The following is a 54,394-nucleotide window of genomic DNA, read 5'->3' on the forward strand; positions in this document are numbered from 1 at the left end:
AAAACAAAGGCCCGCCGATTCGCCGAAAAGGCGAACCGGCGCGTTTTCGAACCGGTCCCGACATTTTTTTCGGGCCGTTCCGGGCGGTTTTTTCGGCGCGCGCCGGGCGGCGTGCGGCTACGCGCTCCCGCGCGCTTCCTTGTAAAGCCGTTCGACGTCTTCCGGACGGAATAGCGCGGTTCCGGGCGTAAGACGTGTGGCTCCCGCCGCCGCCATGGCGTAGCGGATGGCGTCGTCGTCCGACCAGCCTCTCATCAGGGCGACGAGAAGCGCCGCGACGTAGGAATCGCCGGCGCCGACGGCGCTGTGGGCCTTGATCGGAAGCACGTTCGTGCGCGCGACGCCGTTCTTCGAGGCCATGATCGAGCCGTCGGCGCCGTGGGTGATGGTGACCCGCTCGGCCTTGCCCTCGGCGACGAGCCCTCGCGCGAAGGCGATGACGCCGTCCGGCCACGGAAGTTCGCGCCCCGCAATAATCGGATATTCATAGCGGTTGTGCCGCAGCATGAAGATTCCTTCGGCCAGCGCTTCATGCACGCCGTGGATCGAATCGAGCACGAAGCGCGCGCCTCTGGCCTTTGCGGCGCGCGCGGCGCGGGCCCAGAGATCGACGGGCCCCCCGCCCGGGAGGCTTCCGGAGCCGACGACATAATCGCCTTCCTTCGCTTCTTCCTCGACGGCGGCGATCATTGCGTCCGCTTCCGCGGCGCTCATCTCCGCGCCGGGCAGATTGAAGCGGTATTCCTGTCCGTCGCTGAGGTCGCGGACGTGAAAGGCGATGCGCGTTTCGCCTCTGACCGGTATGCTCCGTATAGGAACTGTCTCTTCCCCTAAAAGCCCCTTGACCGCGTCTCCGTAAAGCCCGCCCGCCGTAATGATGGCGAGGACGTCGGCTCTCAGCCGCACCGCCGCGCGCGCGACGTTGACGCCGCCGCCGCCGGGATGCGACTGCGGGTTCCGGCATCTGAGCTTGCGGTTCGGCGCGACGAAGTCGGCGTCGACCGCGAAGTCGTAGGTCGGGTTCGGGGTGAGCGTGATGATGCGGGGCATGGGCGAACGGGGATTAGGGATTAGGGACTAGGGACTGGGGACTGGGGATGAGGGAGCTCGCAGCTCCCGGCGCGGCGCTTCGGCGCGCAAACGCCATATCGCATTCATTTCTTCTTCCCTCATCCCTCATCCCTCATCCCTAGTCCCTAATCCCCGGCCCCTACAACAGGCCCAGCGTCTTGAAGCTCGCCTCGCGGTCCTTGCCGATGACGAGGTGGTCGTGCACGCGCAGGCCGAGGGCCTGCGCGGCCTTGACGATCTGATTGGTCATTTCGATATCAGCGCGCGACGGCGTCGGGTCGCCCGACGGGTGATTGTGGACCAGAATGATCGCCGAGGCGCCCAGCTCCAGAGCCCGCTTGACCACCTCGCGCGGATAGACGGGCGTGTGGTCGACCGTGCCGCGCTGCTGGACTTCGTCCGCAATCAGAATGTTCTTCTTGTCGAGAAAAAGGATGCGGAACTGCTCGATGGGATCGTCGGCCATCGCCGCGCGGCAATAGGCGAGCAGCTCCGTCCAGGAAGAGATGACGGGCCGCTTGAGCACCCGCGCCTGGGCGAGTCTGATTGCAGCGGCGTGCACGATCTTGAGCTCGCGCGCCACGCCTTGCGAGACGCCCTTGACCTCGACCAGGCGTTCGACCGGCGCGGCGATCGTTTCGGCGAAGCCCCCGAAGCGCCGGAGGAGATCCTTGGCGAGCGGCTTGACATCGCGGCGGGGGATCGCGCGAAAAAGAACGAGCTCCAGAAGTTCGTAGTCGTGCAGCCCCTCGACGCCGGCCCGCATGAAGCGCGCGCGCAGACGCTCGCGATGGCCGCGCGCATGGTTTTCGGAGGGCATATCAGCGTTGGCCGTCGACGGATCGCGATGATTCGCGGCGCGGCGAAGGCCTGGATCGTCGTCGGCTGTCATGCAAGATCCGTCTGCGAGAAGTCCTCGCCTTTGTAGAGCAGTCCGACGCCCAGCTCCCGCGCGCAGGCATAGGCGAAACAGTCGCCGGAATTGAGCCGCGCCGGATGTCCGGAGAGTTCGCCGTAGATCGCGCAGGCGGGGAGGGAGGGCGCTGCGATCGCCGGCGAGATCGCAATTTCCTTGGCCTCTACATGGGCGGCGAAGTTGTCGAACAGGAAACTAGCCGCCGCCAGACGGTCGGCGACCGTACGGCGCGGTCCTTGCCGATCGGTTTTGATTCGGGCCGGCGCCAGGATGGTCCCGAAACGCACAAGGGGAGAGTAGAAGCGCTCCGAATCGCTTTCCTCCAGCCGGCGCGGGCGCGCGTCGAAACCCGGTTCCCGAACGATCACGGCCATGATCGCCGAAGCGTCGAGAAACATCAGCGCTCGCCCCAGAGCTCTTCGCGGAATTTCTTCAAGTCGAAGTCAGGATCGCTCGGCCCCATCGCGTCGGCGAGCGCCCAGGCCTCTTTGAGCCGCTCCTTGCGCGGGCGCTTTCCGCGGGCCTGCTTCAGCGCCTGCTCAATCGCATGCTTGGCCGCCTCCTTCTTGCTCGGCGCGCCGAGCGCTTCCTTGAGCTCCTCGGCGAGCGCGTCGACGCTTTCGTCCCGGATGAGCGGGGCCATGAGATATCCTTTCAGGATATCAGTATATATGAGCGGGATATGCCGGCAACGCCGCGCGCCCGGCCGGCGGGCGGGGCTCAGCGATAGGGCGGCTTGTCGAGGCCCTTGGGCGATTTGGTGAAGATCTCGACGCCGTTTTCGGTCACGCCGACGGAATGTTCGAACTGCGCGGAGAGGGACTTGTCGCGGGTCACCGCCGTCCAGCCGTCCTTGAGGATCTTCGCGTCGGGCCTGCCTTCGTTGACCATCGGCTCGACGGTGAAGAACATGCCGGGCTTCAGGGGCGTGTCGGGCGCGCGCTGCACGCCGGCGAGGCGGTCCTTGTATTCCGCATAGTGAACGACGTTGGGCGGGGCGTGGAACACGCGCCCGAGCCCGTGGCCGCAGAAGTCGCGCACGACCGAGAAGCCTTCGCCCTCGGCGAGAGTCTGGATGGCGCGGCCGATGTCGCGCAGAGTCGCGCCGGGCCGGATCGCCTCGATGCCGGCCATCATCGCCGCATAGGTGGTCTCGACGAGCCGGCGCGCCTTCACCTTGGGCTCGCCGGCGTAGAACATGCGGCTCGTGTCGCCGTGCCAGCCGTCGACGATGACGGTGACGTCGATATTGAGAATGTCGCCGTCTTTCAGCGTCTTTTCCGACGGGATGCCATGACAGATCACGTGATTGATGGAGATGCAGCTCGCATGGCGATAGCCCTTGTAGCCGATGGTGGCGGGCACGCCCCCGTGATCGAGCATGAACTCGAGCGCCAGCCGGTCGAGATGATCCGTCCTCACGCCCGGCGCCACATGCTCGGTCAGCATGTCGAGACATTGCGCGGCGAGCCGGCCGGCCCGGCGCATGCCTTCGAAATCCTCCGGCCGGTGGATCGTGATCGCGCCGGGGCGCAGGTTGTCGAGATCGGCGTCAGCCATTGGCGAAGTCCGCTTCAGGAAAGCCTCAGGGGCAGGGGGCGGCGCAGCGTTACGGCGTCGAGGCTCACCGCGCAATCGTAACATAGGGCCTCGACACCGGCCGCGACAGCCCTCCGGAGTCCTTCGGCGTAGACCGGGTCGATATCGGCGGCGGGGCGGAAGGCGGCGCAGTCGCCCCGCTGCACGACGAACAGCATGACCGCCCGCGCGCCTTCCATGGCGACGGCGGCGAGCTCCTGGAGATGCTTCGCGCCGCGCGCCGTAACGGCGTCGGGAAACTCGGCCAGGCCGGGCGCGCGCGAAAGATGCACGTTCTTGATCTCCACGTAGCAGGGGCGCCCGTCCGGTCCGTCTTCGAACAGCAGGTCTATGCGGCTCGCCGCGCCGTATTTCACCTCGCGCCGCAGGGTTCGGTAGCCGGCGAGTTCGGGGATCGCGCCGGCGCGTATCGCCTCGGCGGCGATGCGGTTGGGGTTGGCGGTGTTGATCCCGACGAGCGCGCCGTCGATATCGACCAGCTCCCACGACCAGGCGAGCTTGCGCGCCGGATTGTCGGATTTCGACGCCCAGACCGGCGCGCCTTCGACCGCCACGCCGATCATCGAGCCCGGATTGGCGCAATGGGCGACGATCGTTTCGCCGTCGTCGAGCCGGATATCGGCGAGGAAGCGTTTGTAGCGGCGAATGAGGCGGCCGGGAAAAAGCGGGGCGGGCAGGCGCATGCGGCGCTCTTGGCGCGACCCGGCCGGCGCGTCAACGGCGCGTCACCGGCGAAACAGGAGCTCCAGGTGCTCGCGATACTGGGCGCATTGGCGCTGCACCCAGCGCGCGTCGTCGTAAGCCTTCGCCAGAATGAACCCGCCCTCGATGATGGAGCCGAGAAGCTCGGCCAGCGCGCGCGCCGTGACGGGGCGCGCAGGCGGTCGGGCGGCGATGAGCGCTTCGAGCTGGCTTTCGAAAATGGCCAACCATTCCTCGAACTTCGAATGGATATAGCCGAGCATGGCGTCGTCGAAGAGTTCGCTTTCCTGGGTGTAGGCGGCGAACACGCAGCCCTGGAAGGGCCGGCCCAGTCCGTCGAGAAACTCCTCGAACAGCTTGAGGAAGATCAGCATCCGTTCGAGCGGATCGTCGGAAAGCCGGTTCGCCCGTTCCGCCCATCCCATGAAGAGCGCGGCGTCGTTCTCCCAGTAGCGCTCGATCACGGCCCGGGCGAGATCGGCCTTGGATCTGAAATGATGAAAGAAAGCGCCCTTGGTCAGGCCCGTCTCGGCGAGCACCTGGTCTATCGTCGACCCGCCATAGCCGTGCCGGAGGATAAGGCTTTCGGCCGCCGCCAGAATCTTCTCCCGGGTTTCTTCTCCTTTTGCGCCCTTCCTGGTCGCCACGTTCCTTACTCCATAAGACTAAACGGTATGTAGACTGGGTCCTCGTGCGTTCAAAATCAAGGGCTTGGCGCCCTTTTGCGTATCAAAATATCAAAAACGTCAATAATTTTTGCAAGGCTGTTGACATATACCAACTGGTTGGTTTAAAGGTCAACAGACTAAAAGGTCTGGAAATGCCGGGTGCAGCCGGCGGGCAAAGGAGAGAGAGCCATGGAAGACATCATCAACGGCGTCGATACGCGCGCTCTGCGGGAAACCGTCGAGGCGGTGAAGGCCGATCCCGGCCTCGCGCATTTCGAGTTTCGCATCTTCAACGAATGGATGGGCGGCGGCCTCAACCGGACGACCGTCTACGACTTCTACGGGACGCGCCAGCGGATCGCCCATGAGACGCCTTTCATCATGTATAATGACGAGCCGCCGGCGCTTCTGTCGGGCGACGCCGGGCCGAATCCGGTGGAGAACCTGCTTCACGCGCTCGCCGGCTGTCTGACGACCTCGATCGTCTATCATGCGGCGGCGAGGGGCGTGAAAATCACGGCCGTGCGTTCGCGTTTCGAGGGCGATCTCGATCTGCGGGGCTTTCTCGGCTTGTCGGACGAGGTGCGCAAAGGCTACCGGGGAATCCGCGTGTTCTTCGATATCGAGGGCGACATGACCCTTGAGCAGAAGCGCGAGATTCTCGCCGCCGGTCCGACTTTCTCGCCCGTCTTCGATGTCGTCTCCAACGGCACGATGGTGGAATGCGTCCTTGAAGAAGACGCAAAGCAAAACGCCGCCTAAACGCGGCGCCCCTCGCGGCGCTAGCGCCGTTCGGGAAAACAGCCAGGCCCCGCGTCCCTCACGGGCGCGGGGTTTTCCCGCGACAGGCGAGCAGGCTCGCCGCGCCGGCGCGTCCGGGTTAAGCTCGGCCGGGGAACGGGAGCGAGACGCATGGGCTTGCTGGGGCGGTTGATCGCAGGCGCGGGGCTGTGCGCGGCGGGCCTCGGCGGTCTGGTTTACTGGAGCAGCCATCTAACGCGATCCGACGCGGCGCCGGCGGCGGTCGAAGAGGCGAGGGCAGGCTACTCGGCCGATGGATCGGCCGATGCCGGCGCGAAGGCGCCGACGGCGTCCGCGCCAGGCTCGTCAGAGGTCGGCCACCCGGCCAATGCGAATCTGCGCATCAATGAGGCCGGACTCGCCATCATCAAGCAGAGCGAAGGGCTGCGTCTCGAGGCCTATTCCGCGGGCGGGCGGTGGTATGTCGGCTACGGCCATTCGCGCACCGCGCGGCCCGGCATGAAGATCACCGAGGCGCAGGCGGAGGCGCTCCTGCGCGAAGACGTGCGCGACGCCGAGGAGGGGGTGAAGCGCGTCGTGACCGTGCCGGTCAACGAAAACGAATTCTCCGCGATGGTCTCGCTCGCTTACAATCTCGGCGTCGGCGCCTTCGCCCGCTCGCCGGTCGTCGCGCGCCTCAACGCCGGCGACCGCAAGGGCGCCGCCGACGCCTTCCTCACGCACAACAAGGCCGGCGGCAAGGTCAACGAGCACCTGACCCGTCGCCGCGAACTGGAGCGCGCGCTGTTCCTGTCCTGACCGGCCGTCTTGCTCTATAGGTCGGGGAGAAATCTTCGAGCCTGCGCCCCGCGCATGCGAGTCGTTCAAGGGAAAGCGCGCCATGTCCGCCGAAAAGACCGCTGCGATCCTCGTCATCGGCGACGAGCTGCTTACCGGGCGCACCCGCGACGTGAACATGCATCACCTGGCGGGCTGGCTTAACGCGCGCGGCGTGGCGCTCAGGGAGGCGCGCTTCGTCGGCGACGATCACGACGCGATCGTCAGCGCCCTGAACGCGCTGCGCCCGCGCTACGACTATGTGTTCACCTCCGGCGGCATCGGCCCCACCCATGACGACATCACCGCGGAAGCCGTCGCGGCGGCGTTCGGCGTTCCCTGCGTCGAGCACCCCGAAGCGATCCGCCTGATCGAGGCGTGGTACGGCGCGCGCGGCGAAGACGTCACGCCCGCGCGCCGGCGCATGGCGCGGGCCCCGCAGGGCGCCGAGCTCATTCCCAATCCGGTGTCGGGCGCGCCGGGAATCCGCATCGGTAACGTCTTCGTGATGGCGGGCGTGCCGCGCATCTTTCAGGGTATGCTCGCCGCGGTGGAGCGATCCATCGAGGGCGGCGCGCGCATTCATGCGCGCGCGGTTACGGCCCTGCGCCTGCCGGAGTCGCGCATAGCCGACGCGCTGCGCGAAATTCAGGCGCAAGCCGAAGGCGTTATCATCGGAAGCTATCCCATCGAGGGAGACTTCAAGGGCGTGACCATCGTGGCGCGCTCGGCCGACGAGGCGGCCGCCGAGAAAGCCGCCGCCGCCGTCGCCAGGACCATGCGCGAAATGGGCTTCGAGCCGGAAATGGCGGACCACCGACAAAAGTCGGATGACAAGGCGCGGTGAGCTGCGCTTAGCTGTTTGCGGCCGCTCTGCGCATGAAACGCCCGAACGGGAGGATCCGCCTATGCATCGCAACTCGGAACGCCGCATTTCGCGCGCGCTCGGCGCGCTCGCCGCCGCCGTCTTCGGCGCAGCCGCGCTGCTTTACGCGCCGGCGATTCTCGCTGCGCCGAGCGGCGGAAGCTCGCTGCCCTCGACCACGCCGCAACGCCAGGTCGATCCGGCGGCGTCCTATCGCGAAGGGCTCGAAGCCCTTGAGCGCGAGGACTACAGGACGGCCGAAAAGAAATTCGGCGAGGTGCTGAGCGTCCTGCCGAAAAATCCGGAAGCGAACTATCATATGGGTCTGGCCAAAATCGGCCGCGGCAAGACGAAATCGTCCGTACGGTATTTCGAGCGGGCGATCAGGGAGCGGCCCTCCTATACGGAAGCGCGCGAAAGGCTGGCGCTTGTCCAGATCGAGCTCGGCGAGCCGGATGAGGCGCGCGAACAGCTGGACGCCATGAAGGCGCAGCTTGAAGCCTGCGGCGCCGGCGACGAATGCGGGGCCGGCCGGCGGGCGCGCCTCGAAGAGGCGATCGCGCGCGTCGAGGCGGCTCTCGCCGGCGGCGAGCAGGCCGCGCGCGGGATGGCGTCGCGGCCCGCGGGACTTTTCGCGCAACCGCGCGCGGCGGGCGCCGAACGCTACCGCGACGCCGTGCGCCTCATCAACGAGGCCGAATACGAAGCGGCGATCGCCGATCTTTACGCGGCGCAGGCGATCGTCGGTCCGCATCCGGACATTCTCAACTATCTCGGCTTCGCCCATCGCAAGCTCGCCCGCTTCGACGAGGCGCGACGTTATTACGCGCAGGCGTTGGCGATCGACCCGGACCATCTCGGCGCCAACGAGTATCTCGGCGAGCTTTATCTGGAGCTCGGCGATACGCAGAAAGCCAGGGCGCAACTGGCCAGGCTCGACGCGCTGTGCCCCTTCGGCTGCGCCGAGCGCGAGGACCTCGCCCGGCTTATCGACAGACGCGAGTCCGATCGCCGGGCGCGCCGCTGACGGGCGATGCGCAGGCCGCGCGTCTTCGCTCTGATATTCGCCGCGGCGGCGACGGCGACGGCCGCCGCCGCGCAGAACGCGCGAGACGCGCCGCCTCTGCGCGAAGCGGCGTGGCTCGCGCCGGAGGCGAATGCGCGCGCCGCGCTTACGCAGACCCCGGGCGAATGCCTGCGCGCGCCGGAAGGGGAAGAAACGCGCTATCTGGTCGAGGTCGGGCGGGCGGCGTTCCGCAATCCGCTGCTGCTCGGCGGGCCGGCCGCGCGCGCCGGACTGTCCTGCGACTCCTGTCATCGCGACGGGCGCGACAATCCGGATTTCTTTCTCGCGGGGCTGTCCGACGCGCCGGGGCGAGCTGACGTGACGTCCTCCCTGTTCAGCAAGGTCCGCGAGGACGGCGTCTTCAACCCGCTGCCCATTCCGAGCCTCGTCGGCGCCGGCGACAAGGCTGTCTTCGGCTCGGGCGCCAGGGCGAACAGCCTGCGCGCCTTCATCGAAAGCGTGGTGACCGAGGAGTTTCAGGGCGCGCCGCCGCCGGCCGCGACGCTCGACGGCCTTGCTGCCTATGTCGCCCATCTTGACGAAGCGGCGTGTCCGGACGGTCCTGTTCCGCACATGGAAACGCGCGCGCTGGAGACGGTGGACCGCGCGCTCGCCGCCGCCGCCGCGGCGCTCGGGCGGAAAGACGGAGCGACGGCCGATCTTCTTCTTTCGAGCGCGCAGCAGGCTTTAGGCCGGATTCACGAACGCTATGCAGGACCGTCTCTGGCCGAAGCGCGCGCGAGGCTGGAAGCGTCGGCGCGCGACATCGGCGCCGTTCGCGCGCGCGCCGGCGCCGGCGAGGACGCGCAAGCCGTCCTGCATCGCATCGAGGAAGCGCGCGCGGCGCTCGCCGCCCTCGCGCCTTATCTCGCGGCGCAGCGCGGCGAGTCGCTGTACGATTCGGAAAAGCTCGCCCCGAAGCTGTCTGACGCGCGACGCTAGCGCAAACAGAGCGGCGCGCGGCGACCGTCTTTCCGCGCCGCCGGCTTTCGCGCTATGACGGTCCCATGCTGAGCGTCGCGGACATCTTCAAGATCGGGCTCGGGCCGTCGAGTTCGCATACGGTCGGGCCGATGCGCATTGCGGCGCGGTTTCTGGCCGAGGCTGAAGAGGCGGGCGTTCTCGACAGGGCCGCGCGGGTCCGGGTCGACCTGCATGGTTCGTTGGCTCTCACCGGGGCCGGGCACGGCACCGACAAAGCGGCGATCCTCGGGCTTTTGGGCTACGCGCCGGACGCGGTCGCGCCGGACGAAGCCGAAGACGCGCTGGCGCGCGTGCGCCACGCGAAGCTGCTCGCGCTCGCCGAAGGGCCCGAGATCGGCTTCGATCCGGCGCGCGACATCGCGTTCCGCGGCGAGATCATCCCCGAACTTCATCCCAATGAGATGCGGCTCGTCCTGTTCGATTCGGCCGGCGAGACGCTGTTCGACCAGACCTATTACTCCGTAGGCGGCGGGTTCATCGCAAGCGCGAAGCAGCTGACCGCGCCGGCGAAGGACGACATGATCGCGACCGCGCGCAAAGGCCGGCATGTTTTCGGCTCCGCGAAGGAGCTGCTCGCCATTTGCCGCGACAAGGGCCTCGCGATCCACGAGGTCATCCTCGAAAACGAGGACGATCTGCGCCCGCGCGCGGAAACCCTCGCCGCGCTCGACCGCATCTGGGCGGCGATGCGCGACTGCATCGAGCGGGGGCTGAAAACCGAAGGCGAATTGCCAGGCGGGCTCAAGGTCAGGCGCCGCGCGCCGGCGCTTTACAAGAAGCTTCTCGAAGCCCCGCTCGCCAATGAGCGCGAGCAGCTTTTCGACTGGCTCAACGTCTACGCCATGGCGGTGAATGAGGAGAACGCCGCCGGCGGGCGGGTTGTCACGGCGCCGACCAACGGCGCGGCGGGCATCATCCCGGCGGTGCTCATGCACTATTGCACCGAGGACGGGAAGGAGAACATCGCGCAGATCCGCGTCTTTCTTCTCACCGCCGCCGGGATCGGGATGCTCTACAAGCAGCGCGCCTCGATTTCTGGGGCGGAGATGGGCTGCCAGGGCGAGGTGGGGGTAGCCTGCTCGATGGCGGCGGGCGGGCTCGCCGCGATCTGGGGCGGAACGCCGGCGCAGGTCGAGCACGCGGCCGAGATCGGCATGGAGCACAATCTCGGGCTCACCTGCGATCCCGTCGGCGGGCTCGTGCAGATCCCCTGCATCGAGCGCAACGCGATCGGCGCGGTGAAGGCGGTCAACGCGGCGCGTCTCGCGCTGCGCGCGGCGGAGGAATACAAGGTCTCCCTCGATCAGGTGATCGAGACCATGCGCCAGACCGGCCTCGACATGTCGCGCAAGTACAAGGAAACGAGCCAGGGCGGTCTCGCCGTGAACGTGGTGGAGTGCTGAGGCGCGTCTGCCGCCGTCTCTCCTGCAGAAACCTCAGGCCGCCTTGTCCGCCGGCCTTTTCGAGCCGATGCATTGAAGAAGATGCGCCAGAACCTCCGGCGCGCCTTCCGTCGTCGACAGCCGGCGCACGTCCTCCGCGTCGAGCTCGCGCCGCAAGCCGCGGAACACGGTCTGGATATCGGTCTCGATCCGCGCCATGGCCGGGGCGTCCGTTCCGCGTCGCACGATCATCTCGCCGTTCATGTAATAAACCGTATACGGATGACTGCTGATGATGAGATGCGCGACATAGCTAAGCGAGGGGTCGCGGTGGTGTTCGGCGTACATCTCAAGGCCGAGCGCGGCCGAGTCCGGCTTCTCATGGGCCTGACGCATTTTTTCGAACGCGGCCTCTCCGGCGGTTTCCTTCATGAAGCGCAGCGACCAGCGCATCATGGCGCGAATAGTCGGTCGAAGCTGCTCGCCAAGGGGGGTGAGGCGATAGAGGTTGCGCCTGCCGTCCGGCGTTTCCGACGTGACGAGGCGCATCTCCTCCAGCTCCTTGAGGCGCTTGCTGAGCAAACTGCCGCCGATGCCGAGGCTCGTCTGCAGGTCGACGAAGCCGCGCGGACCCAGAAACAGGTCGCGTACGATCAGCAGGGTCCAGCGCTCGCCCAGATTGTCGAGGGCGTAGGCGAGCATGCAGCCCTGGTTGTATGTCCGGCTCAAGCGCGTTCCTCCCCGCCCATTCGCCGCGCGTCGTTGTGGCGCATCTTCTTCCTCGCCTATCCCAGACGGGCCGTCCAATCAGCTTAGTTCACATGCGCGTCATGAAATATGGCTTTACGCTATATAAAAATAAAGTGTAAAGTCGCTTATACGTGACATCATCCTCACGCGATCAGGAGAGAAAGCTGTGACATTTCGAAGTCTTACAGGTGCGCTGCTGGCGGCGACCTTGACCGCCGGGCCCGCCCTCGCCGGTTCCTGGGACGCCGAGAAGGCGCTCTGCGCGGACGCCGTCGCCGCCGAAGCCGGCGTCGATTCGGCGAATTACGACGTCAAGCTCGCCAAGGCCCGCGACGGCGCGACCAAGCGGCTGACTGTCGAATTGCGCGCGGCCGACGGCGGCGCGACGCTGGTCGGGGAGTGCAAGATCAGGCGCGACGCCGTGGTCGAGGCCAAACTCAAGGCCTGACCCGCGAGAGGCTATTCGGGACGGCGCGCGTCTTCGCCGTTCGCCTCCCTCGGCGGCTGGAGATTCGCGTCAGGAAGGCGTCGGAGTCTTTGCGGTTTCGGCGCCTTCTTCTTGCGCGATTTCGAACACCGTCGGCGCGGCGTTCTTCGGAACCGGCACGAAGGGCGTTTTCTCCTCTTCCGGCAAAGGCGCGCGGCGCGTGATGCGATAGATGCAGACAGCGGCCGTCGCCGTGTAGACGACGCCCACATAGTCGAACAGACTGCTCGGCCCGGCGAGGGAGATGATGACCCCGCCTGCGGCCGCGCCGACCACGGAACCAAGGCCGTGCAGCAAAAGCAGCCCGCCATTGGTCGCGACCGCTTCTTCGGGCGCGGCGTGGTCGTTGGCGTGGGCGGCGGCGAGGCCGAACATCGGGATGATGAACGCGCCGACGAGGGCGCCGAGCGCGATAAGCAATGTCTGGGAAGCTGCGCCGAACTGCGCGAGGGCGAAAGCCGACAACGCGCCCATCAGGCTCGCGCCCGCCATCACCTTGCGTCGGTCGATGCGGTCGGACAGCCAGCCGAGCGGCCATTGCAGCGCCGCCGCGCCGATGATCGCCGCGCTCATGAAAGCTGCGATGGTCGCGGCGTCATGGCCGAGCCGCTGGACGTAGACCGGCCCCATGGCCCAGAAGGCGGCGTTGGCGAGCGCGGCGAGCGGCGCGGCGGCGGCCGCGGCGGGCGAAACCGCGAACAGCTTCGGAATGTCGAGACGCGCCGTCTCGATGGGCTTCGGCGCGGGGCTGCGGGTCAGCGCCACCGGGACCAGCGCGATCGAGACCAGAATCGAGACGATCGCGAACAGCTCGAAGCTCGCCGGATCGGCGATGGTGAGCATGGCGTTGCCGACGGTGAGCGCCACAAGATCGATGATGCGGTACACGGAAAGGATCCGTCCGCGATTGGCGTTGGTGGCTCGCTCGTTGATCCAGCTCTCGATCACCATGAAAAGCCCGGCGAAGCAGAAGCCGGTGATCGCCCGCAAGATCGCCCACACAGTTACGTCGATGATGAGCGCGTGCGCCAGCGCGCTCGCCGAACCGATGGAGGCCAGCGCCACGAAGGTGCGGATATGCCCGACCGATTTGATGAAGGTCGGGTTGATCCGGCAGCCGGCGACGAAGCCGGCGAAGTAGGCCGACATCAGCACGCCGATGAGCGCCGTCGGGAAGCTCTCGATATTGGCGCGCACGGAGATGAGCGTCGACTGTAGGCCGTTCCCGGCCAACAGGATCGCCGCCGCAAGCAGAAGGGCGGAAATGGCGGCGACGGCTTGCAGCATGAAGGCCCGAGGCGTGGAAAGAGAGCTTGAAACGCGCGGATACGCCTGGCGGCGTCCGCCCGCAAGATCGTTCGGGAGATTTTCGCGTGAATTCGCCGTCAGCGGGGACGGGCGGCGCGGCTGCGGGGCGCTTTGCCTGCGGGGCGGGCGATGTTACACCGCTGGCGCCGGGCGGACGTGGCGGAACTGGTAGACGCAACGGACTTAAAATCCGTTGGGCGAAAGCCCGTGTGGGTTCGAGTCCCACCGCCCGCACCAGGCCGGCGCGCCAATATCCGGCGGAAAGGGGCGCGCTCTCAGGGAGGAGGATCGCCATGCGGGGGCTCGCGCTGGGTCTTATCGCTCTGGCCGCCGGCGCGACGGCGTTGGCGGAAACGCTGGTCGTCGGCAACAAGAACGAGCACACGGTCAGCTTCATCGATCTCGCCGGCGGCGAAGAGGTCGCGCGTCGCGAGACCGGCCGGTCGCCGCATGAGATCGCGGTCTCGCCTGACGGGGCGCTCGCGGTCGTCGTTTCCTACCGGACGCAGAATTACGAAGGAAACACGCTGCATCTGTTCGACGTGGCGACGGCGCGCAAGGTCGGCGAAATATCGCTCGGCGCCCACAAGGGCCCGCACGGCCTGAAATGGATCCCCGGCGGCGACCGGGCGATCGTCACGACCGAGATCACCAAAGACGTCGTCGTCGTCGACATAGGCGAGCGCGCGCTCGTCGGGGCGGTCGCCACCGATCAGGACGGCTCGCATATGGTCGCGCTTTCGCCCGACGCGAAGCGGGCATTCGTTTCGAACATCGGTTCGGGAAGCTTCACGGTCGTCGACCTGGAGACGCTTGAAAAAGTCGCCGACGTGAAAGCGGGCGAGGGGACGGAGGCGATCGCCGTCACGCCGGATGGAAAGGAAATCTGGGTCGGGAACAACGGCTCGCGCTCAGTGATGATTTTCGACGCGGCGACGCTTGAAAAGCGCGCCGAGTTCGAGACTGACGGCGTGCCGATCCGGGTCGAGATCAGCCCCGACGGCGCGATGGCCGCCGTGAGCGAGCCTGACCTCGATCGGGTCTCGATTTATGACGCCGCGACGCGCGCGCGCGTCGCGGCGATCGACCTTGCAGCCGTTGACGCGCGCATCCCGGTGACGATGCTCTTCTCGCCGGACGGCGCCCGGCTGTGGGTCGCGGCGACGGGCTCGGCGAAGATCGTCGAGATCGCCACGGACGGCTGGTCGATCGTCCGCACGCTGCCTGCCGGGCGCGGCTCCGACGGCCTCGGCTATTCGCCGGTTTCAACGCAGACGGAATAATTACAAAAGAAAGCCTCACCCGCCGATCACGCCGGCGGCGATCGCGGCGCCGATCAGGATCATCATTGCGGCGACGATCGCGCGCAGCGAGCCGATGGTGACTTTCCTGACCAGCCGCGCCCCGCCCAGCGCGCCGGCGAGAGCGCATGCGACGCCGGTTGCGATGAGTCCGATTTCATCGCGCGCTTCGCCGATGATGTCGGAAGAAAATCGCGCGGCGTAGGTCGGCATGCGCGACAGGTCGATGATGGCGGCGATGAGCGCGCCGGTCGCGACGAACTGCGCCGGCAGCATTCCCGACTTCAGCAGAAACATGGAGCGCAGCGCGCCCTGCTGGCCGGCGAGCCCGCCCAGAAAGCCGGAAGCGATCCCGCCGAGCGGGGCGTATTTCGCCGGAACGGCCAGCTTCTGAAACCAGGGCTGCAATTCCAGCGCGGCGAAGACGATCATGAAAAGGCCGATCGCCAAGCCGGCGGGCGCCGGTCCGAAATCGCGTCCGAACGCGGTCCACGTAAACAGCGGCCGCGTCGCTTCAAGGCCGGCGAGCAGCCAGGCGCCGGCGATGGCGGCCGGAACCGCCGGCAGGCCGAAGCGCGCGACCATGCGCCAGTCGGCGTCGGCGCCCAGAAGCGCGGCCTTGAACAGGCTGTTGACGAGATGGACCGCGCCGGTCGCCGCGACCGCAAGCGGGGCGGGAAAGAACAGGGCGAAAGCCGGCAGCAGCACGGTTCCGAGCCCGAATCCGGAAAACAACGTCAGGCCGGAGGCGACGAACGCCGTCGCGCCGATGACGAGATAGTCCATGCCGGCCCGCCGCCGCGCCCGTCAGCGCTTGTGGATCGGCGCGTAGCAGCGCTGGCGCGCGCCGGTGTAAATCTGGCGCGGCCGACCGATCCTCTGGTTGTCATCTTCGATCATCTCCGTCCACTGAGCGATCCAGCCGACGGTGCGCGCGAGCGCGAACAGCACCGTGAACATCGTCGTCGGGAAGCCCAGCGCCTTCAGCGTGATGCCGGAATAGAAGTCGATATTGGGATAGAGCTTCTTCTCGATGAAATAGTCGTCGCTAAGCGCGATTCGCTCGAGCTCCATCGCGGTCTCGAGCAGCGGGTCGTTCTTGACGCCCAGCGCGGCCAGGACTTCGTGACAGGCTTTCTGCATCACCTTCGCGCGCGGATCGTAGTTCTTGTAGACGCGGTGCCCGAAGCCCATCAGGCGGAACGGGTCGTTCTTGTCTTTCGCACGCGCGATATATTCAGGGATGCGCTCGGGCGTTCCGATCTCTTCGAGCATGTTGAGCGCCGCCTCGTTGGCGCCGCCGTGCGCCGGCCCCCAGAGCGAGGCGATGCCGGCCGCGATGCAGGCGAACGGGTTCGCGCCGGACGAGCCCGCGAGCCGCACCGTCGAGGTCGAGGCGTTCTGCTCGTGATCCATGTGCAGGATGAAAATCTTGTCGAGAGCGTCGCACAGGACCGGATTGACCTCGTACTCCTCGGCCGGCACGGCGAAGCACATGCGCATGAAATTCGCCGTGTAGGAGAGATCGTTCCGTGGAAAGATGAACGGCTGGCCGATCGAGTATTTGTACGCCATCGCCGCGATGGTCGGCATTTTCGCGATCATGCGATGGCTGGCGATCATCCGCTGCTTCTTGTCGGTGATGTCGGTGGAGTCGTGATAGAAGGCTGACAGAGCGCCGACGACCCCGACCATGATCGCCATCGGATGGGCGTCGCGGCGGAAGCCGTTGTAGAAGTTCTTGAGCTGCTCGTGCACCATGGTGTGGAGGGTGATCGCGCGGTTGAATTCATTCTGCTGGCCGCGCGTCGGCAGCTCGCCGTGCAGAAGAAGATAGGCGACTTCGAGGAAGTCGGAATTCTCCGCGAGCTCTTCGATGGGATAGCCGCGATAGAGCAGCACCCCTTCGTCGCCGTCGATATAGGTGATCTGCGACTCGCAGCTCGCCGTGGCGGTGTAGCCCGGATCGTAGGTGAAAAGCCCCGTCTCCTTATAGAAGGAACGAATGTCCACGACGCGGGGGCCGTGCGAGCCTTCATAGACCGGCAATTCCGTGGTCTTGCCGTCATAGCTCACGGTCATCGAACCGGCCGGCCTCAGTTTGCTTTGCATCGAACGGCTCCTCTTGTGCGGTGCGTCAATTCTGTTGCGGCGCGATCATAGAGACTTGCGCGCGGCTTTCCAGACCCCGCTTCAGCGGCCTGTCACCCGGCCTGATCGGCCAGCCGGGCGAGGGATTCCGCGCGCCCCAGGCTGTACAGCGTCTCGCCGAGACCAGGCGCGGGCCGGCCGGCGGTCAGGGCGGCGCGCAGGGCCGGGCCTACCTGGCCGAAACCCAGCCCGCGCGATTCGGCGAAATTCCTGAGCGCCTCGTCAAGCGCGGCCGCATCCGACCAGTCCGCCTCGTTGGTTAACAGGGCGGCGACGTCCTTGACCAGCGCGCGCGCGCCTTCCTTTTGCAGGGGCTTGGCCGCCTTGCCTTCGACGGCGAGTGGGCGCGCAAGGAACAGGAACGCGCCGGCCTCGACGACGTCCTTCAGCGTCGCGCAGCGCTCTTTCAGGAAGGGCGCGGCGCGAACGAGCATCGCCCGGCGTTCTTCATCGAGCGCATGGCCCGCCGCTTCAATGAAAGGCGCGGCCTTTTCGGCGAAGGCGTCATCCGTCAGCGTCCGGACGTAATGGGCGTTCACATGACGGAGCTTTTCGAAGTCGAGCCGCGCCGGCGCCTTGTTGATGTCGGCGATGTCGAACCATTCGAGCGCCCTTTCGCGCGGAATGATCTCATCGTCGCCATGCGACCAGCCGAGACGCAGCAGATAGTTCGCAAGCCCTTCGGGAAGAAAACCGTCGTCGCGATACGCCTCGACGCCGAGCGCGCCGTGCCGCTTCGACAGCTTCTTGCCGTCGGGCCCGTGAATGAGCGGAACGTGCGCGAAAACCGGAACGCGCCAGCCCAGCGCTTCGTAAATTTGCTGCTGGCGCGCGGCGTTGTTGAGATGATCGTCGCCGCGCACGACATGAGTCACGCCCATGTCGTGATCGTCCACGACGACGGCGAGATTGTAGGTCGGCGCGCCGTCGCTTCGCAGCAGAATGAGATCGTCCAGCGCGTCGTTGGGAAAGCGGACTTCGCCCTGCACCGCGTCGCGCACGATCGTTTCTCCCGCGCGCGGCGCCTTGAAGCGCACCGCGAAGGGCCTGTCCGCGGGGGCGCGCGCGGGATCGGCGTCGCGCCAGGGGCTTTCGAAGCGGACCTGCTCGGCGCGGGCGCGCTCGCGCGCGGCCTCGGTCTCTTCCGGCGTCATGTAACAGCGATAGGCAGCGCCCTTGTCCAGCAGCGCATGCGCGACCTCGGCATGGCGGTCGCGCCGGGCGTATTGCGAGACCGGCTCGCCGTCCCAGTCGAGGCCGAGCCACGATAGCCCGTCGATGATCGCCGCGACCGCCGCTTCATTGTGGCGCGCGCGGTCGGTGTCCTCAATGCGCAGCAGGAACCGGCCGCCGCGCGCGCGCGCATAGAGCCAGTTGAACAACGCCGTGCGCGCGCCCCCTATATGAAGATAGCCGGTGGGCGACGGCGCGAAGCGGGTGACCACGGGTTCGGACATGGTTGCGGCGGGATCGGCTTTCGGTTTTTCTGGCGCGGGAAGCGCGCGCGGCGTTTAGCACGGTTTACGCCGCGGTTTCCAGAAAGCGGCGGGCGGCCGCCGCGCGGGTTGCGTTCAGCAGACAGAGCGGATCGGTCCCGCCGGCCTCCCGCGAGGCCGGCGGAGCGGGGGGCGGCATGGACGAAACCGGCTCGGCGCCGGGCTCGGCCCGCGAGGTCTGGCGGCGCGCGGCGCGAGACCGGACGCGGCGGTTCTCAAAGCTAGCGGCTGCGGCGGGCGCGGCGATCGGCCGCTGGAGCGCCGCCGAGGCCGGACGTCTGGCGCTGTGGGCGCCGGTCGCGATCGGGTCGGGGGCGGCCTTTTATTTCTCTCTCAGGGTCGAGCCGCCGGGCTTTTCAGGCGTTCTCCTGCTGGCCGCAGCCGTCCTAGCCGCGCGGGCCTTTTCCGGCGACTGGCGACGGGCCGTGGCCGCCGGAATCGCGCTCGCCGCGCTCGGTTTCCTCGCGGCCGACTTGCGCGCGGCCCTCGTCGCCGCGCCCCCGTTTGAGCGCGCTTTGACTCCGCGAGAGGTGACGGGCCGGCTCGTCTCCGTGGAGGAGTCGGCCGCGTCCCGGCGATTCGTGATTGCGGTCGACTCCATCGCGCGCCTTCCGCCCGGGGCGACGCCCGCGCGCGTGCGCGTGTCCTGGCGCGGGCGGGAGTTCGAGGCCTTGCCGGGCGAGCGGATAAGGCTCAGGGCGGGGCTCAATCCGCCGCCGCCGCCGGCCGCGCCCGGCGCGTTCGATTTCGCGCGACATCTCTATTTCCAGCGGATCGGGGCGGTCGGCTATGCGGTGACGGCGCCCGAAAGGCTCGATGCGGAGGAAACGCCCTTCGCCGGCCGGCTGCGGGCGCGGGTCGAGACGGCCCGGCTCGCGCTTGCGCGGCGGATCGTCGCCGCCGCGCCGGGCGAGGGCGGGGCCATCGTCGCCGCGGTGGCCACCGGCAAGCGCGAGGCGATTCCCGAGGCGGCCGAGCGCGCGCTTCAGCGCTCGGGGCTTGCGCATCTGCTCGCCATTTCCGGCCTGCATATGGGGCTGGCGACGGGGCTCGTCTTTTTCGCCGTGCGGCTGGCGCTCGCCGCGGTCGAGCCGGCGGCGTTGCGCCATCCGATCAAGAAGTGGGCCGCCGCCGCGGCGCTCGCCGCCGGCGTCGGCTATCTCATTCTGTCCGGAGGCGGATGGTCGGCGCGACGCGCCTTCATCATGACCTCGATCGTCTTTCTCGCGATTCTGGCGGACCGGCGCGCGCTGTCGCTGCGGAACGTGGCGATCGCCGCGAGCGTCATCCTACTTACGACGCCGGAGGCGGTCATGCATCCCGGCTTTCAGATGTCCTTCGCGGCGGCGACGGCGCTGATCGCGGCTTATGAATGGGCCTCGCGCCGCGCCGATCCTTCGCGCAGCTTCGCGTTCGACGCGCGGGCGCGGCGCTATGTCGTCGGGATCGCGGCGACGGACGCGATCGCGGCGACGGCGACCGCGCCCTTCGCGCTCTATCATTTCAATTACGCGGCGATCTACAGCCTGCCGGCCAATCTCGCCGCCATGCCGCTGATGGCCTTCTGGATCATGCCGTTCGCCCTGACGGCGCTGGCGCTCGCGCCGCTCGGGCTCGACGGCTGGGCGTGGCGGGCGGCCGCGCAGGGCGTGGACTGGATTCTCGCCGTGGCCCGCGCGGTCTCAAGCCAGCCAGGCGCGGTCGCGTTCACCCCGCAATGGCCGCCGGCCGCGCTCGGGGCGCTCACGCTCGGGGGGCTGTGGCTGTGCCTGCAGAGCGCGCCGTGGCGCCTGGCCGGTCTTGCGGCGATCCCGCTCGCCGGAGTCATGATCGCGCTGTCGCCGCCGCCGGACCTGTTCGTCGCCGGGTCGGGCGAGAATCTGGCGGTCCGCGTCAAGGACGATACGGACGGGCCGATGCTCGCCGCGTTCGATCCGCGCAAGGACCGTTTCGCGCTGGATCTATGGAAGGAGGCCGCGGGCCTCGACCCGGAAGCCGCGCCGACGGGCAGGCTCAGGGAGGTCGGCCGGTGCGGGCCGGAGGGCTGCGTCGCGGTCCTGCGCGGGGCGCGGCTCGCGGTTTCGACCGATCCGCTGGGCCTGGCCGAGGACTGCGCGCGCGCCGATCTCGTCGTCGCGCTTTACTTTCTGGACGGGGCGAACGGGCGAGCCTGCGCAGCCCGGCTCGTCGATCGCGGCGCGGTCTGGCGCGAGGGCGCTCACGCCGTCTGGATCGGCCGGGACGGCGCGATACGCATACGGACGGTTGCGGAAATGCGCGGCAAGAGGCCGTGGACGGGCGCGGGAGGATGAGGCCGTCAGACAAGAAGCGGGGTCCCTTAAGGCGGAAAGCCGCCAGAGTGAGCTCTCAGCGCTCGCTTCATTCTCCGCTCATCCCGGCGAAAGCCGGGATCCAGACGCTGACTCCATTTCTGGATCCCGGGTTCGATCCTCCGGATCGCCCCGGGATGACAAGGAAGGCAAACATCTGCACACGAAAAAATGTCGCCGAACCTGCGGCTCTCGACTTCCAGACGAAGGGTCGATTGACAGGCGCCCCGCAACCGCCGCGCGCTCAATACCGCCGCATGAGCCCCACCAGCCTTCCTTGCACGGCGACGCGGTCGGGGCCGTAGATGCGGGTCTCATAGGCCGGGTTGGCGGCTTCGAGGGCGATGGAATTGCCCTTCTTGCGAATGCGCTTGAGGGTGGCCTCCTCGTCGTCCACGAGCGCGACCACGATGTCGCCGCTCTGGGCGTCCGAGCAGCGCTGGATGACGGCGAGATCGCCGTCGAAGATGCCGGCCTCGATCATCGAGTCGCCCTGCACCTCGAGAATGAAATGCTCGCCGCCGCGCAGCATGGCGCGCGGCGCGGCGGCCCGGTCCACCTCGTGCTGGATCGCCTCGATGGGCGTGCCGGCGGCGATGCGCCCGAGGATCGGCAGCTCCAGCGAGCCGGGATCCTCCGCCGCGGCGGGGCGCCGGGCGGGGAGGCGCTTGCCCTTGCCGAAGCGGCCCTGCACCACGGAGGGGGCGAAGGCCCGGTCCGCGCCGCCGCGCGCGCTCGCGGCTTCGGGAAGGCGCAGAACCTCCAGCGCGCGGGCCCGGTGCGGCAGACGCCGGATGAACCCGCGCTCTTCGAGCGCCGTGATGAGCCGGTGGATGCCCGACTTGGACTTGAGGTCCAGCGCCTCCTTCATCTCGTCGAAGGAGGGGGACACGCCAGTCTCCTTGATGCGGTCGCTGATGAAGATCAGCAGTTCGCGCTGCTTTTTTGTCAGCATGGGATCGCCTTCCTGGTCTCGCCCTCTGGTCTCGTCCCTCGCCCGCCCGGTCGAGGGAGGCGCGCCTGTCCTTGCGCGGCCGAAACGACGGCGGAACAAACTGACAACGTTCTATGGTTGTTCTCGCGCCGCGTCAATGCGAAGTTGTGGAAAATTTCAAGGGGTTAGCGCCAAAACTCAACTATCGCGGCCGGCGGGATAATGGAGTTTCGACCCTAGCAGCGCTCGCCGGGGCTGAGCAGCGCTCGCGTCGCGGCGGCGACGTCTTCCTGGCGCATGAGGCTCTCGCCGACCAGGAACGCCTTCGCCCCGTAGCCCGCCAACATGACGAGGTCGTCATGGTCGGCGACGCCGCTTTCGGCGACGACCAGCCGATCCGAGGGAACGAGGCGGGCGAGGCGGGCGGTCGTCGAAAGCGCGGTCTCGAAGGTTCTCAGATCGCGGTTGTTGACGCCGATCAGCCGCGAGCGCAGAGCGAGCGCGCGCTCGACCTCCCGCTCGTCATGGGTCTCGATCAGCGCGTCCATACCGAGTTCGAGCGCGGCGGACTCGATATCGGCGGCCTGCTGGTCCGTCAGACACGCCATGATAAGAAGGATGCAGTCTGCGCCCCAAGCCCTTGCTTCCACAGCCTGATAGGGGTCGATCATGAAGTCTTTCCTGAGGACGGGCAGGGCGCAGGCCGCGCGCGCGGCGCGCAGATGGTCCGGCGCGCCCTGAAAGCTCGGCCCGTCGGTCAGCACCGACAGACAGGCCGCGCCGCCTTCGGCGTAGGCGCGCGCGTGGGCGGCCGGGTCGAAGTCGGCGCGGATGAGGCCCTTGGACGGGCTCGCCTTCTTGATCTCGGCGATCAGGGCGAAGCCGTTCGCCGCCTTGCGCGCCAGAGCGGCGGCGAAGCCGCGGGGCGGGCCGGCCTCGCGGGCGAGGCTTTCAAGCGCGCCGAGCGGCGCGTCCGCGCGGGCGCGGCGCACCTCCTCCCGCTTGTAGGCGATGATGTCGTCGAGGATGGTCACGAAGCGCCCTCATTGGTGACGGCGACAAGCCGGTCGAGCGCCGCGCGCGCTCTGCCTTCGTCGATGGCGCGGGCGGCGCGGCGGGCGCCTTCCCTCAGATCGGGGGCGACGCCGGCGATGACCAGCGCGGCTGCGGCGTTGAGGACGACGATGTCGCGATAGGCCGACGGCGCGCCGGCGAGGAGCGCGCGCACGGCCTCGGCGTTCTCGGCGGGTCCGCCGCCTTTCAGCGCCTCTGGCGCGGCGCGCGGCAGGTCCGCGTCCTCCGGGGCGATCTCGAAGCGGCGAATGCGGCCCGCCTTCACTTCCGCGACGAAGCTGGGGCCGGTCGTGGTCAGCTCGTCGAGGCCGTCCGATCCGTGCACCACCCAGGCGGCCTCTGCGCCGAGGCGCAGAAGCGCTTCGGCCAGCGGCTCGACCAGATCCTTCGAGAACACGCCCATCAGCTGGCGGCGCGCGCCGGCCGGATTGGCGAGGGGGCCGAGCAGGTTGAACAGCGTGCGCACGCCGAGCGCCTTGCGCGCGCCGGCGACATTGGCCACGGCGCGGTGGTGATAGGCGGCGAACATGAAGCCGACGCCCGCCTCGCGAATGGCGCGGGCGATCGTCTCCGGCGGCGCGGCGAGATTGACGCCGAGCGCTTCGAGCACTTCCGAAGAGCCTGATTTCGAGGTGACGGCGCGGTTGCCGTGCTTGGCGACCTTCGCGCCGGCGCCGGCCGCGACCAGCGCCGCCGCCGTCGAGATGTTGAAGGCGCCGGCGCCGTCGCCGCCGGTGCCGCAGGTGTCGATCACGTCCGCCGGCGCGGCGACCTTCGTCGCCTTTTCGCGCATCGCCTCGGCGGCCGCGGCGATCTCCTCGACGCTCTCGCCCCGCGCGCGCAGCGCCATCAGGAAGCCTGCCGCCTCGATGTCCGAGGCCGCCCCTTCGAGCAGAAGGTCCATGGCCGCGCGCATCTCGGCGCCGGTCAACGCCCGGCCGCTCGCCGCCCGGTCGAGAAAGACGCGGAAAGCGCTCACGGGCGGCTCCTTCGGGCGGCGGTCGCAGCGATCGCAAAGGCGGGGGTCATGGCGCGCAGAATCATGAAATGACCGGAGCGCGTGACAATAGCGGCCCGCGGCGCCGGCGCAACCGGACCCGGCCGCGGCTTGGCGAAAGACGAGCATGAACAGGCGCCATAAAGGCGGAGGAGGGCGCGTCAGACCGCGCCGCGCCGCGCGGGCCGGCTGGGCCGGCCTCGTCGCCTCGGCCGTGATGGCCGCGCTCGGCGTCGCGTTCGGGGCGGTCGGCGCCTATATGGCGGGCCGCGGCGCGATCGCCGAGGCGGGCCGCTGGACGCCGCCGGCTCCGTTCGAACTGCGCGACGGGCCGGCGCGGTCGTCGGGCGTCTTCGACGAGCGCGAGAAGGTCGTCGCCGCGCTTCGCGCCGGGGCCGAGCCGGAGCGCTTCGCGCCGCCGGCGCTTCCCCCCGGCAGGCCGAAGATCATCGTCATTTTCGACGACATGGGGCTGGACCCGGCGGCGTTCGAAAACGTCATGGCGCTGCCCGGCCCGCTCACCCTTTCCTTTCTTCCTTATGCGCAGGGCGCGCAGGCCATGGTCGATCGCGCCCGCGCGGCGGAGCACGAGATCCTGCTTCACCTGCCGATGGAGCCGGACGGGCCGGTTGATCCCGGACCCAATGCGCTGCGCGCAAACATGACGGGCGCGGAGCTTCTGTCGGCGCTTGCATGGAATCTTTCGCGCATCGAGGGCTATTCCGGCGTCAACAATCACATGGGCTCGCGCATGACCCGCCACGAAGCGGCGATGAAGACGGTGCTCTCCGTGCTCGACGAACGCGGGCTTTATTTCATCGATTCGGTGACGACCGCCGGCAGCGTTGCGGCCGAGGCGGGCCGCGCCGTCGGGGCGCGGGTGTTCGCGCGCGACGTGTTTCTCGATCCGGAAGCGGGGCCCGAGACGGTCGTGCGCCAGCTCGCGCTGGTCGAACGCATTGCGCGCGAGACGGGCTATGCGGTGGCCATCTGCCATCCGCGGCCCGACACGCTCGCCGCGCTCGGGCCCTGGCTCACCTCCGCGCCGGCGCGCGGTTTCGAGCTGGCGACGACGGCGGCGCTGCTCGAAGTGGACGACGCGTGGTCGCAAGACGGCCGCGTGGCGGCGGCGGACGAACGGTGAGCCAAGAAAGCGAAGGGCCCCGGTCAAGGGGCCCTTCCCGGATGTGGCGGCCGAGGCCGCTTAATTGGTCGGCCAGCTTGACCAGTTGCTGCAGTGCCCGCCGATATCGCTTCCCTGAAGGTCCTGCTGGGCGAAGATATAGCCGGCGTTCATCACCGCTTTCGGCGAGATTCGGATCTTGCCGTTGGCGTTGATGATCGCGGCGTTGCCGAAGTGAGCCTGGCTGAGGCCGTGCCCCGCTTCATGCAGCGCGACGGATTCGAGATCGATCACGCCGTTGCCGGGGCCGTCATTGGGATCGTTCACCCAGACGAAGGCGTCGTTGTAGTAAATCTCGCGATAGGCCGCGTCGTTCGTTCCGTTGTTGTCGATGTCGGTCGGATTGCCTGCGCCGTCCACGAACATAATCGTGAACGCGACGCCGAGAATGCTGTTCGGCCCGAAAGCGGCGTCGAACCACGCGCCGGGCAGCACGCCCGCGTGGGTGATATCGGCTCCGGCGATGATCGGCTCGGCGATGTTCGGATTTCCGCCAAATCCCGGAATGAGCGACTGGATGAATCCGATGTCACCGGAGGTAAGCCCAAGATCCGTCAACGGAATATTCGAGCATGACACATCCTGCCACGTCTGCATGGCCGAACCGATCGCGCCGAACGTGTCGACGGCGTCCGCAGACGGCTGCGTTCCGTCCGTGCGGTGGCGAATGTCGGTGCGCCCGCCGCGGCGCGGGTCGCCTGGCACGAAGTCGAAGCCGAGCTGCTTGTTGCCGACATCCTTGAACAGAAGGGTCTGGCCCATCTGTTCGCTTTCTCCGTCGTTGATCCATTCGACCATGCCGATCTGGACATTATGGCCGGCGGCGAGAAGCTGCGCGTTCGCCGCTTCGACGAACGCGCTGATGTCCTCCGCCTGAGCCGCCGCCGTCATAGCGGTCGCGCCCAACAAAGCCGCCAATAGCTGTTTCATCGTTTCCTCCGAGCTGTTGTTGCGGGGAAAAAGCGCGGCGCTCGCCTGCAGGCGAACCGGCGACTCTCCCCATGAGGCCCGGGAGAAGCTGACGACGCGCAACACAAAGAATTCAGACTCCCCCAAGCGGGCGGGAGCTTAGAAGCGAACGGCTTCGCTGAAAAGCAGAGCCTGAGCGATTGGCCGAATGCGATCGAGACCGCCGTCCCGGATGGAGAAATCTGTCGCGCGCCGCGCATTTTTTAGAGCGGCGCGCCAGGGCGACGCGCCGTCAATAAGCGTCGGAAAAAAGATTCGCGATCGCGTTCGGATCCGTGCGCACGCCGTAGTCCTCCCGCAGGCTGGCGATGTAGGCGTCGAGCAGTTCCTGGTCGAGCTGATAGCCGATGAACTGGCGGAATCCGATCTCCTCGCCGGGGCCGACGCGGTTGCGCGCGAAGTCGATCTCGCGGACCTCGGCGATCACATGGGCCTGGCCGTAGCCGGCCGGACCGGAGACCAGCGCGCCAAGATCGGCGAAGAAGATGTCCTCGACAAGGGCGGGCGAGAAAGTCTCGTTACGGACGGAACGGTCAATGACTTCCACGATAGGCGCGCGGTTGTAGGGAGCGGCGGCTTCTTCAAGGCTCGCGCCGTCGGCGACGGCCTGCCTGATCTCGGCGACGACGGCCTCGATCCGCGCCTGCGCTTCCTCGCGCCGCCAGCGCGCCTCGACCGCCTCGGCGACCGACTCGTAGGGGCGCAGGGCCGGCGGGGTCACGTCGTCCACATGAACGAAGAAATAGCCGTCCTTGTCTTCGAGCTCGATCGCGGTGCTTTCATCAGCCTCTTCGAGCCGGAAAGCCTCCTGAAGAACCTTCGCCGGCAGATCGGCGACCGCCTCGCCGTCGGGGGTCCGGCCCGATGAATCGACCGGGCCGACGCGGCGCGCCGCGACGCCGGCGTTCTCAGCCGCCTGCACAAGATTGGCGCCGGTGTCGCGCGCCATCTCGATGGCCTCGATGGCCTCGAACATCCGGCGGCGGGAGTCCTGCGCGAAATATTGCGACTCCAGCTCCTCGCGCACGTCTTCGAACGTTTTCGTCTCCGGCGCCGTCACGTCGGCCACCTGAACGACGCTCCAGCCGAAAAAGCCCTGCACCGGATCGGCGACGTCGCCCGGCCCGAGGGCGGGGTCGAAGGCGGCTTCGGCGACTTTGGGGTCGAGAAGATCGCCGCGTTCGATGTCCTCGAAGGTCGTCGCTTCCAGCGACAGGCCGCGCTGGGCGGCGATCTCTTCGAACGGCCGGCCCTGGCGCAGCGCCGACGCCGCGGCCTGAGCCTCCGCTTCGGAGTCGAAGGTCGCCTGGTAGATCGTGCGCTTTTCCGGGATGTCGTAGAGCCGGCTTTTGTTGGCTTCGTAAAGACGGCGCAAATCCTCTTCCGGAGCTTCCCGCCCTTCGCGGAAATCGGCCTCGCGCAGGATGACCGCCGTGAAGCTTCGATATTCGGGCGCGGTGAAGGCGGCGGCGTTCTCCTCATAATAGGCGCGCAGGGCCTCCGGCGTCGGCTTTTCGGGCGCGCCGGCCATGTCCTGCGTCACCGTCAGATAGGCGATGCGGCGCTGCTCGACCTCGCGCAAAAGAATCGCCTCGGCCATCGGCCGCGGCGCGAGCCCGCCGGCTGCGACGCTCTGGATGAGCTCGGTGCGCAGAAGATCGCGCTTGAGCACCTCCTCGAACTGGCTCGGCGTGAAGCCGTTCGCCGAGAGAATGCTTTCAAGCGCGAACTGGTCGAAGCGGCCGGTGGCGGGGTTCTGAAAACGCTCATTCGTGTGCAGATAATCGCGCACGACCGAACGGGGCATGACGAGGCCGAGCTTGCCGGCTTCCTGTTCGAGAACGGAGCGGGCGGCGAGCGTGGATATGACGGCGTCGGGCAGGCCGGCGGCGATCGCGTCCTCGCGGGTGAAGGCCTCGCCGGTCTCGTTGCGACGGGCCGTCATCTGGCGGTTGAACTCGTTGAGGATCGCCTGGTTCGAAAAGCCGACCTTGCCTACGCGCAGCGGCGATCCTTGCGCGAAATTGCGCAGCTCCGGCACGCCCCACAGCGCGAAGGCGAGCACGAGAAGAACGATGACGAACCACGCGACCACGCCCTTGAGGGCGCTGCGCACCTGCTGAAGCATCGATGCTTTCCTGTTCCCGGGCGCGGGTTTGCTCCCGCCGACGATCCGCCGGGAACCTAGCGAGCGCGCGCGGCGATCACAAGCCGGCGCGCCGCCGGCGCCGCGCCGGCTGGACATTCCGCACGCCCCCGCGCAGAAACCGGGTCAAAAGCGAAACGCGCAAAACGGGGAGGGACATGAAACCGCTCATCGCCGGCAACTGGAAAATGAACGGGCTTGCGGCCTCGCTTCTCGAGGTGGAGAAGCTTGGGGGTCTTATGGGCGGGCGCGCGCCGGCGGACCGCGACGTCCTCATTTGTCCGCCGGCGACCCTGCTCGCCGCCTTGGCCGCACGCGCCGGGGCCTATGGCGTCTTCGCCGGCGGACAGGACTGTCACCCGGCGCCGTCCGGCGCGCATACCGGCGACATCAGCGCCGAGATGCTGGCCGACGCCGGCGCGCGCTTCGTCATCGTCGGCCATTCCGAGCGCCGGGCCGATCACGGCGAGACCGACGCGCTGGCGCGGGCGAAAGCCGAAGCGGCCCTGCGCGCCGGCCTCACGCCTATCGTCTGCGTCGGCGAGACCCGCGCCCAGCGCGAGGCGGGCGAGGCCGAGGCGGTCGTCGCCCGCCAGCTTGCGGGCTCGCTGCCGCAGACCGGCGTGTTCGTCGTCGCCTATGAGCCGGTCTGGGCGATCGGCACGGGGCTCACCCCGACGCTCGAGGATATCGGGGCCATGCACGCCTTCATTCGCGACCGGGCCGGGCCGGAGGCCCGCATTCTCTACGGCGGTTCGGTGAAGCCCGCGAACGCCGCCGGGATTCTCGCCGTCGCGAATGTGAACGGCGCCCTCGTCGGCGGCGCGAGCCTCAAGGCGGAAGACTTCCACGCGATCATCGCGGCGGCGAGTCCCTAGGGCGATGACGATCCTGCTTCAAACGATCCGGCGACGGCGCATGACGCTCACGTTTTTACTGCTTCTGGTCGCTGCGGCCGCGATTCTGCCCGGCTGCGCGTCGTTCTACGCCGAGCGCAAGGCGCCGCCGTTGGGCCGTTTCGTCGAGGCGGACGGCGTGCGGCTGCATGTGGTCGAGGCCGGCCCGCAGGACGCGCCGGCGGTGGTTCTCATTCATGGAGCGAGCGTCAATCTGCGCGACATGAAGATCTCCCTGGGCGATGCGCTCGCCGAGCGCTATCGGGTGGTGCTGATCGACCGGCCGGGGCGCGGCTATTCGCAGCGCCCGCGGGACGGCTGGCGACTCGACCGGCAGGCGGCGCTCGTCAAGGGCGCGCTCGACGCGCTCGGCGTCGAGCGGCCCATCGTCGTCGGCCAAAGCTTCGGCGGCGCGGTCGCGCTCGCCTACGCCCTTCAGTATCAGGACGAAACGGCCGGGCTCGTGCTGCTCGCCCCGGTCAGTCATGAGTGGCCCGGCGGCGTCGCCTGGTACAACAAGGCGTCGGGATGGCCGGTCGCAGGCGTCCTGTTCCGCCGGTTCGTCCTTCCGCTTTACGCGCCGCTGGCGGTCAATGGCGGCGTGGCGGAGTCGTTCGCGCCGGACGAGCCGCCGCCGAATTATGCGGATGAGGCCGGACTCGCGCTGCTGTTCCGGCCCGGCGATTTCAGGGCGAATGCGGAGGATCTGAGAAGGCTCAAGCCGCAGATCGTCGCGATGCAATCGCGTTACGGCGCCTTGCGCCTTCCTGTGACGATCGTGACGGGCGCGGCCGATGCGACGGTCAGCCCCCGCCGTCATTCGAAGGCCCTGGCCGCGGAAGTGCCGCACGCCAGACTGGCGGTGCTGCCTGATACCGGCCATGCGCTCCATCACGCCGAAACGGCGCGAATCGTCGCGCTCATCGACGAAATGGCGGCGGATTTGCGATGAAGCGCCGGAAAAACGCGCCCAGGCCCGGTTTCCAGTGAGGCCGGCGAATAGTATCCGGACTACAGGAAAAGAAACGCGACCAGCGGGGGCTTCGCATGCGGCTTGTCGGAAAACTGCTTCTCGGGCTTATCGTCCTTTTGCTCATCGCCGGCTTCGGCGCTTATACGTGGTTCTGGTGGAAGCCGGTCGGCGTCAACAACGCCATCAACAAGGCGACGATCGAGCTGGGCATGGACTCGCCCGAGCTGCTCACCCAGCTCGGCATGATCGACAATACGCCGCTGGATTTTCACAGCGGCAAGCTCGGCGATTACACCAAGGCCCAGGATGAAAAGACCCGCGCCAAGCTGAAAAAAGCCCTCGCGATGCTTGATCGCTATGGGCCGGAGGGGCTGGAAGGCCAGGAGCTGTTGAGCTGGGAGATCGCCCGCTGGTTCTTCGCGAACCTGCTGCGCCAGGCCGAGTTCGACTATGGCGGCTATCGCGTTACGCAGATTTCCGGCCCGACGGTCAATCTGCCCCAGTTCCTGACCGACGTGCACGTCATCAAGGACGAACGGAGCGTGAAGCGCTACATTTCGCGCCTCAACGAGTTCGGCCGCGTGCTGCGCGAGACGCGCGACCGGCTCGAAGACGACCGGATGCACGGCGTGACGCCGCCGGACTTCATCATCGAGAAATCGCTCGCGGTCATGCGCGCCTTCATCGAGGGCGGCGCGGAGAACAACCCGCTGGCGACGACCCTGCCGGCCAAGCTCGAAAAGATCGACGGGCTGAGCGAGGAAAAGCGCGCCGCCTATATCGCCGCGGCGAAAGAGGCCGTCGAGAAAGAGGTCATCCCCGGCTATGAGGCGATCATCGCCCTGTTCGAAGACATGGCGAAGACCGCGACTCACGACGCGGGCATCTGGCGCATCCCGAACGGGCAGGAGATTTACGCCGCCGCCCTGCGCTCCAACACGACCACGGACCTGAGCGCCGATGAGATACACGAAATCGGGCTTTCGGAGGTCGCGCGCATCGAGGCCGAAATGGACGCCATCCTGGTCTCGCAGGGACTGGCCGAGGGCTCCGTCTCCGAGCGCGTCCGGGAGCTGATGAGCGATCCGGCCCATCAGTTTCCGAATACGGACGAAGGCCGCCAGGCGATGCTCGACTATCTCGTCGAGCTCAACGAGGAAGTGATGGCGAGGGCCGGCGACTTCTTCATCACCCTGCCGCCGCAGCCGCTAGAAATCGTGCGCGTGCCGGAATACGCGCAGGACTCCGCCCCGGGCGGCTATTACAACCCGCCGGCGCTCGACGGCTCGCGGCCGGGCCGCTTCTACATCAACCTCAAGGACACGGCCGACAATCCGCGCTGGACCCTGCCGACGCTGCTTTATCATGAAGCCGCGCCGGGTCACCATTTCCAGCTTTCGGCCTCGCAGCTCATCGAGAACGTCCCGCTGCTGCGCAAGCTGTCGCCCTTCAGCGCCTATTCGGAAGGCTGGGCGCTTTACGCCGAACGGCTCGCCGCCAAGGACATGAATATGTACGCCGACGATCCCCTGGGCGATCTCGGCCGGCTGCAGGCGGAGATGTTCCGCGCCGTGCGGCTGGTGGTCGACACCGGGCTCCACCACAAGCGCTGGTCGCGCGAGGAGGCCATCGACTACATGATCTCGAAGACGGGCATGACCGAGGCCGAAGTGACCCGCGAGATCGAGCGCTATGTGGTCTGGCCGGGCCAGGCGACGGCCTACAAGACCGGCCAGCTCGCCATCCTGCGGATGCGCGCGAAGGCCGAAGCCGCGCTCGGGGACAAGTTCGACCTGCGGGCGTTCCACGAACTCATCCTGCTCGACGGCGCGATGCCGCTCGGCATTCTCGAAAAGAACGTCGACCGCTGGATCGAAGCGCGCCAGGCGGCCTGACCGGCCGGCGCTGACTGACGACGGCGCGGCGGCGGATGAAAACCCGCCCGCCGGCGCCTATTTGACGCGACTGGCCGCCCGGCGTAGACAGCGGCCTCTCGCGGGGGCCGGCCTCGCGAGCCCTTTCCGCTCTGCAACGGATCGAAGCCGATGACCGCCGTCCTGTTGACTGTTCACGTTCTTATCGTGCTCGCCCTGATCGGGATCGTGCTGCTGCAGCGTTCGGAAGGCGGCGCGCTCGGGATCGGGGGCGGCGGCTTCATGAGCGGGCGCGGCGCGGCGAGCGCGCTCACGCGCACGACCACGGCGCTTGGCTTTCTGTTCTTCGGCACCTCGCTGGGGCTCGCGATGCTGGCGGACACCGGCGAAAGCGAGGAGCGGATCATCCGCGAGCTCACCGGCGCGCAAGACGCCGGTCAGGAGGCGCCGGCCCGCGCGCCGGCCTCGCCGGAAGACCTCCTGCGCACCCTCGGTGCGGAACCGGAAGAAGAAGCGCCCGCAGGCGCGGCGGACGAGCCTGCGCCGAGTCCCGAGCAGCTGCTTGAATCGCTCGGCGCGCCGGCGACCGGGGCCGGCGAGCCTGAGGCTGCCGGGAGCGCGATGAAGACCGAAGAATCGGCGACGACTGAAGAAGAAACGCCGCCGCAAGACCCAGACCAGAACTGACCTTTCACGGCCGGCGGCCTTTCGCCGCCGCGAGAGAAAATCGCCGCGGCGCGCTTTTCATGTTGTCTCGCCGCGCCGTTTCGCGTTACGACGGACTTCCATGGCGCGGTACATTTTCATCACCGGCGGCGTGGTCTCATCCCTCGGCAAGGGCGTTGCGGCGGCGGCTCTCGGAGCCCTGTTGCAGGCGCGCGGCTACAAGGCGCGCCTGCGCAAGCTCGACCCCTATCTCAATGTCGATCCCGGGACCATGAGCCCCTATCAGCACGGGGAAGTCTTCGTGACCGACGACGGGGCGGAGACGGATCTCGATCTCGGCCATTACGAGCGGTTCACGGGCGTCTCGGCCTCGAAAAGCGACAACGTCACCACCGGACAGATCTATTCGAGCATCATCGAGCGCGAACGGCGGGGCGATTATCTCGGCTCGACGGTGCAGGTGATTCCGCATGTCACCGACGCCATCAAGGCGTTCATCCTCAACGACGCGGGCGAGGCCGACTTCGTCATCTGCGAGATCGGCGGCACGGTCGGCGACATCGAGGGCCTTCCCTTTTTCGAGGCGATCCGCCAGCTCGGCAACGAGCTGCCGCGCGGGCAGGCGGTGTTCGTGCACCTGACCTTGATGCCCTACATCCCCTCTGCGGGCGAACTGAAGACCAAGCCCACGCAACATTCGGTGAAGGAGCTGCGCTCCATCGGCATCCAGCCGGACGTGCTGCTGGTGCGCGCCGACCGGCCGATCCCCGAAAGCGAGCGGAAAAAGATCGCGCTCTTCTGCAATGTGCGCCCCTCCGCCGTCGTGCAGGCGCTCGACGCGCGCACCATCTACGAGGTGCCGCTCGCCTATCACCGCGAGAAGTTCGACGACGAGGTGCTCGCCGCGTTCGGGATCGCGGACGCGCCGGCGCCTGACCTGTCGCGCTGGGAGACCATCGTCGAGCGCATCACGCGCCCCGACGGCGAGGTGACCATCGCCGTCGTCGGCAAATACACCGTTCTCAAGGACGCCTATAAATCATTGATCGAGGCGATCACGCATGGCGGCATCGCCAATAATGTCCGTACGGAAATAAAGTGGATCGACGCTTCCGTCTTCGAAGAAGAGGAGCAGGCGATCTCCGCCCTTGAGGACGTGCACGGCATTCTCGTGCCCGGCGGCTTCGGCGAGCGCGGGGCGGAGGGCAAGATAAGGGCGGCGAAATTCGCGCGGGAAAAGCGCATTCCCTATTTCGGCATCTGCTTCGGCATGCAGATGGCGGTGATCGAGGCCGCGCGCAGCCTGCTCGGCGAGAGCGAAGCCAGCTCTTCGGAATTCGGCGCGGTCAGCAAGCCCATCGTCGGCCTGATGACCGAATGGACCCGCGGAAACGAGAAAGAGGTCCGCCGGGAAGGCGGCGATCTCGGCGGCACCATGCGGCTCGGCGCCTATCCGGCGCGGCTGAAGCCGGGCAGCCGCGCGGCGGAAATCTACGGCGCGACCGAGATCATGGAGCGCCACCGTCACCGCTTCGAGGTCAATATGGCCTGGGCGGAGCGGCTGGAGAAGGCCGGCGTCGTGTTCTCGGGCGTTTCGCCGGACGGCGCGCTGCCGGAGATCATGGAGATCCCCGATCATCCGTGGTTCATCGGGGTGCAGTTCCATCCTGAGCTGAAATCGCGACCCTTCGAGCCGCACCCGCTGTTCGCCTCTTTCGTCAAGGCCGCGGTCGCGCGCTCGCGACTCGTGTAAACTCGGTCCGCCGCCGGCTCGGAATGAGGCTATGGACGCATCGGAGAGCATCTACAAGCGCGTGCTCGACACCATGGAGCACGGCTATGTCTTTTACGATGCGACCGGCCAGATCCGCCTGTACAACCGCGCCGCCTGCCGCATCCTAGGCGCGAGTCCGGGACAGCTCGAAGGCAAGACTTCCTACGACCCTGACTGGCGGACGATCCGCGAGGACGATTCGCCCTTTCCGCCCGATCAGCATCCGATCATAGCGAGTCTGAAGGGGGGCGTCGCCTGCTACGGCGTCGTCATGGGCATGCATCGGATCGACGACGGCCGGCTGCGTTGGCTGCAGATAAATTCAGACGCCGTCCGGGAGGAAAAAAGCGGCGAGATCATCGGCGCGGTGGCCAGTTTCGACGACATCACCCAGCAGATAAACCAGAAGCGCTACCTTGCGCATGCGCTGCGCGAGCGCGAGACCGAGACGCGGGCGCTGTCTGAAAACGCCAGCTATGTTCGGGACACGCTGGCCGCCCTGGCGGGGGAAATCGCCGAAGCGAACGCGCGGCTGATCGAAGCGCTGACCCCCGCGGGCGGAGAGGCCCTCGAATGCGCCCGCGCGCTCGAACGCAAGACGGAGAAGCTCGTCCGGATTCTGTCGCAGCGGAGCGGCTGAAGACGGCCGCATCGGATGACCTTCGCATGACATGCGCATACGGATGGATTTTGTTTTTCGGCCTTTCCGGGCCCGATCATTCGGATCGCCGACGGACGACGCGGAATGGATGAAGTCCTCCCATAGCCGTCGCGCTAGAATTGATTGCGCCGCCGGCGCCTCTCCCCCTCGTTCCGGCGAAAGTCGGGAATCGCTAACCGGCGCGCGTTCAGCCGATCTCCGCCGCCAGATCGGGCAGCTCGTCGAGGCGCGCGATCTCGCGATAGCGCGGGGCGTCCTTCGGCGGCTCGCAGCGCTCCAGTGTCCAGGTAAGCTCATGCGGCGCATGGACGCCCCAGGCGCCGGCCTCGATCGCCGGCAGCACGTCGGATTTAAGCGAATTGCCCACCATCATCGCGCGCGCCGGCCCCTCGCCGTGCCGGGTGAAGACGCGCGCGTAGATCGCGGGCGTCTTTTCGCTCACGATCTCCACCGCCGAGAAAAATTCGCCGAGTCCGGATTGCGCCACCTTGCGCTCCTGGTCGAACAGGTCGCCCTTGGTGATGAGGAGAAGGCGATAGTCGCCCGCCAGCCGCTCCAGCGTTTCGGCCGCGCCCGGCAGAAGCCGCACGGGATGGGCGAGCATCTCGCGGCCTGCATCGAGAATGGCCCTGACGATATAGCCTGGCGCGCGGCCCTCGGTCACTTCGAGCGCGGTTTCGATCATCGACAGGGTGAACCCTTTCACCCCATAGCCGTAGCGGGCGAGGTTGCGCTTTTCCGCCTCCAGAAGCCGCGCCGGCAGGTCGCGCGGATCGGCGTAATCGGAAAGCAGCTCCACGAAGCGCGCCTCGGTCATGCGGAACAGGCGCTCGTTGTGCCAGAGCGTATCGTCGGCGTCGAAGCCGATGGCGGCGAGGGCGCGGGGCATGGTCGGTGCTTTCGCTGATTCGACGGCGGAACATTAGGCGCAGCCCGCGGCGAGGGAAACATCGCCCGGGCGCGACTGCAGCAGGCTGTTGATCCGCTGGGCGCGCCGGCGTCGAATGGCGGCCGGCCGCAAGGAGAGAGGAACATGCGGATCGTGATCTGGATAGCGGCGGGACTGGTTCTGGCGGCGGGCGCGCTCGTCGCGGCGCTCCGCGCGCCGGCGGTCGAGGACGCGCTGTTCGAGCGCGCGCTCGCCAAGGGCTTCGGGCGCGACCGCGCCGCCCTATTCGACGGCGACGGGCTCAAGATATTCTTCTGCGGCACGGGCTCGCCGTTGCCCTCGGCGAAGCGGGCGCAGACCTGCACGGCGATCTTCGCGGGGGGCAGGTTCTTTCTCGTCGATGCGGGAACAGGAAGCTGGGAGACGCTTCAGGCCGCCGGCGTTCCGGCGGGGCGGCTCGCGGGGGTGTTTCTGACGCATTTCCACTCGGATCATATCGGCGATCTCGGCGAAGCCAATCTCGGCTCATGGGTGGCGGGCCGGCCGACGCCTCTGGCCGTCTACGGACCATCCGGCGTGGAGCGCGTCGTCGGCGGGCTGAACGAGGCCTATGCGCTCGACTCCGAATACAGGACCGCCCATCACGGCAAGGCGGTCGCGCCGCCGCGCGCGGCGGGCCTGCGCGCGCAAGCCTTCGACGGGCGCGGGCAAGCGGTCGTGTACGAAGAAGGCGGCCTCACCGTCAGCGCCTTTCCGGTGACGCACGATCCGGTCGACCCGGCCGTCGGCTACCGTTTCGACTACAAGGGCCGCAGCGTCGTCGTCTCCGGCGACACCGCCTATTCGGACTCGCTCGTTCGGGCCGCGGCGGGCGCCGATCTTCTCATCCACGAAGCGCAGGCGAACCACATGGTCGCCGAGATGCAGGCCGCCGCGGAGAGGGCGGGGGCTGCGAGCCTGGCGATGATCTTCGCCGACATCCCGTCCTATCACACGAGCCCGGAAGAAGCCGCGCGCGCGGCGAACGAAGCGGGCGTCGGTTATCTCATCCTCACCCATCTCACGCCGGCGCCGGACGCGCCTTTGACGCAGCGAATCTTTCTGCGCGGCGTGAAGGAAGTCCGCAGGCGGAACGTCGCGCTGGCGCGCGACGGCATGCTGGTCCTGCTGCCGGCCGCGGGCGGGATCGATTTCACGAAGCTCTGACGCGCGTCCCCCGGCGCCGGGCGGCCGGCGCCGGGGGTTCCGCGCGAGGGGCGTCGCCGGCGCAGGCCGCTGGTCCCCCGCGCCTGCGCCGACGGGGCTTGCGCGGAATCGCCTAGGGCGCGCCCTGAGCCTTTCGCCGGCGCGCCGCGACGCCGAAGCCGGCGAGCCCCGACAGGAACAGCGGCAACGCGGCCGGGACCGGAATCTCGCCCGGCGGCGACAGATCCTTCACCTTGATCGCCTTGATCTTGAAGTTGTCGGCGAGGAGGCCGAGGATTCCGTCATCGTCCGCGCCGAAACCGAACAGCGTGCCGATCAGCAGATTGGGATCGAGCGTCGGAAACAGCCCCAGAAAGACGGACACGTCGAGAAAGCCGTCGAGATCGAGCGCGAGGCTCAGCAGATACGAGCTGTGACGCTCGAGATCGCCGTCGGCGTTCTCGAAAAAGAAATCGACGTCGTCGTCGAGATCGAAGTTGGAGAACCAGATCCCCTCGATCTTCACGAGACGATCGAAAGCGAAGATCAGCGCGTCGTTGTCGCCGATCCCGTCGACGTCGCTCGAGGTGTCGTTGTTGTCCGTGACGCCCAGGCCGGCGCCGGTCTGGGTGACTACGGCGCCGTCCGCGCCCGGAACGATGACGGCGCCGGGAACGTCGTCGAACAGCCCGGCCGAAACGGCGAGGCTTATTCCGTCCGCCGAAAAGGAGAGTGTCCCGTTTCCGTTATCGACGCCGTTTCCCGTGGAAAGGTGGAACGTCGCCGCGCCGGCGGTTCCGATGGACAGACAGGCGGCCGCAGCCGCTGCGGTCAAGGTTCTCAGGGTTCTCATACCCCATGCTCCCTACTGCCCTGACAACGCCACCGCAGGTTGCAGCGTAAACAAAATGCAACTTATGTCAATCTTTTCTTATGGTTAACGCCCGCGCCGAAAGCCGCTGTCATCGCCGGTTGCAGGCGGCGCGCCTGTGCGCATGATCAGCTTGCGCATCAGAGGGAGCGACCGTGACAGGCTATATCGATCCGACGCGAGAACAGTTCGGCGCCATGATGAAGCTGCCCGAAGAGGGGCCGATCTGGATGCTGAACATCATCCGCCTGCGCGAGAGCGCGGCCTATGAAGACGGTCGCAAGGCGACGGGGCGCGAGGCCTACGCCGCCTACGCGCGGGAAAGCGAAAAATTCTTCAAGGGCGTCGGCGGGCGCATCGTCTGGTCCGGCGAGCCGCGGCATGTGCTGATCGGCCCGGAGGACGAAAGGTGGGACGTCTGCTTCGTCGCCGAGTACCCCTCGGCCCAGGCCTTCGCCGACATGGTGAAGAATCCCGGCTATCAGGCGATCGTCCGTCACCGCCAGGCTGCGGTCGCAGACTCGCGCCTCATCCGCCTCAAGCCGGGCGAAGCGGGCGCGGTTTTCGGCTAGGCGCCGCCGGCTAAAGGCTTGTTCGCGCGGCCGGTTTGCGGCTAGGAAAAGGCCCCGTTCCTTTCCTCTGCGAACCAGAGAGCCGTTCATGCCGACGCCCATCCTCATGCCTGCCCTCTCTCCGACCATGGAGGAGGGGACCCTCGCCAAATGGAACGTCAAGGAGGGCGATAAGGTCGCGCCCGGCGACGTCATCGCCGAGATCGAGACCGACAAGGCGACCATGGAGGTCGAGGCGGTCGACGAGGGCGTCATCGGCAAGATCCTCGTCGAGGCGGGCGCGGAGAACGTGAAAGTGAACGAGCCGATCGCCGTTCTCCTGCAGGACGGCGAGAGCGCCGACGACATCGACCTTGAAAAGCTCAACGGCGCGGCCGCGCCCGCGCCCGAAGCGCGCAAGGAGGAAAGCCCGGCCGACGCGCGCGGCGAAGAGACCCCCGCCGACGGGAAAGAGAAGAAAGAGAAGGACGAGGCGCCGAAGGCGCCGGCCTTCGTTTCCGCCGCGAGCGATCCCGCGCTGCCGGACGATGTCGAGATGGTCTCCACGACCGTGCGCGACGCGCTGCGCGACGCCATGGCCGAGGAAATGCGCCGCGACGAGACGGTGTTCCTGATGGGCGAGGAAGTTGCCGAATATCAGGGCGCCTACAAAGTGAGCCGGGGCCTTCTCGAGGAGTTCGGGCCGAAGCGCGTGGTCGACACGCCGATCACGGAATACGGCTTCGCCGGCCTCGGCGTCGGAGCGGCCTTCGCCGGCCTCAAGCCCATCGTCGAGTTCATGACCTGGAACTTCGCGATGCAGGCGATCGACCACATTATCAACTCGGCGGCGAAGACGCGCTACATGTCCGGCGGCCAGATGGGTTCGCCGATCGTCTTTCGCGGGCCGAACGCGGCGGCCTCGCGCGTGGCCGCCCAGCACAGCCAGGACTACGCGCCCTGGTACGCCCATGTGCCGGGCCTCATCGTCATCGCGCCCTGGTCGGCGGCCGACGCCAAGGGCCTGCTCAAGGCGGCGATCCGCGACCCCAACCCGGTGGTCTTCCTCGAACACGAGCTTCTCTACGGCGACGCGCACGACGTGCCGAAGGTGGAGGACTGGGTGCTGCCCATCGGCAAGGCGAAGATTCAGCGCGAGGGATCGGACGTGACCATCGTCTCCTATTCGCGGGGCGTGAAGTTCGCGCTCGAAGCGGCCGAAAATCTGGCGGAGGAGGGGATCTCCGCCGAGGTCGTGGACCTGCGCACGCTGCGGCCGATGGACGTCGAAACGGTCGTCGAGTCGGTGAAGAAGACCAACCGCCTCGTCACCGTCGAGGAGGCGTGGGCCCCTTGCGGGATCGGCGCCGAGGTCGGCTGGCAGGTCGTCCATCGCGCTTTCGACTGGCTCGACGCCCCGCCCGCCCGCGTAACCCAGGAGGACGTGCCGCTGCCTTACGCCGCCAATCTCGAGGTCCTGAGCCTTCCGAATGCGGATAAAATCGTGAAGGCGGCGAAGGCGGTTCTGTATAAGGATTGACGGCGACATGCTATACGCCGGCCAGTGCCACTGCGGGAAGCTGAAAGCGTCTTTCGAAACGCAAAAGACGCCGGCCGAGCTCGGCGTACGCACGTGCCAGTGCGATTTCTGCCGGCGGGTCGGGGCGGTGAACATTTCCGATCCGGAGGGCGCCGTCGTGATCGACGCCGCCGAAGCCGACGTCCTCCGCTACCGCTTCGCGCTGCGGACGGCGGATTTCCTGCTGTGTCGCAATTGCGGGGTCTATATCGCCGCCGTGATCGGCGAGGGGGAAAACATCCGCTCCACGATCAATGTCGCCGGCCTGCGCATGAAGGCGTTTCTCAACGTCGAGGAAGCGCCGATGGAGTACGGCGCCGAGTCGACGGAGGAACGCATCGCCCGGCGCTTCCGCAAATGGACGCCGACTCGGTTTACGGATGCGGCGTTCGCCGCTTCCAATTTTGGACCGCATTAAGATTGGGCTTTTATTGCCGTGCTGGATATGAATGACCGATCAAATCAAAGTCACGTTGCATTCATGCATGAACGCAAGCCGCGCGCGAGTCTCCCTTCTCGCGCAAGCAGGAGAGGGGCCGGGGGCGAGGGGGATGCGGCGGCGAATCCTTTCTCGGGGCTTTGCGCTTATCTGCAGGCTCGACCGCCCTCGCCCCTAACCCCTCTCCCGCAAGCGGGAGAGGGAGATTTGCGGGATGCGCTGCGATTCCGCGCTGGAAAGCATTGAGCAAAAAAACGGATCATCAAATGCCCACACCGATCCTCATGCCCGCCCTGTCGCCGACCATGGAGGAAGGCGCGCTCGCCAAATGGAACGTCAAGGAGGGCGACAAGGTCGCGCCCGGCGACGTCATCGCCGAGATCGAGACCGACAAGGCGACCATGGAGGTCGAGGCCGTCGACGAGGGCGTCATCGGCAAGATCCTCGTCGAGGCGGGCGCGGAGAACGTGAAGGTGAACGAGCCCATCGCGGTGCTGCTCGCCGAGGGCGAAAGCGCCGACGACATCGACGTTTCCGCCCTCAAGGCCGGCGCCGGCGCGGCCAAGGGGAATGACGGCGCGCCCGCGCCTCAGCCCGCCGCCAGGAAGGAAGAAGACGCGAAGGCCGCGACGCCGCCCGACGCCGCGAAACAGAGCGAGGGCGCGAAAGCCCGATCGGACGCGGCCGACGCGCGCGCGCCGAAAAAGAACGGGCGCATCTTCGCCTCGCCTCTGGCGAAACGCATCGCGAAGCAGGAAGGGATCGACCTGTCGCTGCTCAAGGGCTCGGGCCCGCGCGGGCGCATCGTCAAGCGCGACATCGAAAAGGCGCTGAAGGAAGGCGTCGGCAAGCCCGGCGCGGCCGCGCCCGCCGTCGCGCCGGCGTCGGTCGATCCGCGGCTCTATCCGCCGGAGAGCTATGACGCGGTCAAGCTCGACGGCATGCGCAAGACCATCGCCCGCCGTCTGACCCAATCCTTCAACCAGGAAGTGCCGCACTTCCCGCTCAATATAGACGTGGAGCTGACGCGCCTGCTCGAAGCGCGCGCCGCGCTCAACGCCATGGCGCCGAAGGAGGGCGAGGGCGCTTACAAGCTCTCCGTGAACGACTTCGTGGTGAAGGCCGCGGCGATGGCGCTGATGCAGGTCCCGCACGCCAATGCAACCTATACGGACGAAGCGATCCTTCTGCACAAGCACGCAGACATCGGCGTGGCGGTCGCCATCGAGGGCGGGCTCATCACGCCCATCGTCTGGAAGGCCGAGACCAAGGGGCTGAAGCGGATTTCCGCCGAGATCAAGGATCTCGCGAGCCGCGCCCGCGCGCGCAAGCTCAAGCCCGAGGAATATCAGGGCGGCACCTTCTCGGTGTCCAATCTCGGCATGTTCGGGATCACGTCCTTCGCCTCGATCGTCAACCAGCCGCACGGGGCGATCATGTCGGTCGGGGCGGGCGAGGAGCGCGCCGTCGTGCGCGGCGGCCAGATCGTCGCGCGCGCGATGATGACCGTGACGCTCACCTGCGATCATCGGGTCGTCGACGGCGCGGTCGGGGCCGAGTTCCTGGCCGCATTCAAGAAGCTCATCGAAGAGCCTTCAGCGATGCTGTTGTGAGCACCGCCGCGCGGGCGCGTCGATTGAAAACCGCGCCCGCGACGTTTAAGCTCTCGCCATGACGGTCAGACCTGTCGTGAAAGAAGCCGGACGAGCGGCTGCGCTGGCACAGGCCGCGACCGCGGCGGCCGCCGTGATCATCCTCGCCCTGATATTGTCGTCGCGGGCGCTGGGACTCGACATGCCGAACTGGCTCGGCGAGTGGCGCACGGGCGCGCTGTTTGCGGCGAGCGCGGTGCTGATCGTTTCGTTTCAGGTCTTCTTCCAGCAATATATCGAGGCGCGCGCCGTCAAACGCGGCCTGCTCGACCGTCTGCATGAGGAGCAGGCGCAGGCGGACGCATTGCTGGCGCGGCTTGAAGGACGGACGGCTGAAGAACACGCAACGGCGCGGGCCGGGGCGGGCGCGTCCGCGCGCGCCGGGTTTTCTCAGGAAAGCGGCGATTGATGAACCGCGCGCGCCGAGCTTGAGGCGCGGTTGCGGGCTGAATGCCGCGAACTTCGCTATATTTCGGTCTTCGCCGATCTGCAGGACATGGACGAGACGGGGCTCGCGAGCCTGCTCAAGCGGGTCGTCGCCGCGCGCGGCGAGCTTGAGAAGGTCGTTTACGCCCACGATCTCGGCCCGAAGCGTCTGCTGAAAGCCGGGCTTGGCGGACTGTGCGCGGTGGTCGGCGTCGTGACCCTGGGCGCCGTGGGCCCGCTCGCGCTGGCGGGCGTCGCGATCGGCGTCGCGCTGGCGGCCGAAGAGACGCTGGATATCGCCGAGACGCGCTTCAGGATCGTCCAGGATGCGGACCTGGCCGATATCCTGACCGGGCTTCAGGAGCGCATCGAAGAGGAATGCGCGCGCCGAGGCCTGTGAGCCCGCGCGGGCGCGGAGGCGCGCCGACGCCGGGGCGCCCCTTCGTCCTCGTCCTCTTCCTCGTGGTCGACATCCGTCCGGCGCAGCAGCCGGGCGAGCCATCCCGGCAGGCGGCGTTCGAGCCAGTGCAGAAAACGCTCGAACCAGCCGAAACGCCTGCGCAGAAAGCGAATGAAGGCCGGCGCGACCGCCGCCAGCAGCAGGAAGCCGATGATGATGAAAACGAAGCCGAAAGGGATCGGCGACCACATCCAGATCATCCCGAAGACGATCAAGAGGACGGCGAAGACCGCGATCGCGAATTTGAAAAGCCCCATCAGCATCCGTCGCCTTCCCTGGCCGATTCGGCCTCGCCGCCGGGATCGGTTTCCTCGACCACAGATTTGACGTTTTTCGGCGCGCGTTTTCCAGCCATTTCCACCAGCCGGTCGAACCAGCGCCAGCGCCGCCGCAGGGCGCGGATCAGCGGCCGGGCGGCCGGATTCGCCAGCGCGATCATCAACAGCCCCACGCCTATCAGCACGACGCCGGCCGGCAGCGGCGAGACGGCCGCGACGATCCCATAGACGATCAGGACCGCGCCGGTCAGCGAGGTCAGCAGGCGGGCGAGCATCGGTCCGGTCTCCTGCGGCCGCCGCTTGAGCCCTCGGCGCCGCGGCGATAGCATCCTTCCCGGACGCATATAAGGCGCCGTTCGCAAAGAGGGAAGAAATGCCCGATCACGGAGAAATCCGTCGTCCGCGCGCGAAATTCCGCGCCATGACGGAAGGAACGCAGGAGGACTGGAACATCATCGCGGGCGAGTTCGCTTCCTTCGCGGCGAACGGCGGGCGGCGCATTCTCGATCATCTGAAGCTGCTCGAGGGCGATTGCGGCGGCTTTCCCGTCGACCGTCTGACGCACTGCCTTCAGACCGCGACTCGCGCCTGGCGCGACGGGCGCGACGAGGAATATGTCGTGTGCGCCCTAATCCACGACATCGGCGACATTCTTGGCGCCTACAATCACCCGGACATCGCGGCGGCGATCCTCAAGCCCTTCGTGTCGGAGGCTAATCACTGGATGGTCGAGAAGCACGGGATTTTCCAGGGCTATTACTTCTTCCATTATCTCGGCATGGATCGCGACATGCGCGAGCAGTTTCGCGGTCATCCGCATTTCGAGCGGACGGCGGAGTTCTGCGAGAAATACGATCAGACGGCATTCGATCCGGATTACGACACGATGCCGCTCGAAGCCTTCGAGCCGATGGTGATGTGCGTTTTCGCCGCGCCGAAGAACACCATATATGTTCTTCCAGAGAACCAGTGAAGCCCTGCCGGCGCGCGCTATCTGAGCGCGCGAGGAGAGGCGCGTCGTTCATCTCCATACGGACGCCGTCGAGTAACGCGCAGGAAGCGATCAATCCTTGCCGCCGCCGCGCCGTATGCGGCGTTCGCCGTTTACGGCGCGAGGTCGCCGTCGCCGGCGCGGTTTCCTTCGCGCACGCCGCCGGCGACGAGCTTCTTCCAGGCGTCCTCCGGATCGGAGGCGTACTGAAAGAGCGTGAGGTCGCGCGCGTCGATCATGCCGTGATCGACCAGTTGCTGGAAATTCACCGCGCCGCGCCAGTATTCCTCGTCGAACAGCACGATGGGAATGATCGGCGCCTTGCCGGTCTGGGTGAGCGTCAACAGCTCGAACAGCTCGTCGAAGGTGCCGAAGCCGCCGGGAAAGATGACGAGGGCGTTGGCGCGCATGGCGAAGTGCATCTTGCGCATGCCGAAATAATGGAACTGAAAGGTCAGCTCAGGCGTCGAGTATGAGTTCGGCTCCTGCTCGAAGGGCAGGCGGATGTTGAAGCCGATCGACGGCGCGCCCGCCTCGGCCGCGCCGCGATTGGCCGCCTCCATCACGCCGCCCCCGCCGCCGGTGGCGATGACGTTGTCGCGCCAGCCGTCGTGATCGGCGTCCTGGGCGCCGCCGCGCTGCGAGGCGATACGCCCGAACTCGCGCGCCGCGGCGTACCACGCGGCGTGCTTGCCGGGCCCGTCCTCCCTGATGCGCGCCGAGCCGAAGACGACGATGGTCGAGCGCACCCGCGCGGCGCGCAGCGCCTGCTCGGCCTTTTCGTATTCGAGCAGGAAGCGCACCCCGCGCAGGGAATCGCCGAGGAGAAAATCCTGGTCGAGCGCGGCGAGGCGATAGGCCGGCGAGGCGAGCTGGGCGGCGTTCGAAGGCGGCGGTTTCGGGTCGGTCATGATGCGAAGACACCAAAGGGGAAAGTTTCTGTCGAGGGCCCGTCAGGCGCCGCCGGTTTCGGCGTCGTAGGCCTTTAGGAGGCGCCTGGGCGCCTGCGCGCGCCAGACCCGGATAAGATTGGCGCGCGCCCACTGAAGATCAAGGCGTTCGGGCCGGACGAGCACGAGCGGGTAGTCGCGATAATGCGGCGTGTAAAAGAACGTGTCCGGATCAGCCTCGATCAGCATCTCGCGCTCTTCGAAGGATGTCTTGAACACGGGCGCGTCTTCGTGCGGGCTCCACCACGTCCACAGCTTGCCGTGGGCCTTGAGACAGGGCTGGCCCTACGAGGTTCCCTCGCTCACGCCCGGCAGGCCGAGCGACAGCGCGAGTTTTTTGAGCGCCTCGAAGCTCGCGGGCCTGCGCCGCGCGCGCCGCGCCGCCTTCGTGCGGCGGGGCTTCGCCGTGACGGCGCGCGGCTTCTTCGTTCCGGCGACGTGCGCTTTCGCGGCGGCGATAAGATTTTCGAAGGCGCGCACGCCCATTCGGTTGATGTGCGGCCGACCGAGCGCGGCGTTGACGCGCAGGCGCAACGCTTCCGCGTCGGCGTCCGCAAGCTCCTCGAAGGTTCGCACGCCGATCAGTTCAAGATAATCCGCCGTCTTCGGTCCGCATAGCGGCGCCGCCTCGATCAGCCGTCTCGCTCTCGCGCTCAACGCCATGTCCGCTTCTCCGCCGGTCCCGAAGCGGTTTTCCGCTTTCCCGCAGACGGTTGCAAGCTCGCCGGTCGATTTTCTGGAGAACGCGCGTCGCCTCCGCCTGCGACGGCCCATGCGGGGCGGTCGATGCGGCGCGCGGCCCATATTCTGTGTGCACACTATATCGGACGGATCAGGCGCGACATCGCCGGCGCCGGCCGGCGCGAGGAAACGCCGTCGGCGGCCCCAAGGGCGCCGCCGGCTTCGGCGTCAGGCCGCGCGACCGGCTCGCGTGCGACGCAGCCGGACAAGGCGGCCGCAAGCCTGCCGGCCGGAGCGACGGGCGCGTGGCGCGTGGGCCGCCGGGCGGTGTGTCCTGTCTGCGTCGGTCTATTGAAAACTGCAGCTAAGTCCTTGAATCCGTGTTGTCCGCCTCCCGGCGTATGATAATTTCCCCGCAGGCGGGCGAACGCGACTGTTGCGTCATATTCCGCCGCCTCCTTAGCGGACGGTCTTCGCGTTTGCTCGTGACGTTCGAATGAACAAACGAAAGCGCGGGCCAACCTGCGCCGTCATCGAGGGAGGAAAAAATGCAGACCAGAACGAAAGCCCGCCTGCTGGCGGGCGCGGCCGTCGTCGGCCTGTCGGCGCTCGCCGCGCCGGCGGGCGCGCAAACCGGAAGCGACGACATCATCGTCGTGACCGGCACCCGGGTCGAAGGAAAGTCGCCGACCGAAACGCTTTCGCCCATCGACGTGCTGCCGGGCGATTCGCTCGCCGATCAGGGCTCGTTCGATCTCACCGACACGCTCACCAACATCGCGCCTTCCATCAACACCCAACGTTTCCCGATCGCGGACGGGACCTCGTTCATCCGGCCCGTGAACTTGCGCAATCTTGCGCCGGACCAGACTCTCGTGCTTGTGAACGGCGCGCGCCGCCACCGCTCGGCGCTCGTGAACCTTCAGGTCGAGCCGTTCGGCACGGTCAATCAGGGCGCGCAGGCGGTCGATTTCGGGCTTATTCCCTCGATTGCGATCAAGCGTCTTGAAGTGCTGCGCGACGGCGCCTCGGCGCAATACGGCTCGGACGCCATCGCCGGCGTCATCAACATCATCCTGCGCGACAACGCCGAAGGGCTCGATCTTACTGCGCAGTACGGACAGTACTATGAAGGCGACGGCGAGAGGTTCCGTCTGGCCGGCAATCTCGGCCTGCCCCTGGGCGAGAACGGCTTTTTCAACTTCTCCGCGGAATATGTCAGCTCCGACATCACCTCGCGGGGCAGCGCGCGCCCTGACGCGGCCGCGGTCGCGGCCGTGGTCGGCGCCGAGAACGTGCCTTTCGACGGGCTCGGCCAGCGCTGGGGCGATCCGGACATCGAAGGCTTTCGGCTGTTCTTCAATTCCGGCATCGATCTCGGGGACAACAAGGAAATCTACGCCCACGGCAGCTACGCCGATCAGGAAACCGTATCGGGCTTCTTCTATCGCGCGCCTTTCGGGATTCCCGGCGTGGCGCCGCGCGCCACATTGTGCGTGTGCGACGCTTCGGGGAATCCGCTGCCGACGCCGCAGTCCATCGTCGACGACATTATCGCGCAGGGACTCGATCCCAACGACTTCCTGACCGCGGATGCGGGAAGCCCCAGCGGGTTCGTGTCGCTCAACCCGATCCACACGCTGTTCCCGGGCGGCTACAACCCGACTTTCGGCGCCGACATCCAGGACTACGCCGGCGTGTTCGGCGTGCGCGGGGAGAAGGACTGGGGCCTGCAATGGGACATCAGCGGGCGCTTCGCCGAGAACCAGATCCAGTACGTCCTCATCAACTCGATCAACCCCGGCCTCGGAATCAACTCCCCGCTCGAATTCCGGCCCGGCGATCTCGCCCAGCGCGAGCTCGGCGTGAACGCGGACTTCGTCTATCCGTGGGTCGTTGACGGGCTCGCTTCGCCGGTGAACATCGCCTTCGGCGCGGAGTATCGGCGCGAAGTCTATGAGATCAAGCCGGGCGATCCCGATTCCTTCGCCTTCGGACCGACGGGCATTCTCTTCGGCGTCGGCTCCGACGGCTTCCAGGGCGACTCGCCGGACGCGGCCGGAATCTTCCGCCGGCCGAGCTACGCCGGCTATGTGGACGTCGAGACCGACCTGACCGAATGGCTGACCTTCGGCGCGGCCGGCCGCATCGAGAACTTCCCCGACTTCGACGAGACCACCTTCGACTGGAAAGTCTCGGCGCGGGTGCAGCCCATGCCGTGGTTCGCGCTGCGCGGCACGGTCAACACCGGCTTCCGCGCGCCGACGCCGGGCCAGATCAACACGCTCGACGTGACCACGACGTCCGACGCGATGGGCAATCTCGTCCCGCTCGGCACTTTCCCGGTGAACAGCGTCGTCGCGCAGGTGCTCGGCGCGCAACCGCTGACGCCTGAGGAGTCGTTCAACATCACCGCCGGCGTCGTCTTTACGCTGACGGACAATATCAGCGTGACGGTCGATTACTACAATATCGACGTGGACGACCGCATCGCGCTCGTCACGCAGACGATCACGCCCGGCTCGCCGGAGGACATGGCGCTGATCGCGGCGGGCTTCCCCGGCCTCGGCCAGGCGTCGTTCTTCCAGAACGGCTTCGACACCACCGTCGAAGGCGTCGACGTGACGGCCGTGGCGACCTTCGACGTCGGCGTCGGGACGGTCACGTTCGACGCGCGCCACAGCTACAACGAGCAGACCGTCGATCGCGTGCTCGCCGGCTCGATCGACGCCGAGCGCGTCTTCGACCTCGAAAATCAGCTTCCGAACCATCGTTCGGTGCTGACCCTGTCCTATGACTCCGGCGACCGCCTGAGCGGCTTCGTACGCGCCAACCGATACGGCGAGTGGCAGGACTTCACCTTCGGCGAGATCGGCGAGTTCGGTTCCGAATGGCTCATCGACCTCGAGGTCAAGTTCCGCCTGACGGAGCAGTTCGCCTTCGCCGCAGGGGCGGAGAACGTGTTCGACAACTTCCCGGACGACGAGACGAACAGCGTGCTCACCTTCCTCGGCGCGACGCGCCCCGTCTCCTCGCCCTTCGGCTTCAACGGCGGCTTCTGGTACGTTCGCGCCGAGGCGAGCTTCTAGCCTCTCGCGGCGGCGCCTGCTACGATCGCCCCCGGCCCCTTGCGGCCGGGGGTTTTTTCGCGAGGCGGCGATGGATGATCCTTACACGCACCGACTTGCGACCATGGCCGATCTCGACGCGCTCAAGCGCCTCATGAACGAGGCGATCGCCGGCCATCTGCCGCATTTCCTGACGCCGGAGCAGACCGAGGCCTCCTACGAGATCATGGGCCTCGACACGCAGCTGATCGAGGACGGAACATATTTCGTCATCCTCGACGGGGCGGAGATCGTCGCCGGCGGCGGCTGGTCCTTCCGCGCCACCCTGTATGGCGGCGACCATACGCAGGGACGGAGCCCGCGCCGGCTCGACCCGGCGCGCGAGCCCGCGCGCATCCGCGCCATGTATGTGAGCCCCCGCCACGCGCGGCGCGGCCTCGGCCGGCGCATTCTCGCGCTTTGCGAGACGGCCGCGCGCGCGGCCGGCTTCGCGCGCGCCGAGCTCGTCGCCACCATGGCCGGCCTGCCGCTCTACAGGGCGTGCGGCTATGTCGTGGAGCGCGAATTTTCCGACCGGACCCGCCGCGGCGTCGCAGTGCCGCTCGCGACGATGTCGAAGCGGCTCGACCGGGATCGGTGATCCGCCGTTTTCTTGCGGACATGCGCAGCGGGTCGACGCTCGCGCCCGGCGACGGTGAGAAAATTTTTTCTACAATATAATCAATTGGTTGGGTGGTTTTCCGGGGATAACTATCCACGTTCGGGCGGATAGTTATCCCCGCCCTTCGGCTTGGCTCTAGAGTCGGCGGCGTAACGCGTTCTGGAGCTTTGCGATGGAATTCTCCCCCAACCTGTCTCTTTCCTATCTTCAGGCTGCGCAGGCGCAGAAGCATGTGACGGTGAACGAGACGTTCCGCCGGCTGGACGCGCTGGTGCAGCTGACGGTCGAGTCGCGCACGACCGCCGCCCAGCCCGCAAGCCCCGCCGACGGCGACGCCTGGATCCTGCCGGCGAACCCCAGCGGCGCCGACTGGGCCGCCATGAGCGAGGGCCATATCGCCGCCTGGCAGGACGGCGCCTGGGTCGAGATCGCCCCGCCGGTCGGCTGGCGCGCCTGGGTCAAGGACGACGAAGCCCTCGTCGTCAAAACCGCTGCGGGCTGGAAGACCGTCGCCAGCGACGATCCCGCCTTCGACACGCTCGGCGTCAACACCACCGCCGACGCGACCAACCGCCTCGCCGTCAAGGCCGACGCCGCGCTGTTCTCCCACGACGACGTGACGCCCGGAACCGGCGACATGCAGGTGAAGCTCAACAAGGCGGCTGCGGGCGGCACGGCCTCCTTCCTGTTCCAGACCGGCTTTTCCGGCCGGGCCGAGTTCGGCCTCGTCGGCGACGACGCCTTCCGCCTCAAGGTCAGCCCCGACGGCTCAAGCTGGACCGACGCGCTCGTCGTGGACAAGGATGACGGCTTCGTCGGGATCGCGCTGGGGAGCATCGGAACGCCCGAGAACGCCTTCCACGTCGCCGGCGACGCGAACAGCCCCGGCGGCGAGCTGCGCCTTCTGTTCGACACCTACAACGCGGGCAATTCGCAGGCCGGCCGGGCGGACTTCCGCAAAGCGGGCTCCAGCACGAAGGGCGGGCACGGCGCGACGGCGAACGGGGAGAACCTCGGCAACTTCACCTTCCTCGGCGACGACGGGACCGGCTTCACCAACGGCGCCTTCTTCGGCGCCATTCAGGAAGGAGCGGCCGGAACCTACACGCCCGCCGCCATCCGCTTCGCCACGTCGGACGGGACGAACAACTGGACCGAGCGGCTGCGCCTGCAGGCCGACGGCGCGCTGCGCCCGACCCCGGACAATACGCATACGCTGGGCACGGCCTCGTTCCGCTGGAGCGAGGTGTTCGCCGCGACCGGGACGATCAACACCTCCGACGCGCGCGAGAAAGACGTGATCGGCCCGCCGAGCGCGGCCGAGAAGCGGGCGGCCCGGCGCGTGCTGGGCGCAATTGTCAAATATCGCTGGCTGGACGCGCTGGCGGCCAAGGGCGAGACGGCGCGCATTCATTTCGGCGTGACGGCGCAGGCGGTGCAGGCGGCCTTCGCCGCCGAAGGGCTCGATGCGGGGCGCTACGGCCTGTTCTGCGAGGACCCGGTCATGGAGGCGGTCGAGGAGCCGGCCGGGACGCCGGACGGCATTCCCTGCGCGACGACGCGCCCGAGCGGGCGGTCGCGGCTCGGCGTGCGCTACGAGGAGCTGTTCGCCTTCGTGCTGGCGGCGCTGGCGGACCCCGATGCGGGAGCAGGGGGCCTGTCATGAGCGGGACGGAGACGCTGAGGCTATCGCCGGCGGGGCTGGCGCTGATCAAGCGGTTCGAAGGCCTGCGGCTGGAGGCCTACAGGGACGCGGCCGGCGTGTGGACCATCGGCTACGGGCACACGTCGAAGGCGCTCGACGCGGCGGCGGAGGCCGCAACCGGCGAACAGCGCCCTCGCTTCTCCATCGAAAAGGGGCGCGTCGTCATCGACGAGGCTGACGCCGAGGCGCTTCTGCGCGCGGACGCAGGCCGGTTCGAGCAGGCGGTGCGCGCGGCGGTCGCGGTTCCGCTTGAACAGCACGAGTTCGACGCGCTGGTCTCGCTGGCGTTCAACATCGGGGCGGCGGCGTTTGCGGGCTCGACGGTGGTCAAGCGGCTGAACCGGGGCGACCGGGCCGGGGCGGCCGAGGCGATCCTGTGGTGGGACAAGGCGCGTATTAACGGCAAGTACCGGCGCGTGGAGGGTCTGGCGCGCCGTCGGGCGGCGGAAAGGGCGTTGTTCCTCGGCGCGAACCCGGTAAGCAATGAGCCATGCTGAACGCGCTCGACCTGTTCTTCGTCTATGTCGTCCCATGCTTCGGCTTCGCAGCCATGCTCGTGGCGGCGGGGCCGGCCCCGGCTCAGGGGCCGGGGCAAGCCTTGCCGGCGCCGCGATATTCTCTATACCGGCCTGCGCAGACGGGCCCGAGGAACGGCGAACATGAGCGTAACCACGGTCAATTCTTCGGCGGCCGCGACGCGGCCGACGCTTATTTTCGAGGATCTCGCGGCCGGCATGCGCATGTCGCAGGTCTGGCGGGCCTTCGCCTGGGACGAGATGCAGAATCGCTATCGCCGCAGCGTGCTGGGGCTTTTGTGGATCGCGGCCGCCTATTTCATCTTCGTCGTCGGCGTCGGCTTTTTCTTCACCGGTTTTTCGAGCGCCACGACGTCGTTCTTCATCACCTATGTGGCGCTGGGCTATGCGACGTTCCAGTTCCTCATGGGGAACGTCACCGACGGCTGTCAGGTTTTCACGTCGTCCGCGTCCTGGATCAAAAGCGCGGCGCTTCCCTATTCGATCTATGTCTACAAGAGCGTGTTTCGCTCGCTGTTGACCTTCGGGCTGCAGTTCGCCATGGCCCTCGCCATCATTCTCTATCTCGGCTGGCGGCCGACCTGGCACGCCGTCCTGGCGATTCCGGCGCTCGGCCTGTTCATTCTCGACGCCGTGGCGATTCAGTATCTGTTCGGGCTTGTCGCAGCGCGCTTTCGCGACGTGATTCACCTCGTCGGCGCGATCACGCGGCTGCTGATCTTCGTGACGCCCATCATCTGGGTGCGCGAGGAGCAGGGCGGCATGAGAGGACTCATCGCCGACGTCAATCCGCTCACGCATTTCGTCGAAATTTTCCGTCACCCCCTCATGGGCGCCGAACCGCGGCAGCTGAGCTGGGCAGTCGCGCTGGCGCTTTCGGCGGTGATCTGGCTCGTCGCGGCCGCAGCGGCGGCGCGCATGAAACGCCGGCTGCCGTTCTGGGTGTGACATGGCGACTGTTCAGGGCGGCGATCAGATGACGCATTCGACGCGCGCGGCGCAAAAGGAGGCGGACGAATCCGCGGCCCCGTTCCTCGCGGATGGGGCGGGCGAGCCGGTTCCCGCCGTCTCGGCTGAACAGACGGGCGGCCCGTCGATCGCGGTGCGGAACGTCTCGCTCGTGTTCCCTCTCTATGAACGCGCCTTGCCGGCCGCGCCGACGCGGGAGGACGACGACGATCACGCCGGCCCGCCGCCTGCCGAGGACGAACGCATCCTGCTCTCGCCGGACGGCGGCATCATCGGCGTTCGCGCCGTCCATGACGTCTCCTTCGACATCGGCAAAGGCGAAAGGGTGGCGCTGATCGGCAAGAACGGCGCAGGCAAGACCACCCTCCTGCAAATCCTGGCAGGCATTCTCACCCCGGACGAAGGGGAGGTGCGCACCTGCGGGCGAACGACCAATCTCATTCGCATCAATCTCGGCATGCGCGGGGAGGCCTCCGGCCATCGCAACATCACGCTTCTGGGCCTGGCGGCCGGACACGCGCGCGAGGAGATAGAAGCCAAACGCGAGCAGATCGCGGCCTTCTCCGAGCTCGGCCGGTTTCTGGACATGCCCGTCGAGACCTATTCGGCCGGCATGCGCATGCGGCTCAACTTCGCCATCGCCACGGCGTTCGAGCCGGAGATTCTGATCCTCGACGAATGGCTGAGCGCCGGGGACGCGGCTTTCCGCAAGAAAGCGACCGAGCGCATGCAGGAATTCGTCGGCACGGCGAACATTCTCATCTTCGCCTCGCACAGCCGGCGGATGCTGCTCGACAACTGCACGCGCGGCATCTGGCTGGAGCGCGGCCGGATCCGCGCCGACGGCGACATCGAGGATTTGCTCGACGCCTATGAAGCCGAGAGCGGCGCATCGCGATCCTCGGCCTGAGGGCGACGATGCCGGACGGAACAGGGATGATGGGAAGGGCGATGCGGATCTTTATCACCGGAACGGCGGGCTTCATCGGGTTTCATCTGGCGCGTCGGCTGATCGCCGACGGCCACGAGGTGTTCGGCTATGACGGCCTGACGCCTTATTACGATCCCGAGCTGAAAAAAGACCGGCTCGCGCTCCTCGAAGCGACGGGACGCTATCGCGGCCGCATCGCCATGCTGGAGGACAAGGCCGCGCTCGCCGACGCGATCGGCGAATGCCGGCCTGAGATCGTCGTTCATCTGGCCGCGCAGGCCGGCGTGCGGTACAGCCTCGACAACCCGCAAGCCTATATCGATTCCAACATCGTCGGGACGTTCAATCTTCTGGAGATCGTCCGCGCCGCCCCGCCGAGGCACCTGCTCATCGCCTCGACAAGCTCGGTCTACGGCGATGCGGAACGCACGCCCTTCGCCGAAACGGATCGCTGCGATTTTCCCATCTCGATCTATGCGGCGACGAAAAAGTCCTGCGAGGCGATCAGCCATAGCTACGCGCATCTGTTCGATGTTCCGACGACCTGCTTCCGCTTTTTCACCGTCTACGGACCGTGGGGAAGGCCGGACATGGCGCTGTTCAAATTCGTTCGCGCGATCCGAAAGGGCGAGCCCATCGACGTTTACGGCGAAGGAAAAATGCGGCGCGACTTCACCTATATCGACGATCTTGTCGAAGGGCTTGCGCGGCTGCTTGCGGTTCCGCCGGAGAAAGGAAAGCCGCTCGAAGCGCCGGGCGTCGAGGACAGCC

General features: G+C 67.4%; 55 protein-coding genes and 1 tRNA gene (1 of these 56 cut by a window edge). 32 read left to right on the top strand and 24 right to left on the bottom strand.

Going from position 1 to position 54,394, the window contains the following annotated elements:
- Positions 1–117 precede the first annotated feature (117 nt).
- The 7 genes from CHB64_RS14360 to CHB64_RS14390 form a co-directional block, all read right to left on the bottom strand.
- Complete coding sequence (locus CHB64_RS14360; RefSeq protein WP_089413326.1) at positions 118–1,050, bottom strand: 1-phosphofructokinase family hexose kinase; 933 nt, start codon at positions 1,048–1,050, stop codon at positions 118–120.
- A 160-nt stretch (positions 1,051–1,210) separates the two neighbouring features.
- On the bottom strand, positions 1,211–1,963 hold the full coding sequence (radC, locus tag CHB64_RS14365) for a RadC family protein (RefSeq protein WP_089413327.1): 753 nt from the start codon (positions 1,961–1,963) through the stop codon (positions 1,211–1,213).
- On the bottom strand, positions 1,960–2,385 hold the full coding sequence (locus CHB64_RS14370; protein ID WP_089413328.1) for a PIN domain-containing protein: 426 nt from the start codon (positions 2,383–2,385) through the stop codon (positions 1,960–1,962). The genes radC and CHB64_RS14370 overlap by 4 nt, the downstream gene beginning before the upstream one ends.
- Positions 2,385–2,630, bottom strand: coding sequence for a type II toxin-antitoxin system VapB family antitoxin (locus CHB64_RS14375; protein WP_089413329.1), 246 nt, complete (start codon positions 2,628–2,630; stop codon positions 2,385–2,387). Before CHB64_RS14375 ends, CHB64_RS14370 begins: the two co-directional genes overlap by 1 nt.
- Positions 2,631–2,707: 77 nt before the next feature.
- The gene (map, locus tag CHB64_RS14380; RefSeq protein WP_089413330.1) at positions 2,708–3,547 is read right to left on the bottom strand and encodes a type I methionyl aminopeptidase; all 840 of its coding nucleotides are present in this window, start codon (positions 3,545–3,547) and stop codon (positions 2,708–2,710) included.
- Positions 3,548–3,561: 14 nt separating this feature from the next.
- A complete protein-coding gene (sfsA, locus tag CHB64_RS14385; protein ID WP_089413331.1) occupies positions 3,562–4,269 on the bottom strand; it encodes a DNA/RNA nuclease SfsA in 708 nt (235 codons plus the stop codon).
- A gap of 42 nt (positions 4,270–4,311) precedes the next feature.
- A complete protein-coding gene (locus CHB64_RS14390; RefSeq protein ID WP_089413332.1) occupies positions 4,312–4,935 on the bottom strand; it encodes a TetR/AcrR family transcriptional regulator in 624 nt (207 codons plus the stop codon).
- 210 nt (positions 4,936–5,145) lie between these two features.
- Here CHB64_RS14390 and CHB64_RS14395 point away from each other — a divergent pair, with 210 nt between their 5' ends.
- The 6 genes from CHB64_RS14395 (at position 5,146) to CHB64_RS14420 (ending at position 10,852) form a co-directional block, all read left to right on the top strand.
- A complete protein-coding gene (locus CHB64_RS14395; RefSeq protein WP_089413333.1) occupies positions 5,146–5,718 on the top strand; it encodes an OsmC family protein in 573 nt (190 codons plus the stop codon).
- A gap of 150 nt (positions 5,719–5,868) precedes the next feature.
- Entirely contained in the window at positions 5,869–6,516 is a 648-nt protein-coding gene (locus CHB64_RS14400; protein ID WP_089413334.1) for a lysozyme, read from the top strand.
- A gap of 82 nt (positions 6,517–6,598) precedes the next feature.
- Positions 6,599–7,381 (top strand): competence/damage-inducible protein A, encoded by a 783-nt coding sequence (locus CHB64_RS14405; protein WP_089413335.1) that lies wholly within the window; start codon positions 6,599–6,601, stop codon positions 7,379–7,381.
- Between the two features lie 61 nt (positions 7,382–7,442).
- Complete coding sequence (locus tag CHB64_RS14410; protein WP_159462521.1) at positions 7,443–8,426, top strand: tetratricopeptide repeat protein; 984 nt, start codon at positions 7,443–7,445, stop codon at positions 8,424–8,426.
- 6 nt (positions 8,427–8,432) lie between these two features.
- The gene (locus tag CHB64_RS14415; protein ID WP_089413337.1) at positions 8,433–9,407 is read left to right on the top strand and encodes a hypothetical protein; all 975 of its coding nucleotides are present in this window, start codon (positions 8,433–8,435) and stop codon (positions 9,405–9,407) included.
- Positions 9,408–9,472: 65 nt separating this feature from the next.
- Positions 9,473–10,852: an L-serine ammonia-lyase gene (locus CHB64_RS14420; protein ID WP_089413338.1), complete on the top strand. Its 1,380-nt coding sequence runs from the start codon at positions 9,473–9,475 to the stop codon at positions 10,850–10,852.
- A gap of 33 nt (positions 10,853–10,885) precedes the next feature.
- Here the strand turns inward: CHB64_RS14420 and CHB64_RS14425 are convergent, their stop codons facing one another.
- Positions 10,886–11,560, bottom strand: coding sequence for a winged helix-turn-helix transcriptional regulator (locus CHB64_RS14425; protein WP_143266034.1), 675 nt, complete (start codon positions 11,558–11,560; stop codon positions 10,886–10,888).
- A gap of 187 nt (positions 11,561–11,747) precedes the next feature.
- Between CHB64_RS14425 and CHB64_RS14430 the strand changes: the two genes are divergently transcribed.
- The gene (locus tag CHB64_RS14430) at positions 11,748–12,029 is read left to right on the top strand and encodes a hypothetical protein (protein ID WP_089413340.1); all 282 of its coding nucleotides are present in this window, start codon (positions 11,748–11,750) and stop codon (positions 12,027–12,029) included.
- Between the two features lie 69 nt (positions 12,030–12,098).
- Here the strand turns inward: CHB64_RS14430 and CHB64_RS14435 are convergent, their stop codons facing one another.
- Positions 12,099–13,355 (bottom strand): MFS transporter, encoded by a 1,257-nt coding sequence (locus tag CHB64_RS14435; RefSeq protein ID WP_089413341.1) that lies wholly within the window; start codon positions 13,353–13,355, stop codon positions 12,099–12,101.
- Between the two features lie 171 nt (positions 13,356–13,526).
- Between CHB64_RS14435 and CHB64_RS14440 the strand changes: the two genes are divergently transcribed.
- Positions 13,527–13,613, top strand: a tRNA-Leu gene (locus tag CHB64_RS14440).
- A 56-nt stretch (positions 13,614–13,669) separates the two neighbouring features.
- Positions 13,670–14,659, top strand: coding sequence for a YncE family protein (locus CHB64_RS14445; protein WP_089413342.1), 990 nt, complete (start codon positions 13,670–13,672; stop codon positions 14,657–14,659).
- A gap of 15 nt (positions 14,660–14,674) precedes the next feature.
- Here the strand turns inward: CHB64_RS14445 and CHB64_RS14450 are convergent, their stop codons facing one another.
- The 3 genes from CHB64_RS14450 to gltX all read right to left on the bottom strand — a co-directional run bounded on the left by CHB64_RS14450 (position 14,675) and on the right by gltX (position 18,285).
- Positions 14,675–15,463, bottom strand: a complete 789-nt coding sequence (locus CHB64_RS14450; RefSeq protein ID WP_089413343.1) for a sulfite exporter TauE/SafE family protein — start codon at positions 15,461–15,463, stop codon at positions 14,675–14,677.
- Positions 15,464–15,484: 21 nt separating this feature from the next.
- Entirely contained in the window at positions 15,485–16,789 is a 1,305-nt protein-coding gene (gene gltA, locus CHB64_RS14455; protein ID WP_089413344.1) for a citrate synthase, read from the bottom strand.
- Positions 16,790–16,881: 92 nt separating this feature from the next.
- The gene (gene gltX / locus CHB64_RS14460) at positions 16,882–18,285 is read right to left on the bottom strand and encodes a glutamate--tRNA ligase (RefSeq protein ID WP_089413345.1); all 1,404 of its coding nucleotides are present in this window, start codon (positions 18,283–18,285) and stop codon (positions 16,882–16,884) included.
- Between the two features lie 176 nt (positions 18,286–18,461).
- On the opposite strand from gltX, the gene CHB64_RS14465 reads away from it, so the two are divergent.
- Positions 18,462–20,636, top strand: a complete 2,175-nt coding sequence (locus tag CHB64_RS14465) for a ComEC/Rec2 family competence protein (protein ID WP_143266035.1) — start codon at positions 18,462–18,464, stop codon at positions 20,634–20,636.
- A gap of 262 nt (positions 20,637–20,898) precedes the next feature.
- Here the strand turns inward: CHB64_RS14465 and lexA are convergent, their stop codons facing one another.
- The 3 genes from lexA to trpD form a co-directional block, all read right to left on the bottom strand.
- Positions 20,899–21,609, bottom strand: a complete 711-nt coding sequence (lexA, locus tag CHB64_RS14470; RefSeq protein ID WP_089413347.1) for a transcriptional repressor LexA — start codon at positions 21,607–21,609, stop codon at positions 20,899–20,901.
- 215 nt (positions 21,610–21,824) lie between these two features.
- The gene (gene trpC, locus CHB64_RS14475; protein WP_089413348.1) at positions 21,825–22,622 is read right to left on the bottom strand and encodes an indole-3-glycerol phosphate synthase TrpC; all 798 of its coding nucleotides are present in this window, start codon (positions 22,620–22,622) and stop codon (positions 21,825–21,827) included.
- Positions 22,619–23,641 (bottom strand): anthranilate phosphoribosyltransferase, encoded by a 1,023-nt coding sequence (gene trpD, locus CHB64_RS14480; RefSeq protein ID WP_234993371.1) that lies wholly within the window; start codon positions 23,639–23,641, stop codon positions 22,619–22,621. The genes trpC and trpD overlap by 4 nt, the downstream gene beginning before the upstream one ends.
- A gap of 145 nt (positions 23,642–23,786) precedes the next feature.
- Here trpD and CHB64_RS14485 point away from each other — a divergent pair, with 145 nt between their 5' ends.
- A complete protein-coding gene (locus CHB64_RS14485) occupies positions 23,787–24,803 on the top strand; it encodes a divergent polysaccharide deacetylase family protein (RefSeq protein ID WP_089413350.1) in 1,017 nt (338 codons plus the stop codon).
- 60 nt (positions 24,804–24,863) lie between these two features.
- On the opposite strand, the gene CHB64_RS14490 is transcribed toward CHB64_RS14485, so the two are convergent.
- Together CHB64_RS14490 and CHB64_RS14495 are read right to left on the bottom strand one after the other, a co-directional pair.
- The gene (locus CHB64_RS14490) at positions 24,864–25,772 is read right to left on the bottom strand and encodes a hypothetical protein (RefSeq protein ID WP_143266036.1); all 909 of its coding nucleotides are present in this window, start codon (positions 25,770–25,772) and stop codon (positions 24,864–24,866) included.
- A 271-nt stretch (positions 25,773–26,043) separates the two neighbouring features.
- Complete coding sequence (locus tag CHB64_RS14495) at positions 26,044–27,939, bottom strand: peptidylprolyl isomerase (protein WP_159462522.1); 1,896 nt, start codon at positions 27,937–27,939, stop codon at positions 26,044–26,046.
- A 176-nt stretch (positions 27,940–28,115) separates the two neighbouring features.
- Between CHB64_RS14495 and tpiA the strand changes: the two genes are divergently transcribed.
- The 6 genes from tpiA to CHB64_RS14525 all read left to right on the top strand — a co-directional run bounded on the left by tpiA (position 28,116) and on the right by CHB64_RS14525 (position 34,780).
- A complete protein-coding gene (gene tpiA / locus CHB64_RS14500; RefSeq protein ID WP_089413353.1) occupies positions 28,116–28,835 on the top strand; it encodes a triose-phosphate isomerase in 720 nt (239 codons plus the stop codon).
- 40 nt (positions 28,836–28,875) lie between these two features.
- Entirely contained in the window at positions 28,876–29,805 is a 930-nt protein-coding gene (locus CHB64_RS14505) for an alpha/beta fold hydrolase (RefSeq protein WP_159462523.1), read from the top strand.
- A 95-nt stretch (positions 29,806–29,900) separates the two neighbouring features.
- Positions 29,901–31,721 (top strand): DUF885 domain-containing protein, encoded by a 1,821-nt coding sequence (locus tag CHB64_RS14510; protein ID WP_089413355.1) that lies wholly within the window; start codon positions 29,901–29,903, stop codon positions 31,719–31,721.
- A 150-nt stretch (positions 31,722–31,871) separates the two neighbouring features.
- Positions 31,872–32,387: a preprotein translocase subunit SecG gene (gene secG, locus CHB64_RS14515; RefSeq protein WP_089413356.1), complete on the top strand. Its 516-nt coding sequence runs from the start codon at positions 31,872–31,874 to the stop codon at positions 32,385–32,387.
- Positions 32,388–32,487: 100 nt separating this feature from the next.
- Positions 32,488–34,119 carry a CTP synthase gene (locus CHB64_RS14520; protein WP_089413357.1) on the top strand — a complete coding sequence of 544 codons (1,632 nt, stop codon included), beginning with the start codon at positions 32,488–32,490 and terminating at the stop codon, positions 34,117–34,119.
- Between the two features lie 31 nt (positions 34,120–34,150).
- Complete coding sequence (locus CHB64_RS14525; protein WP_089413358.1) at positions 34,151–34,780, top strand: PAS domain S-box protein; 630 nt, start codon at positions 34,151–34,153, stop codon at positions 34,778–34,780.
- 208 nt (positions 34,781–34,988) lie between these two features.
- Here the strand turns inward: CHB64_RS14525 and CHB64_RS14530 are convergent, their stop codons facing one another.
- Positions 34,989–35,690: an HAD family hydrolase gene (locus tag CHB64_RS14530; RefSeq protein WP_089413359.1), complete on the bottom strand. Its 702-nt coding sequence runs from the start codon at positions 35,688–35,690 to the stop codon at positions 34,989–34,991.
- Positions 35,691–35,834: 144 nt separating this feature from the next.
- Between CHB64_RS14530 and CHB64_RS14535 the strand changes: the two genes are divergently transcribed.
- A complete protein-coding gene (locus tag CHB64_RS14535; RefSeq protein ID WP_089413360.1) occupies positions 35,835–36,896 on the top strand; it encodes an MBL fold metallo-hydrolase in 1,062 nt (353 codons plus the stop codon).
- Positions 36,897–37,008: 112 nt separating this feature from the next.
- Here CHB64_RS14535 and CHB64_RS14540 read toward each other — a convergent pair whose 3' ends face one another.
- Positions 37,009–37,728, bottom strand: a complete 720-nt coding sequence (locus CHB64_RS14540) for a VPLPA-CTERM sorting domain-containing protein (protein WP_089413361.1) — start codon at positions 37,726–37,728, stop codon at positions 37,009–37,011.
- A gap of 173 nt (positions 37,729–37,901) precedes the next feature.
- Between CHB64_RS14540 and CHB64_RS14545 the strand changes: the two genes are divergently transcribed.
- From CHB64_RS14545 to CHB64_RS14570, 6 genes are all read left to right on the top strand, one after another.
- Positions 37,902–38,318 carry a DUF1330 domain-containing protein gene (locus tag CHB64_RS14545; protein WP_089413362.1) on the top strand — a complete coding sequence of 139 codons (417 nt, stop codon included), beginning with the start codon at positions 37,902–37,904 and terminating at the stop codon, positions 38,316–38,318.
- A gap of 88 nt (positions 38,319–38,406) precedes the next feature.
- Positions 38,407–39,837, top strand: a complete 1,431-nt coding sequence (locus CHB64_RS14550) for a pyruvate dehydrogenase complex E1 component subunit beta (protein ID WP_089413363.1) — start codon at positions 38,407–38,409, stop codon at positions 39,835–39,837.
- A 7-nt stretch (positions 39,838–39,844) separates the two neighbouring features.
- Positions 39,845–40,294, top strand: coding sequence for a GFA family protein (locus CHB64_RS14555; protein WP_089413364.1), 450 nt, complete (start codon positions 39,845–39,847; stop codon positions 40,292–40,294).
- 287 nt (positions 40,295–40,581) lie between these two features.
- The gene (locus CHB64_RS14560; RefSeq protein ID WP_089413365.1) at positions 40,582–41,928 is read left to right on the top strand and encodes a pyruvate dehydrogenase complex dihydrolipoamide acetyltransferase; all 1,347 of its coding nucleotides are present in this window, start codon (positions 40,582–40,584) and stop codon (positions 41,926–41,928) included.
- Positions 41,929–41,986: 58 nt separating this feature from the next.
- Complete coding sequence (locus CHB64_RS14565) at positions 41,987–42,376, top strand: hypothetical protein (RefSeq protein ID WP_089413366.1); 390 nt, start codon at positions 41,987–41,989, stop codon at positions 42,374–42,376.
- A gap of 30 nt (positions 42,377–42,406) precedes the next feature.
- The gene (locus tag CHB64_RS14570; RefSeq protein WP_089413367.1) at positions 42,407–42,793 is read left to right on the top strand and encodes a hypothetical protein; all 387 of its coding nucleotides are present in this window, start codon (positions 42,407–42,409) and stop codon (positions 42,791–42,793) included.
- On the opposite strand, the gene CHB64_RS14575 is transcribed toward CHB64_RS14570, so the two are convergent.
- Together CHB64_RS14575 and CHB64_RS14580 are read right to left on the bottom strand one after the other, a co-directional pair.
- On the bottom strand, positions 42,751–43,116 hold the full coding sequence (locus tag CHB64_RS14575; protein ID WP_089413368.1) for a hypothetical protein: 366 nt from the start codon (positions 43,114–43,116) through the stop codon (positions 42,751–42,753). The genes CHB64_RS14570 and CHB64_RS14575 overlap by 43 nt on opposite strands.
- The gene (locus CHB64_RS14580) at positions 43,110–43,406 is read right to left on the bottom strand and encodes a hypothetical protein (protein WP_089413369.1); all 297 of its coding nucleotides are present in this window, start codon (positions 43,404–43,406) and stop codon (positions 43,110–43,112) included. The genes CHB64_RS14575 and CHB64_RS14580 overlap by 7 nt, the downstream gene beginning before the upstream one ends.
- A gap of 98 nt (positions 43,407–43,504) precedes the next feature.
- Here CHB64_RS14580 and CHB64_RS14585 point away from each other — a divergent pair, with 98 nt between their 5' ends.
- Positions 43,505–44,104: an HD domain-containing protein gene (locus tag CHB64_RS14585; RefSeq protein WP_089413370.1), complete on the top strand. Its 600-nt coding sequence runs from the start codon at positions 43,505–43,507 to the stop codon at positions 44,102–44,104.
- 131 nt (positions 44,105–44,235) lie between these two features.
- On the opposite strand, the gene CHB64_RS14590 is transcribed toward CHB64_RS14585, so the two are convergent.
- The 3 genes from CHB64_RS14590 to CHB64_RS15470 form a co-directional block, all read right to left on the bottom strand.
- Positions 44,236–45,033: an LOG family protein gene (locus CHB64_RS14590; protein ID WP_089413371.1), complete on the bottom strand. Its 798-nt coding sequence runs from the start codon at positions 45,031–45,033 to the stop codon at positions 44,236–44,238.
- A 42-nt stretch (positions 45,034–45,075) separates the two neighbouring features.
- Entirely contained in the window at positions 45,076–45,291 is a 216-nt protein-coding gene (locus tag CHB64_RS14595; RefSeq protein WP_200815404.1) for a hypothetical protein, read from the bottom strand.
- Positions 45,292–45,357: 66 nt separating this feature from the next.
- Positions 45,358–45,735 carry a hypothetical protein gene (locus CHB64_RS15470; RefSeq protein ID WP_200815405.1) on the bottom strand — a complete coding sequence of 126 codons (378 nt, stop codon included), beginning with the start codon at positions 45,733–45,735 and terminating at the stop codon, positions 45,358–45,360.
- A gap of 566 nt (positions 45,736–46,301) precedes the next feature.
- On the opposite strand from CHB64_RS15470, the gene CHB64_RS14600 reads away from it, so the two are divergent.
- From CHB64_RS14600 to CHB64_RS14630, 7 genes are all read left to right on the top strand, one after another.
- The gene (locus tag CHB64_RS14600; RefSeq protein ID WP_089413372.1) at positions 46,302–48,842 is read left to right on the top strand and encodes a TonB-dependent receptor plug domain-containing protein; all 2,541 of its coding nucleotides are present in this window, start codon (positions 46,302–46,304) and stop codon (positions 48,840–48,842) included.
- A 70-nt stretch (positions 48,843–48,912) separates the two neighbouring features.
- Positions 48,913–49,461, top strand: coding sequence for a GNAT family N-acetyltransferase (locus CHB64_RS14605; protein ID WP_089413373.1), 549 nt, complete (start codon positions 48,913–48,915; stop codon positions 49,459–49,461).
- A gap of 193 nt (positions 49,462–49,654) precedes the next feature.
- Entirely contained in the window at positions 49,655–51,148 is a 1,494-nt protein-coding gene (locus tag CHB64_RS14610; protein ID WP_089413374.1) for a DUF2793 domain-containing protein, read from the top strand.
- The gene (locus CHB64_RS14615) at positions 51,145–51,684 is read left to right on the top strand and encodes a lysozyme (protein ID WP_200815406.1); all 540 of its coding nucleotides are present in this window, start codon (positions 51,145–51,147) and stop codon (positions 51,682–51,684) included. Before CHB64_RS14610 ends, CHB64_RS14615 begins: the two co-directional genes overlap by 4 nt.
- 162 nt (positions 51,685–51,846) lie before the next feature.
- A complete protein-coding gene (locus CHB64_RS14620; protein ID WP_159462524.1) occupies positions 51,847–52,671 on the top strand; it encodes an ABC transporter permease in 825 nt (274 codons plus the stop codon).
- A gap of 28 nt (positions 52,672–52,699) precedes the next feature.
- Positions 52,700–53,602 carry an ABC transporter ATP-binding protein gene (locus CHB64_RS14625; protein WP_089413384.1) on the top strand — a complete coding sequence of 301 codons (903 nt, stop codon included), beginning with the start codon at positions 52,700–52,702 and terminating at the stop codon, positions 53,600–53,602.
- Between the two features lie 41 nt (positions 53,603–53,643).
- Positions 53,644–54,394, top strand: partial view of an NAD-dependent epimerase/dehydratase family protein gene (locus CHB64_RS14630; protein WP_089413376.1) — the 5' portion only. Its footprint extends 263 nt past the window's final position; the window shows 751 of its 1,014 coding nt (coding positions 1–751); it begins with the start codon at positions 53,644–53,646; its stop codon lies beyond the right edge, outside the window.

Source organism: Amphiplicatus metriothermophilus, assembly GCF_900199215.1.
Lineage (GTDB): Bacteria > Pseudomonadota > Alphaproteobacteria > Caulobacterales > Parvularculaceae > Amphiplicatus > Amphiplicatus metriothermophilus.

What these genes read in the sequence shown, in the direction of transcription:
- CHB64_RS14360 (WP_089413326.1), bottom strand. Translation starts at nt 1,050, where the DNA reads ATGCCCCGCATCATCACGCTCACCCCGAACCCGACCTACGACTTCGCG.
- radC (WP_089413327.1), bottom strand. Translation starts at nt 1,963, where the DNA reads ATGACAGCCGACGACGATCCAGGCCTTCGCCGCGCCGCGAATCATCGC.
- CHB64_RS14370 (WP_089413328.1), bottom strand. Translation starts at nt 2,385, where the DNA reads ATGTTTCTCGACGCTTCGGCGATCATGGCCGTGATCGTTCGGGAACCG.
- CHB64_RS14375 (WP_089413329.1), bottom strand. Translation starts at nt 2,630, where the DNA reads ATGGCCCCGCTCATCCGGGACGAAAGCGTCGACGCGCTCGCCGAGGAG.
- map (WP_089413330.1), bottom strand. Translation starts at nt 3,547, where the DNA reads ATGGCTGACGCCGATCTCGACAACCTGCGCCCCGGCGCGATCACGATC.
- sfsA (WP_089413331.1), bottom strand. Translation starts at nt 4,269, where the DNA reads ATGCGCCTGCCCGCCCCGCTTTTTCCCGGCCGCCTCATTCGCCGCTAC.
- CHB64_RS14395 (WP_089413333.1), top strand. Translation starts at nt 5,146, where the DNA reads ATGGAAGACATCATCAACGGCGTCGATACGCGCGCTCTGCGGGAAACC.
- CHB64_RS14400 (WP_089413334.1), top strand. Translation starts at nt 5,869, where the DNA reads ATGGGCTTGCTGGGGCGGTTGATCGCAGGCGCGGGGCTGTGCGCGGCG.
- CHB64_RS14405 (WP_089413335.1), top strand. Translation starts at nt 6,599, where the DNA reads ATGTCCGCCGAAAAGACCGCTGCGATCCTCGTCATCGGCGACGAGCTG.
- CHB64_RS14410 (WP_159462521.1), top strand. Translation starts at nt 7,443, where the DNA reads ATGCATCGCAACTCGGAACGCCGCATTTCGCGCGCGCTCGGCGCGCTC.
- CHB64_RS14415 (WP_089413337.1), top strand. Translation starts at nt 8,433, where the DNA reads ATGCGCAGGCCGCGCGTCTTCGCTCTGATATTCGCCGCGGCGGCGACG.
- CHB64_RS14420 (WP_089413338.1), top strand. Translation starts at nt 9,473, where the DNA reads ATGCTGAGCGTCGCGGACATCTTCAAGATCGGGCTCGGGCCGTCGAGT.
- CHB64_RS14435 (WP_089413341.1), bottom strand. Translation starts at nt 13,355, where the DNA reads ATGCTGCAAGCCGTCGCCGCCATTTCCGCCCTTCTGCTTGCGGCGGCG.
- CHB64_RS14445 (WP_089413342.1), top strand. Translation starts at nt 13,670, where the DNA reads ATGCGGGGGCTCGCGCTGGGTCTTATCGCTCTGGCCGCCGGCGCGACG.
- CHB64_RS14450 (WP_089413343.1), bottom strand. Translation starts at nt 15,463, where the DNA reads ATGGACTATCTCGTCATCGGCGCGACGGCGTTCGTCGCCTCCGGCCTG.
- gltA (WP_089413344.1), bottom strand. Translation starts at nt 16,789, where the DNA reads ATGCAAAGCAAACTGAGGCCGGCCGGTTCGATGACCGTGAGCTATGAC.
- gltX (WP_089413345.1), bottom strand. Translation starts at nt 18,285, where the DNA reads ATGTCCGAACCCGTGGTCACCCGCTTCGCGCCGTCGCCCACCGGCTAT.
- CHB64_RS14465 (WP_143266035.1), top strand. Translation starts at nt 18,462, where the DNA reads ATGGACGAAACCGGCTCGGCGCCGGGCTCGGCCCGCGAGGTCTGGCGG.
- lexA (WP_089413347.1), bottom strand. Translation starts at nt 21,609, where the DNA reads ATGCTGACAAAAAAGCAGCGCGAACTGCTGATCTTCATCAGCGACCGC.
- CHB64_RS14485 (WP_089413350.1), top strand. Translation starts at nt 23,787, where the DNA reads ATGAACAGGCGCCATAAAGGCGGAGGAGGGCGCGTCAGACCGCGCCGC.
- CHB64_RS14490 (WP_143266036.1), bottom strand. Translation starts at nt 25,772, where the DNA reads ATGAAACAGCTATTGGCGGCTTTGTTGGGCGCGACCGCTATGACGGCG.
- CHB64_RS14495 (WP_159462522.1), bottom strand. Translation starts at nt 27,939, where the DNA reads ATGCTTCAGCAGGTGCGCAGCGCCCTCAAGGGCGTGGTCGCGTGGTTC.
- tpiA (WP_089413353.1), top strand. Translation starts at nt 28,116, where the DNA reads ATGAAACCGCTCATCGCCGGCAACTGGAAAATGAACGGGCTTGCGGCC.
- CHB64_RS14505 (WP_159462523.1), top strand. Translation starts at nt 28,876, where the DNA reads ATGACGCTCACGTTTTTACTGCTTCTGGTCGCTGCGGCCGCGATTCTG.
- CHB64_RS14510 (WP_089413355.1), top strand. Translation starts at nt 29,901, where the DNA reads ATGCGGCTTGTCGGAAAACTGCTTCTCGGGCTTATCGTCCTTTTGCTC.
- secG (WP_089413356.1), top strand. Translation starts at nt 31,872, where the DNA reads ATGACCGCCGTCCTGTTGACTGTTCACGTTCTTATCGTGCTCGCCCTG.
- CHB64_RS14520 (WP_089413357.1), top strand. Translation starts at nt 32,488, where the DNA reads ATGGCGCGGTACATTTTCATCACCGGCGGCGTGGTCTCATCCCTCGGC.
- CHB64_RS14525 (WP_089413358.1), top strand. Translation starts at nt 34,151, where the DNA reads ATGGACGCATCGGAGAGCATCTACAAGCGCGTGCTCGACACCATGGAG.
- CHB64_RS14530 (WP_089413359.1), bottom strand. Translation starts at nt 35,690, where the DNA reads ATGCCCCGCGCCCTCGCCGCCATCGGCTTCGACGCCGACGATACGCTC.
- CHB64_RS14535 (WP_089413360.1), top strand. Translation starts at nt 35,835, where the DNA reads ATGCGGATCGTGATCTGGATAGCGGCGGGACTGGTTCTGGCGGCGGGC.
- CHB64_RS14540 (WP_089413361.1), bottom strand. Translation starts at nt 37,728, where the DNA reads ATGAGAACCCTGAGAACCTTGACCGCAGCGGCTGCGGCCGCCTGTCTG.
- CHB64_RS14550 (WP_089413363.1), top strand. Translation starts at nt 38,407, where the DNA reads ATGCCGACGCCCATCCTCATGCCTGCCCTCTCTCCGACCATGGAGGAG.
- CHB64_RS14555 (WP_089413364.1), top strand. Translation starts at nt 39,845, where the DNA reads ATGCTATACGCCGGCCAGTGCCACTGCGGGAAGCTGAAAGCGTCTTTC.
- CHB64_RS14560 (WP_089413365.1), top strand. Translation starts at nt 40,582, where the DNA reads ATGCCCACACCGATCCTCATGCCCGCCCTGTCGCCGACCATGGAGGAA.
- CHB64_RS14565 (WP_089413366.1), top strand. Translation starts at nt 41,987, where the DNA reads ATGACGGTCAGACCTGTCGTGAAAGAAGCCGGACGAGCGGCTGCGCTG.
- CHB64_RS14575 (WP_089413368.1), bottom strand. Translation starts at nt 43,116, where the DNA reads ATGCTGATGGGGCTTTTCAAATTCGCGATCGCGGTCTTCGCCGTCCTC.
- CHB64_RS14580 (WP_089413369.1), bottom strand. Translation starts at nt 43,406, where the DNA reads ATGCTCGCCCGCCTGCTGACCTCGCTGACCGGCGCGGTCCTGATCGTC.
- CHB64_RS14585 (WP_089413370.1), top strand. Translation starts at nt 43,505, where the DNA reads ATGCCCGATCACGGAGAAATCCGTCGTCCGCGCGCGAAATTCCGCGCC.
- CHB64_RS14590 (WP_089413371.1), bottom strand. Translation starts at nt 45,033, where the DNA reads ATGACCGACCCGAAACCGCCGCCTTCGAACGCCGCCCAGCTCGCCTCG.
- CHB64_RS15470 (WP_200815405.1), bottom strand. Translation starts at nt 45,735, where the DNA reads ATGGCGTTGAGCGCGAGAGCGAGACGGCTGATCGAGGCGGCGCCGCTA.
- CHB64_RS14600 (WP_089413372.1), top strand. Translation starts at nt 46,302, where the DNA reads ATGCAGACCAGAACGAAAGCCCGCCTGCTGGCGGGCGCGGCCGTCGTC.
- CHB64_RS14605 (WP_089413373.1), top strand. Translation starts at nt 48,913, where the DNA reads ATGGATGATCCTTACACGCACCGACTTGCGACCATGGCCGATCTCGAC.
- CHB64_RS14610 (WP_089413374.1), top strand. Translation starts at nt 49,655, where the DNA reads ATGGAATTCTCCCCCAACCTGTCTCTTTCCTATCTTCAGGCTGCGCAG.
- CHB64_RS14615 (WP_200815406.1), top strand. Translation starts at nt 51,145, where the DNA reads ATGAGCGGGACGGAGACGCTGAGGCTATCGCCGGCGGGGCTGGCGCTG.
- CHB64_RS14620 (WP_159462524.1), top strand. Translation starts at nt 51,847, where the DNA reads ATGAGCGTAACCACGGTCAATTCTTCGGCGGCCGCGACGCGGCCGACG.
- CHB64_RS14625 (WP_089413384.1), top strand. Translation starts at nt 52,700, where the DNA reads ATGACGCATTCGACGCGCGCGGCGCAAAAGGAGGCGGACGAATCCGCG.